The sequence below is a fragment of the Streptomyces sp. NPDC098789 genome (genome assembly GCF_044759975.1).
Lineage (GTDB): Bacteria > Actinomycetota > Actinomycetes > Streptomycetales > Streptomycetaceae > Streptomyces.
Genome location: NZ_JBIWAJ010000001.1, coordinates 656355 through 713863, shown reverse-complemented (window position 1 = coordinate 713863; position 57509 = coordinate 656355). Strand labels below are relative to the sequence as shown.

General features: G+C 72.1%; 49 protein-coding genes (2 of these 49 cut by a window edge). 11 read left to right on the top strand and 38 right to left on the bottom strand.

What is annotated here, in order from left to right; translation table 11 throughout:
* The 3 genes from cimA to ACIQWR_RS03415 all read right to left on the bottom strand — a co-directional run.
* A protein-coding gene (cimA, locus tag ACIQWR_RS03425) for a citramalate synthase (RefSeq protein WP_404004817.1) crosses the window boundary here: on the bottom strand, positions 1-114 show its beginning. 1509 nt of this gene lie to the left of the window's left edge; only the first 114 of its 1623 coding nucleotides appear in the window; its start codon is at positions 112-114; its stop codon lies off the left edge, out of view.
* Positions 115-409: 295 nt separating this feature from the next.
* Positions 410-1054, bottom strand: a complete 645-nt coding sequence (locus ACIQWR_RS03420) for a TetR/AcrR family transcriptional regulator (RefSeq protein WP_404004815.1) — start codon at positions 1052-1054, stop codon at positions 410-412.
* Between the two features lie 27 nt (positions 1055-1081).
* Positions 1082-2137, bottom strand: coding sequence for an agmatine/peptidylarginine deiminase (locus ACIQWR_RS03415; protein ID WP_404004813.1), 1056 nt, complete (start codon positions 2135-2137; stop codon positions 1082-1084).
* A gap of 201 nt (positions 2138-2338) precedes the next feature.
* On the opposite strand from ACIQWR_RS03415, the gene ACIQWR_RS03410 reads away from it, so the two are divergent.
* Positions 2339-3775: a cytosine permease gene (locus tag ACIQWR_RS03410; protein ID WP_404004811.1), complete on the top strand. Its 1437-nt coding sequence runs from the start codon at positions 2339-2341 to the stop codon at positions 3773-3775.
* Positions 3776-3856: 81 nt separating this feature from the next.
* Here the strand turns inward: ACIQWR_RS03410 and ACIQWR_RS03405 are convergent, their stop codons facing one another.
* From ACIQWR_RS03405 to ACIQWR_RS03390, 4 genes are all read right to left on the bottom strand, one after another.
* Complete coding sequence (locus ACIQWR_RS03405; RefSeq protein WP_404004809.1) at positions 3857-4942, bottom strand: branched-chain amino acid aminotransferase; 1086 nt, start codon at positions 4940-4942, stop codon at positions 3857-3859.
* Positions 4943-5170: 228 nt separating this feature from the next.
* Positions 5171-6211 carry a 3-isopropylmalate dehydrogenase gene (locus ACIQWR_RS03400; RefSeq protein ID WP_404004807.1) on the bottom strand — a complete coding sequence of 347 codons (1041 nt, stop codon included), beginning with the start codon at positions 6209-6211 and terminating at the stop codon, positions 5171-5173.
* 80 nt (positions 6212-6291) lie between these two features.
* Positions 6292-6423, bottom strand: coding sequence for a hypothetical protein (locus ACIQWR_RS03395; protein ID WP_351048405.1), 132 nt, complete (start codon positions 6421-6423; stop codon positions 6292-6294).
* Positions 6424-6674: 251 nt separating this feature from the next.
* Positions 6675-7565, bottom strand: coding sequence for a LysR family transcriptional regulator (locus ACIQWR_RS03390; RefSeq protein WP_404004805.1), 891 nt, complete (start codon positions 7563-7565; stop codon positions 6675-6677).
* Positions 7566-7665: 100 nt separating this feature from the next.
* Between ACIQWR_RS03390 and ACIQWR_RS03385 the strand changes: the two genes are divergently transcribed.
* Together ACIQWR_RS03385 and ACIQWR_RS03380 are read left to right on the top strand one after the other, a co-directional pair.
* A complete protein-coding gene (locus tag ACIQWR_RS03385; protein ID WP_404004803.1) occupies positions 7666-8679 on the top strand; it encodes an NADP-dependent oxidoreductase in 1014 nt (337 codons plus the stop codon).
* A gap of 117 nt (positions 8680-8796) precedes the next feature.
* Entirely contained in the window at positions 8797-10821 is a 2025-nt protein-coding gene (locus tag ACIQWR_RS03380; RefSeq protein WP_404004801.1) for a phosphocholine-specific phospholipase C, read from the top strand.
* A 27-nt stretch (positions 10822-10848) separates the two neighbouring features.
* Here the strand turns inward: ACIQWR_RS03380 and ACIQWR_RS03375 are convergent, their stop codons facing one another.
* Positions 10849-11385, bottom strand: coding sequence for a GNAT family N-acetyltransferase (locus ACIQWR_RS03375; protein WP_404004799.1), 537 nt, complete (start codon positions 11383-11385; stop codon positions 10849-10851).
* A gap of 104 nt (positions 11386-11489) precedes the next feature.
* On the opposite strand from ACIQWR_RS03375, the gene ACIQWR_RS03370 reads away from it, so the two are divergent.
* The gene (locus ACIQWR_RS03370; protein WP_404004797.1) at positions 11490-12191 is read left to right on the top strand and encodes a nitroreductase family protein; all 702 of its coding nucleotides are present in this window, start codon (positions 11490-11492) and stop codon (positions 12189-12191) included.
* On the opposite strand, the gene ACIQWR_RS03365 is transcribed toward ACIQWR_RS03370, so the two are convergent.
* From ACIQWR_RS03365 to ACIQWR_RS03350, 4 genes are all read right to left on the bottom strand, one after another.
* Positions 12188-12382 (bottom strand): hypothetical protein, encoded by a 195-nt coding sequence (locus ACIQWR_RS03365; RefSeq protein WP_404004795.1) that lies wholly within the window; start codon positions 12380-12382, stop codon positions 12188-12190. The genes ACIQWR_RS03370 and ACIQWR_RS03365 overlap by 4 nt on opposite strands.
* A complete protein-coding gene (locus ACIQWR_RS03360) occupies positions 12376-13224 on the bottom strand; it encodes a hypothetical protein (protein WP_404004793.1) in 849 nt (282 codons plus the stop codon). Before ACIQWR_RS03360 ends, ACIQWR_RS03365 begins: the two co-directional genes overlap by 7 nt.
* Before the next feature lie 310 nt (positions 13225-13534).
* Positions 13535-15166, bottom strand: a complete 1632-nt coding sequence (gene pruA / locus ACIQWR_RS03355) for an L-glutamate gamma-semialdehyde dehydrogenase (protein ID WP_404004791.1) — start codon at positions 15164-15166, stop codon at positions 13535-13537.
* A gap of 119 nt (positions 15167-15285) precedes the next feature.
* Entirely contained in the window at positions 15286-16212 is a 927-nt protein-coding gene (locus tag ACIQWR_RS03350; RefSeq protein ID WP_404005037.1) for a proline dehydrogenase family protein, read from the bottom strand.
* 162 nt (positions 16213-16374) lie between these two features.
* Between ACIQWR_RS03350 and ACIQWR_RS03345 the strand changes: the two genes are divergently transcribed.
* Positions 16375-17592: a PucR family transcriptional regulator gene (locus ACIQWR_RS03345; RefSeq protein WP_404004790.1), complete on the top strand. Its 1218-nt coding sequence runs from the start codon at positions 16375-16377 to the stop codon at positions 17590-17592.
* A 61-nt stretch (positions 17593-17653) separates the two neighbouring features.
* On the opposite strand, the gene ACIQWR_RS03340 is transcribed toward ACIQWR_RS03345, so the two are convergent.
* The 8 genes from ACIQWR_RS03340 to ACIQWR_RS03305 form a co-directional block, all read right to left on the bottom strand.
* On the bottom strand, positions 17654-18424 hold the full coding sequence (locus ACIQWR_RS03340; RefSeq protein WP_404004788.1) for a hypothetical protein: 771 nt from the start codon (positions 18422-18424) through the stop codon (positions 17654-17656).
* The gene (locus ACIQWR_RS03335) at positions 18408-19643 is read right to left on the bottom strand and encodes a hypothetical protein (RefSeq protein WP_404004787.1); all 1236 of its coding nucleotides are present in this window, start codon (positions 19641-19643) and stop codon (positions 18408-18410) included. The genes ACIQWR_RS03340 and ACIQWR_RS03335 overlap by 17 nt, the downstream gene beginning before the upstream one ends.
* Positions 19644-19829: 186 nt before the next feature.
* Positions 19830-21419, bottom strand: coding sequence for a phosphoglycerate dehydrogenase (gene serA / locus ACIQWR_RS03330; protein WP_404004786.1), 1590 nt, complete (start codon positions 21417-21419; stop codon positions 19830-19832).
* Between the two features lie 270 nt (positions 21420-21689).
* A complete protein-coding gene (gene ilvC / locus ACIQWR_RS03325; RefSeq protein ID WP_404004785.1) occupies positions 21690-22691 on the bottom strand; it encodes a ketol-acid reductoisomerase in 1002 nt (333 codons plus the stop codon).
* Between the two features lie 168 nt (positions 22692-22859).
* Positions 22860-23384, bottom strand: coding sequence for an acetolactate synthase small subunit (gene ilvN, locus ACIQWR_RS03320; RefSeq protein ID WP_354380022.1), 525 nt, complete (start codon positions 23382-23384; stop codon positions 22860-22862).
* A 32-nt stretch (positions 23385-23416) separates the two neighbouring features.
* Positions 23417-25303, bottom strand: a complete 1887-nt coding sequence (locus ACIQWR_RS03315; RefSeq protein WP_404004783.1) for an acetolactate synthase large subunit — start codon at positions 25301-25303, stop codon at positions 23417-23419.
* A gap of 204 nt (positions 25304-25507) precedes the next feature.
* Entirely contained in the window at positions 25508-28513 is a 3006-nt protein-coding gene (locus ACIQWR_RS03310) for a putative bifunctional diguanylate cyclase/phosphodiesterase (RefSeq protein ID WP_404004782.1), read from the bottom strand.
* 275 nt (positions 28514-28788) lie between these two features.
* Positions 28789-29736 carry a 2-hydroxyacid dehydrogenase gene (locus ACIQWR_RS03305; RefSeq protein ID WP_404004780.1) on the bottom strand — a complete coding sequence of 316 codons (948 nt, stop codon included), beginning with the start codon at positions 29734-29736 and terminating at the stop codon, positions 28789-28791.
* 73 nt (positions 29737-29809) lie between these two features.
* Here ACIQWR_RS03305 and ACIQWR_RS03300 point away from each other — a divergent pair, with 73 nt between their 5' ends.
* Positions 29810-30832 (top strand): aldo/keto reductase, encoded by a 1023-nt coding sequence (locus ACIQWR_RS03300; RefSeq protein ID WP_404004779.1) that lies wholly within the window; start codon positions 29810-29812, stop codon positions 30830-30832.
* 375 nt (positions 30833-31207) lie between these two features.
* Complete coding sequence (locus ACIQWR_RS03295) at positions 31208-32389, top strand: PQQ-dependent sugar dehydrogenase (RefSeq protein ID WP_404004777.1); 1182 nt, start codon at positions 31208-31210, stop codon at positions 32387-32389.
* Positions 32390-32427: 38 nt separating this feature from the next.
* On the opposite strand, the gene ACIQWR_RS03290 is transcribed toward ACIQWR_RS03295, so the two are convergent.
* The 6 genes from ACIQWR_RS03290 to ACIQWR_RS03265 all read right to left on the bottom strand — a co-directional run bounded on the left by ACIQWR_RS03290 (position 32428) and on the right by ACIQWR_RS03265 (position 40358).
* Positions 32428-35463: an AAA family ATPase gene (locus ACIQWR_RS03290; protein WP_404004776.1), complete on the bottom strand. Its 3036-nt coding sequence runs from the start codon at positions 35461-35463 to the stop codon at positions 32428-32430.
* An 80-nt stretch (positions 35464-35543) separates the two neighbouring features.
* Positions 35544-35744, bottom strand: coding sequence for a hypothetical protein (locus tag ACIQWR_RS03285; protein ID WP_404004775.1), 201 nt, complete (start codon positions 35742-35744; stop codon positions 35544-35546).
* 397 nt (positions 35745-36141) lie between these two features.
* Positions 36142-36738, bottom strand: coding sequence for a hypothetical protein (locus ACIQWR_RS03280; protein ID WP_404004774.1), 597 nt, complete (start codon positions 36736-36738; stop codon positions 36142-36144).
* A 149-nt stretch (positions 36739-36887) separates the two neighbouring features.
* Complete coding sequence (locus ACIQWR_RS03275) at positions 36888-37442, bottom strand: GNAT family N-acetyltransferase (protein WP_404004773.1); 555 nt, start codon at positions 37440-37442, stop codon at positions 36888-36890.
* Positions 37443-37481: 39 nt separating this feature from the next.
* Positions 37482-39701, bottom strand: coding sequence for an MMPL family transporter (locus ACIQWR_RS03270; RefSeq protein ID WP_404004772.1), 2220 nt, complete (start codon positions 39699-39701; stop codon positions 37482-37484).
* A gap of 213 nt (positions 39702-39914) precedes the next feature.
* The gene (locus ACIQWR_RS03265) at positions 39915-40358 is read right to left on the bottom strand and encodes a signal peptidase I (protein WP_404004770.1); all 444 of its coding nucleotides are present in this window, start codon (positions 40356-40358) and stop codon (positions 39915-39917) included.
* A gap of 54 nt (positions 40359-40412) precedes the next feature.
* Between ACIQWR_RS03265 and ACIQWR_RS03260 the strand changes: the two genes are divergently transcribed.
* Positions 40413-41201, top strand: a complete 789-nt coding sequence (locus tag ACIQWR_RS03260; protein WP_404004769.1) for a GNAT family N-acetyltransferase — start codon at positions 40413-40415, stop codon at positions 41199-41201.
* A gap of 80 nt (positions 41202-41281) precedes the next feature.
* Complete coding sequence (locus ACIQWR_RS03255) at positions 41282-41782, top strand: DinB family protein (RefSeq protein WP_404004768.1); 501 nt, start codon at positions 41282-41284, stop codon at positions 41780-41782.
* Between the two features lies 1 nt (position 41783).
* Here the strand turns inward: ACIQWR_RS03255 and ACIQWR_RS03250 are convergent, their stop codons facing one another.
* Positions 41784-42515, bottom strand: a complete 732-nt coding sequence (locus ACIQWR_RS03250; protein ID WP_404004766.1) for a siderophore-interacting protein — start codon at positions 42513-42515, stop codon at positions 41784-41786.
* A gap of 195 nt (positions 42516-42710) precedes the next feature.
* Between ACIQWR_RS03250 and ACIQWR_RS03245 the strand changes: the two genes are divergently transcribed.
* Positions 42711-44717 carry a penicillin acylase family protein gene (locus tag ACIQWR_RS03245; protein WP_404005036.1) on the top strand — a complete coding sequence of 669 codons (2007 nt, stop codon included), beginning with the start codon at positions 42711-42713 and terminating at the stop codon, positions 44715-44717.
* Positions 44714-45322 carry a GNAT family N-acetyltransferase gene (locus ACIQWR_RS03240; RefSeq protein ID WP_404004765.1) on the top strand — a complete coding sequence of 203 codons (609 nt, stop codon included), beginning with the start codon at positions 44714-44716 and terminating at the stop codon, positions 45320-45322. Before ACIQWR_RS03245 ends, ACIQWR_RS03240 begins: the two co-directional genes overlap by 4 nt.
* Here ACIQWR_RS03240 and ACIQWR_RS03235 read toward each other — a convergent pair.
* The 11 genes from ACIQWR_RS03235 to ACIQWR_RS03185 all read right to left on the bottom strand — a co-directional run.
* Positions 45294-46166, bottom strand: coding sequence for an alpha/beta fold hydrolase (locus ACIQWR_RS03235; protein ID WP_404004764.1), 873 nt, complete (start codon positions 46164-46166; stop codon positions 45294-45296). The genes ACIQWR_RS03240 and ACIQWR_RS03235 overlap by 29 nt on opposite strands.
* Positions 46167-46333: 167 nt before the next feature.
* The gene (gatB, locus tag ACIQWR_RS03230) at positions 46334-47842 is read right to left on the bottom strand and encodes an Asp-tRNA(Asn)/Glu-tRNA(Gln) amidotransferase subunit GatB (RefSeq protein WP_404004762.1); all 1509 of its coding nucleotides are present in this window, start codon (positions 47840-47842) and stop codon (positions 46334-46336) included.
* 16 nt (positions 47843-47858) lie between these two features.
* A complete protein-coding gene (locus tag ACIQWR_RS03225) occupies positions 47859-48098 on the bottom strand; it encodes a hypothetical protein (protein WP_404004760.1) in 240 nt (79 codons plus the stop codon).
* Positions 48095-49600: an Asp-tRNA(Asn)/Glu-tRNA(Gln) amidotransferase subunit GatA gene (gene gatA / locus ACIQWR_RS03220; protein WP_404005034.1), complete on the bottom strand. Its 1506-nt coding sequence runs from the start codon at positions 49598-49600 to the stop codon at positions 48095-48097. Before gatA ends, ACIQWR_RS03225 begins: the two co-directional genes overlap by 4 nt.
* A complete protein-coding gene (gene gatC, locus ACIQWR_RS03215) occupies positions 49600-49896 on the bottom strand; it encodes an Asp-tRNA(Asn)/Glu-tRNA(Gln) amidotransferase subunit GatC (RefSeq protein WP_073772988.1) in 297 nt (98 codons plus the stop codon). The genes gatA and gatC overlap by 1 nt, the downstream gene beginning before the upstream one ends.
* 369 nt (positions 49897-50265) lie before the next feature.
* Entirely contained in the window at positions 50266-52638 is a 2373-nt protein-coding gene (locus ACIQWR_RS03210; RefSeq protein ID WP_404004756.1) for a putative bifunctional diguanylate cyclase/phosphodiesterase, read from the bottom strand.
* Positions 52639-53035: 397 nt separating this feature from the next.
* Complete coding sequence (ligA, locus tag ACIQWR_RS03205) at positions 53036-55291, bottom strand: NAD-dependent DNA ligase LigA (RefSeq protein ID WP_404004753.1); 2256 nt, start codon at positions 55289-55291, stop codon at positions 53036-53038.
* Positions 55292-55321: 30 nt separating this feature from the next.
* Positions 55322-56314: a methionine synthase gene (locus ACIQWR_RS03200; protein ID WP_404004751.1), complete on the bottom strand. Its 993-nt coding sequence runs from the start codon at positions 56312-56314 to the stop codon at positions 55322-55324.
* Positions 56311-57000, bottom strand: coding sequence for an SDR family oxidoreductase (locus ACIQWR_RS03195; RefSeq protein WP_404004749.1), 690 nt, complete (start codon positions 56998-57000; stop codon positions 56311-56313). The genes ACIQWR_RS03200 and ACIQWR_RS03195 overlap by 4 nt, the downstream gene beginning before the upstream one ends.
* A 53-nt stretch (positions 57001-57053) precedes the next feature.
* Complete coding sequence (locus tag ACIQWR_RS03190; RefSeq protein WP_404004747.1) at positions 57054-57398, bottom strand: DUF1330 domain-containing protein; 345 nt, start codon at positions 57396-57398, stop codon at positions 57054-57056.
* Positions 57399-57490: 92 nt separating this feature from the next.
* Positions 57491-57509, bottom strand: partial view of a GlxA family transcriptional regulator gene (locus tag ACIQWR_RS03185; RefSeq protein WP_404004745.1) — the end only. It continues 950 nt past the right edge of the window; only the last 19 of its 969 coding nucleotides appear in the window; its start codon lies beyond the right edge, outside the window; it ends in the stop codon at positions 57491-57493.

Sequence of the window (57509 nt, the reverse complement as noted above, 5' to 3'; positions counted from 1 at the left end):
CGCGACGGTGAGGTTGATGCCCTCGCGCTGCGCGCCGTCGCGCAGGGTGGTGTCGAAGACGTGGAAGCCGTCGTCGAGGACCGCGCTCGCCGCTGTCGCCTCTGTCGTCGTCATGCTGATCTGACTCCTGTCGGATGAGTGGCTCCGGATGCCCGCCCGAGGGAAGGCCGCCGTCGCTTGCCCCCATCATCGCGCGCGGTCCGCTCCCGGCAGGAATGGGGCCGGGAAACGAAAAAACCCCTCGCGGGTGCGAGAGGTCTGCGCGCGGGTCTGAGGCACGATGCCGCTGCCGCGAAGTTCTTCCACGGTGTCAGCGGTCACTGCGGACCGGCGCGCTGCTGCCGATAATCATGGGCTGAGCAAGCACGTCCGCAGTCTGCCACACGGTCCGCCCCGCGAGCGGGCCGTCTCACGATCCGGTCGAACGGGTGTCCGCGGGTCGGTGGGGGGCGGCGACGAGCGCCTCGTCGAGGAACTCCCCGACGTGCGTCAGGATGTCCTCGCGCCCGATCCCGGGCAGGCCCACGGCCAGTTGGATGCTGAACCCGTCCAGCAGCGCCCGCAGCCGGGCCCCGAAGCGGTCGGCGTCCACCGGGCGGAACTCCCCGCGCGAGATGCCCTCGGCGAGCAGCGCCACCAGGTCGCGGTGCCAGGCGCCCTCGACGGCGGCCTGGCGGTCGCGTTCCTCGGGTCCGGCGTTCTGCGAACGGTTCCAGACCTCCATCCACAGGGTCCAGTGCGGGTCGCGGGCGCCGTCGGGCACGTACAGGTCGACGTACGCCTGGAGCCGCTCGCGGGCCGGGCCGCGGCGCGAGAGCAGGCCACGCCGCGTGTCACCGAGGGCGGACTCGCTCCACTCCAGGGTCTGCAGCAGGAGTTCGTCCTTGCTGCGGAAGTAGTAGAGGAGGTGGCCGCTGCTCATGCCGACCTGGCGGCCCAGACCGGCCATGGTCAGGCCCTCCAGACCGCACTCGGCGATCATGGCCATGGCGGCGACGAGCACGTCCTCGCGCGGCGGCGCGTTCTTGCGCGCGCGTACTCCTGGGGCCGCCATGGGCCACTCCTCACCGTCCGCCGCGGGTCATGCCTTCGGCTGCTGCTGGGTGATGCAGTGGATACCGCCACCCCCGGCGAAAATCGTACGCGCGTCAACCAGCTGCACGGTCCGCTCGGGGAACAGTGCGCGGAAGATCTCGGCGGCCTCCTCGTCGCGCGGGTCGTCGAAGGAGCACAGCACCACGCCGCCGTTGCACAGGTAGTGGTTGATGTAGGAGTAGTCCACCCACTCGCCGTCCTCCTCCAGCACGGTCGGCGCGGGGACCTCGACGACCTCCAGCCGGCGCCCGCGGGCATCGGTCTGGCCGCGCAGCAGGGCCGCGATCAGCTTGCAGCGCTCGTGGTCGGGGTGCGCGGGGTCGGGCTGGGTGTGCACCAGCACCACGCCCGGGCGGGCGAAGGCGGCGACGATGTCCACGTGGCCCTGGGTGCCGTAGGTGCCGTAGTCACCGGCGAGTCCGTAGGGCAGCCAGATCGCCTTGGTGGTGCCCAGGTGCGCGTGGACCTCCTGCTCGACCTGCTCCCGGGTCCAGTCGGGGTTGCGGCCCCGGCCCAGCTGCACGGTGTCGGTGAGCAGGACCGTACCCTCGCCGTCGACGTGGATCGCGCCGCCCTCGTTGACGAGCGGGGTGCTGTACGTCCGGGTGCCGGCGAGGTCGGAGACGTGCCGGGCGATCTTCGAGTCGTGCTCCCAGCGGGCCCACTCCTGGGCGCCCCAGCCGTTGAAGGTCCAGTCCACGGCCGCCAGCTCGCCCGCGTCGTTGGTGACGAAGGTCGGGCCGATGTCCCGCATCCAGGCGTCGTCCAGCTCGCGCTCCACCAGCTCGACGTCCTCCCCGACGACGGCGCGGGCGCTGTCGGCGTCGCCGGGCGCGACGACCAGGGTCACCGGTTCGAAGCCGCGCACGGCGCGGGCGACGGCGCCCCAGGCCCGGCGGGCCTCGGCCAGCTCCTGCTCGTTGGTGAAGGTCGGGTTGGGGCTGGGCCAGGCCATCCAGGTGCGCTCGTGCGGGGCCCACTCGGGGGGCATGCGGAAACCGGCGGAGGCGGGCGTGGCGTTCCGGGCGGGCGTGGCGGTCATGGCGGAAGGTCCTTCCGGGCTGCGGGACGTAGGGGTCAGCTGCACGTCGATCCACCACCGTGCGCGTCGATGGATTAGAGCATCACTCTAACTCTTCATTTCTCTGCAATGAAGCATTGACCTGAGACCTGGGCTTAGGTCACATTGAATGGCGCTCAAACATTGCGTTGCCGCCCCCCGCCCTGCCAAGGGAGTCCCCCCATGCCCATCGAACAGCGCGGAGTCGACACCATTCCGGAGGAGGAGCGAACGAGCGGTCCCCGTGACCTGATCTCGATCCTCCTCGGGTCCAACCTGTGCCTCGGTGTGATCGTCTTCGGCTGGCTGCCCCCGTCCTTCGGACTGGGCCTGTGGCCGTCGGTCACCGCCATCGTGACCGGCACCGTCGTCGGAATCGCCGTCACCGCGCCACTGGCGCTGGTCTCGCTGCGGACCGCGACCAACCTCTCCACCTCCAGCGGTGCCCAGTTCGGCGTCCGCGGGCGGCTCGTCGGCTCGGTCGTGGGCCTGCTGCTCTCGCTCGGCTACACCGCCCTGACGCTGTGGATCGGCGGCGACGTGATGGTGGGCGCCCTGTCCCGGCTCACCGGACTGCCGGACACCGGCGTCTCGCGGGCCGCGATGTACGGCGTGCTCGCCGCCTGCACCGTCGTGGGGGCCGTCTTCGGCTACCGGCTCCTGCTGCGCATGAGCAAGGTGCTCTCCGTCGCCATGGTGGTCCTGCTGGCGATCGGCGTCTTCGCCTACGCCCCCGACTTCACCACCGCCCCGGCGGAGGCCTCCTACCTCCTGGGCGGCTTCTGGCCGACCTGGCTGCTCGCCGCCGTGGCCGCCGGGCTCAGCGGCCCGGTCGCCTTCATCACCCTGCTCGGCGACTACACGCGCTACGTCTCCCCCCGCGCGCACAGCCCCCGCAAGGTGCTCCGGGCCACCGGCTTCGGCCTGCTGATCGGGCTGCTGATCCCGCAGCTGTTCGGCACCTACACCGCGCTCGCCGCGGGGGCGGGCTCCGACGACTACGCCGGGCCGCTCGTGGCCGCGTCGCCCTTCTGGTACCTGGTCCCGCTGCTCGCCGCCGCCGCGGCCGGCTCGGTCGGCAACGCCGGGCTGATGCTGTACTCCATGGGCCTGGACCTCGACGCGATCGTGCCCAGGGCCACCCGCACCCGGGCCACCGTGATCGCCGCCGTCGTCGCCACCGCCTTCGTCTTCGTCGGCTCCTTCGAGTGGAACGTGCAGTCCGCGATGACGTCCTTCGTCCTGGTGCTGACCGCGCTCGGCACCCCGTGGGCCGTGATCACCCTGATCGGCTTCCTCCGGTGCCGGGGGCAGTACGACGCCGACGCGCTCCAGGTCTTCAACCGCCGTGCGGTGGGCGGGATCTACTGGTACCGCGGCGGCTGGAACCTGGCCGCCACCGCTTCCTGGGCCATCGGCGCGGGCGTCGGCCTGCTCGCCGTGAGCACCCCCTTCTACGAGGGCCCGCTGCTCGCGCTGACCGGCGGGGTGGACTGCTCCTTCATCTTCTCCGGCCTGGCCGGGGGCCTGGTCTACGCGGCGCTGACCGCCCGCGCCGAACCGGCCCGGGACCCGGCCGCCGCGGCCGCCGCCGCCGCCGAGGAGCTGGCCGGCGTCTGAGCCCCGTCCGGGTACGACGACGGCCCGCGCCCCCCGACGGAGGGGGCGCGGGCCGTCGTCGTACCGGCGGGGCGGGAGTGCCTAGCCCAGCGGGTGCATCCAGCCGTGCGTGTCGGCCGCGTGGCCGGTCTGGAGGTCCAGGAGCGCCTTGCGGAGCTTGAGGGTGACCTCACCGGGCTCGCCGTTGCCCTGGGTCCAGTCGGCGCGCTCGGACTTGACCGAGCCGACCGGGGTGATGACGGCGGCGGTGCCGCAGGCGAACACCTCGGTGAGGGTGCCGTTCTCGTTGTCGCGCTTCCAGTCCTCGGTGGTGATCCGGCCCTCTTCGGCGGTGTAGCCGAGGTCGCGGGCGATGGTGAGGAGGGAGTCGCGGGTGATGCCCGGCAGCAGCGAGCCGGTCAGCTCCGGGGTGACGATGCGGTCGCCGTACACGAAGTACAGGTTCATGCCGCCCATCTCCTCGATCCAGCGGTGCTCGATCGCATCGAGCCAGACCACCTGGTCGCAGCCGTGCGAGGCGGCCTGGGCCTGGGCCACGAGGGAGGCGGCGTAGTTGCCGCCGGTCTTCGCGTCGCCGGTGCCGCCCTTGACGGCGCGGACGTACTCCTCGGAGAGCCAGACGGAGACCGGCTTGACGCCACCGGGGAAGTAGGCGCCTGCCGGGGAGGCGATGACGATGAAGAGGAACTCGTTCGCCGGGCGGACGCCGAGGCCGACCTCGCTCGCGAACATGAACGGGCGCAGGTAGAGGGAGGCCTCGCCGGAGTCCGGCACCCAGGCGCGGTCCTGCTTGATGAGCGCGTCGCACGCCTCGATGAAGAGCTCGGTCGGCAGCTCCGGCATCGCCATGCGGCGGGCCGAGCGCTGGAACCGCTCGGCGTTGGCCTGCGGGCGGAAGGTGGAGACGGTGCCGTCGGGCTGCTGGTAGGCCTTGAGTCCCTCGAAGATCGTCTGCGCGTAGTGCAGCGTCATGTTGGCCGGGTCCATCGACAGCGGCGCGTAGGGAACCAGCTCGGCGTCGTGCCAGCCGCGCCCCTCGGTCCACTTGATCGTCACCATGTGATCGGTGAAGTGGCGGCCGAAGCCGGGGCTGGCCAGGATCGCCTCGCGCTCCGCGTCGGACAGGGGGTTCGAGGAGGGCTTCAGCTCGATCGTGGGCGTCGTCATGAGTGCTTGTCCTTCACCGGTTCGTAGGGCGGACCGCGCTCACGGCGTACTAGGACGTCCGAGCTTCCCCGCATTCCGCGGCCTCGCGTTCGATTATCGCGCGCGCGATGGCTCCGGTGAAACGGGGGTGTTGCGGCCCAGGGGAGATGGTGGCACCCGGGGCCGTGCAGGAAAAGCCGCCGGGTGCGGTGTGCCACCCGGCGGCTTCCTGGAAGTGGAGCTGCCGGGTCAGCCGGCTACTCGTGCGACGAGGGCGTCGCCGATCTGGTCCGTGCTGCGGAAGGTGCCGTCGCGCTCGGCCAGGTCGGCCGAGACCGCTTCCTCGATGCGGGCGGCCTGGGCCTCGTAGCCCAGGTGGCGCAGCAGGAGGGCGACGGAGAGGATCGTCGCGGTCGGGTCGGCCTTGCCGGTGCCCGCGATGTCCGGGGCCGAACCGTGGACGGGCTCGAACATGGACGGGAAGGCGCCGGTCGGGTTGATGTTCCCGGAGGCGGCCAGGCCGATCCCGCCGGTCACCGCGGCGGCCAGGTCGGTGAGGATGTCACCGAAGAGGTTGTCCGTGACGATCACGTCGAAGCGCTCGGGCTGCGTGACGAAGAAGATCGTCGCGGCGTCGACGTGCAGGTAGTCGGTGGTGACCTCGGGGTACTCCTTGCCGACCGTGTCGAAGATGTTCTTCCACAGGTGGCCGGCGAAGACGAGGACGTTGTTCTTGTGGACGAGCGTCAGCTTCTTGCGGGGGCGGGCGTTGGCGCGCTCGTACGCGTCACGCACCACGCGCTCCACACCGTAGGCGGTGTTGACGCTGACCTCGGTGGCCACCTCGGCGGGCGTACCGGTGCGCAGCGAGCCGCCGTTGCCGGTGTACGGGCCCTCGGTGCCTTCGCGGACGACGACGAAGTCGATGTCCGGACGGCCCGCCAGCGGAGTGGCGGTGTTGGGGAAGAGCTTCGACGGCCGCAGGTTGATGAAGTGGTCGAAGGCGAAGCGGAGCTTGAGCAGCAGCCCGCGCTCCAGCACGCCCGACGGGACCGACGGGTCGCCGATGGCGCCCAGGAGGATCGCGTCGTGCCCCTTGAGGGATTCGAGGTCCGCCTCCGGGAGGGTCTCACCGGTGCGGTGCCAGCGCTGGGCGCCGAGGTCGTATTCCTTGGTCTCCAGCTTCACGTCCTGGGGCAGGACCGCGGCAAGGACCTTGAGGCCCTGAGCCACGACTTCCTGGCCGATTCCGTCACCGGGGATCACTGCGAGATTGATGCTGGTCGCCATGTCGGAACCGTACTCCCAGTCCCAGCCCTCGACATGTCCCGTCCATCATGTGGACGGAACATGCCGTGAGCAGCAGATGGTCAGTGCCCGGTCGAGCCGCCGTTGTCACGGCGGTCGAGGGCGCGCTGGAGGGCGGCGGCGGCGTTCTTGCGGTCGGCGTCGGCGGGGCGGGAGCCGTGGCGGACGCGGCGGACGGCAGAGGTCTCGGACATGGTGATTCGACTCCTTGAGAAGAGGGGGGATCTTCAAGGCGCCGGAAGGGGCGGGGAACGGTGCGCCACAGGGGTTGCCTGTCTCGGGGCGCACGCTCTCGACCGCCATTCGCTGGATCAGCGAGACGTTCGGCTCCTACAAAGCTAGGCCAGCGCGCCCTGTATGTCTCCGCAATTACTCGGACTTCCTACTATCTGAGACGGCGAACCCACCGGAAGGAACCGTCCGGGCCCCTCCCGATCGGTCCGCTTCAGCCCTTCTCAGCCCTGAGTTCCCTGATCAGCGCCTTGACGGCCAGAGTGGAGGCGGATTCCGGCGTGGTGACGTATCCCACCCTCCGCACGGGCCCGCGCGGGCCGAGATCGACGATCTCCACGGCATCCGTGGCCTCGCGCAGCGACAGCTCGGGCATGATCGCCATCCCCGCCCCCCGGCCGACCATCGTCAGCACCATCGCGTCGTCCTCCGCCTTGACCGTGGCGCCGGGGATCCAGTCCTGGGCCCGCCACCACGCACGGGTGTAGGAGCCGCAGTTCTCGTCCCAGTCCAGCAGGGGCAGTGCGCGCGGGTTCGGGTGCCCGGCCGGGTGGACCAGGGCGTAAGCCTCCTCCACGAGCACCCCCGTCAGCAGCCCGGGCGGCATCTCGCCGGACCCGCCCAGCGTCGCGATGCCCAGGTCGGCGCGGCCCGCGGCCACCTCGCCCGCACTGCCGGCCCCCAGCTCGCGCACCACGCGCACCTCGGGGCGGATGCCGGGGTGCCGCGCGGTCAGTCGTTCCAGGGCCGGCGGCAGCAGGTGCAGGGCGGCGCTGCGGAAGGCGGTGACGCGCAACGGCCCCTCGATGCGGTCGGCCCCGGCGCCGCCCCCGGGGCCGCGCCCGGCGCCGCGCGCCTCGGCGGCCAGCACCTCGTACAACCGCAGGATCCGGCGGGCGTGGGCGACGGCGCTCTCCCCGGCGGGCGTGGGCCTGGCGCCCGTACGGCCCCGCTCGAAGAGGACGACGCCGAGCTTGGCCTCGCTGCCGCGGACCGAGTGGGAGACGGCGGACTGGGTGAGTCCGAGGCTCTGGGCGGCGGCCGAGAAGCCACCCGCCCCGGCGACCGCGACCAACACCCGGAGCTCCTGGGGCAACAGCTCCACGGGCCTCCCACCTCGTTCCATGAGCGTCGTTCATGGATGGCTCCCATCCATGAACGCAACCCCCTGCCCGACCCGGTGATTCCTTCCTAGCCTCCTGATCATGACCTCCCAGACCGCGTACGCCGTCCACCAGAGCGCCCGCCCCACCGGCTTCCCGACCGCCGCCGACTTCACCGTCGCCGCCACCCCCGTCCCCTCCCCCGCCCCGGGCACCGCCCTGGTCGAGAACCTGCTGCTCTCCGTGGACCCGTACCACCGCGGACTGATGGACGGCGGCGAGGGCGGCTTCGAGCTGGGCACCCCGCTGGAGGGCCGTTCGGTGGGCCGGGTGATCGCCTCCCGCGACCCGGGCCTGCACGAGGGCGACCTGGTCTTCCACCGGGAGGGCTGGCGCACGCACGCGCTCGTCACCCGCGGCGTGGACGGGACCCGCGTGCTGCGCGGCCACGAGGGCGTTCCCCTGGAGGCGTACCTGAGCATCCTGGGCGGCACCGGACTGACCGCCTACGCGGCCCTGACCCGCACGGCGGGGCTGCGCGCGGGCGAGGACCTCTTCGTCTCGGCCGCCGCGGGCGGGGTCGGCGTCGCCACCGGCCACATCGCCCGGCTGCTCGGCGCGCGCCGGATCATCGGCAGCGCGGGCTCGGCGGCCAAGGTCTCCCACCTGACCGGCGAGCTGGGCTTCGACGCCGCCTTCGACTACCACGACGGCCCGGTCGGCGAGCAGTTGGCGGCGGCCGCCCCGGACGGCATCGACGTCTACGTGGACAACGTCGGCGGCGACCATCTGGCGGGGGCGATCGACGTCCTGCGGGAGTACGGCCGGATCGCCTGGGTGGGCGCGATCTCGATGTACAACGCCGACCGTTCGCCCGCCGCGCCGCGCAACCTCTTCGAGGTCGTACACAAGTCGCTCCGCCTGGAAGGGGTATTGGTTCGCAATCACACCAATCTGCAGGACGAGCTGGAGGACTTCCTCGTCCCGCACCTGCGCAGTGGCCGGATCGGCACCGACACCACCGTTGTCCAGGGCTTCGAGCACACGGTGGACGCCTTCCTGGGCATGCTCCGCGGGGAGAACCTCGGCAAGATGCTGGTCAGGATCGGTGGCTGAATCCGACCACCCGAAGTTCACCGAACCCTTACCGCACGGCTGTAGACCTTTGGACCCCGCGCCGCCACTCTTGCGGCTGACGTGCCGACAGGGCACCCGAGTGGGGAGTGGTGGCCAGTGACTCCGATCAGCCGCAGGGGATTCGTGGGTATCGGCGCGGGGCTGGTGGCGGGGGCGGCCCTGCCCCCGATGACGGCTACGGCCGCCGCGGCCGCCGCGACCGGCACGATCACGGACGTGAAGCACGTGGTGATCCTCATGCAGGAGAACCGCAGCTTCGACCACTACTTCGGCAAGCTGAAGGGCGTCCGCGGCTTCGGCGACCGCGCCGCGGGCAACATCCCGGGCGGCTGGGGCATGTTCAACCAGTACAACTGGGGCGGCCGGCAGTACCCGTGGAAGCTCAGCTCCACCCCGGCCGTCGGCGGGGTCGACGGCGAGACCCTCGCCCAGTGCAACGGCGACCTGCCGCACAGCTGGTCCTCGCAGCACGCGGCCTGGAACAAGGGCCGGATGGACAACTTCGTCACCGGCGTCGGCAACACCCGCACCCTCGGCTACCTCGACCGCGGGGACATCCCCTTCCACTACGGCCTCGCCGACAACTACACGATCTGCGACGCCTACTTCTGCTCCACCCTCAGCGCCACCGGCCCCAACCGCACCTTCCTGTGGAGCGGCAAGGTCGAGGCGGGCAGCAAGGACGGCGGCGACGAGTCCGGGCTCACCTGGGAGACCTACGCGGAGGCCCTCCAGCGGGCGGGCATGAGCTGGAAGGTCTACCAGAACGCCCAGGACAACTACGGCGACAACGGCCTGGCGTACTTCAAGAAGTTCACCGACGCCGCCCCCGGCAACCCGCTGTGGGACCGGGGCATGGGGTCGGTCCCCAAGGTCACCGGCTCCACCCCCGACGACATCGCGGCCGCCATCCGCGCGGACGTGGTCGCCGGCACCCTGCCCCAGGTCTCCTGGGTCGTGGCCAACGAGGCCTTCTCCGAACACCCCTACGCCCCGCCCGGGGACGGCGCGCACTTCGTGGACCTGGTCTACCGCGCCCTGGCCGCCGATCCCGAGGTCTTCGACTCGACCGTCCTCTTCCTCAACTACGACGAGAACGACGGCTTCTTCGACCACGTCCCGCCGCCCGTCGCCCCGCCCGGCACCCCCGGCGAGTACATCGACGGCACCCCGATCGGCCTGGGATTCCGCGTCCCGATGATCGTGATGTCCCCCTGGACTCGCGGTGGTTGGGTCAGCTCGGAGGTCTTCGACCACACCTCAGTGCTCCAATTCATGGAGACCTGGACCGCGGCCATCGGCACCCCGGCCACCTGTCCGAACATCAGCGCCTGGCGTCGCAAGGTGACCGGCGACCTCACCGGCGTCTTCGACTTCGCCCACCCGGTCTACGGGGTCCCCGCGGGCCTGCCGTCCACCGCGAAGGTGATCGGGCAGTCGACCTGCGGCCCGCTGTCCAACCCGGTGCCCCAGGACAACGCCCTGCCGGTGCAGGAGTCCGGGACCCGCCCCGCGCGCGCCCTCCCCTACCAGGTCAACGGCAACCTCGACCGCTTCGAGTTCGGCGCGGCCGGCAAGATACTCGCCTGGTTCTCGATGACCAACCAGGGCGCGCAGGCCACGAGCGCGGCGCACTTCCAGATCCGCCCGCACCAGTACCGCGACACCGCGTCCTGGGAGTACACGGTCGACGCGGGCGGCGTCGCGAGCGACTACTTCAACATCGGGACCGGCAGCGGCTCCGGCAAGTACGACCTCTCGATGGTCGGCCCGAACCGCTTCCTGCGCCGGTTCATCGGCGACACCACCAAGGCGGGCAGGTCGATCGAGGTGGCGGCCCGCTTCGCGACCGAGCCGGGCAGCGGCAAGACGGCGATCTACTTCAAGCTGACCAACACCTCCGCCTCGCCCGTCACCTTCACCGTCCGCTCCAACGCCTACCGCACGGACGGGCCCTGGACCTACACGGTGCCCGCGAACTCCTCCCGCGAGGACTTCTGGAACGCGGTGGCCTACGCGAACGGCTGGTACGACTTCACGATCCTGGCGGACTCCGACGGCACCTGGTCGCGCCGCTACACGGGCCACATCGAGACGGGCGCCCCGAGCGTCAGCGGCTGAGCCGAGGCCCGACGGCGGGCCACGGCCCTAGAGCACGTCCCCGTCCCGCCAGTCGAAGTCGAGCCGCCCGGCGGGGTCCAGCCGGACCCCGCCGGGCGGCACCCACACGTACGTCGACCCCTCCTCCCCGGCGAGCCGCTCGGGCCCGCCGGGCCCCAGGGTCCCGATCTCCCCGCCCCACACGCTCCAGCCCCGGCCCGCGTACAGGGCGGCGCCCTGCTCCGAGGCCGAGAGCGCGCCGAGCGGGTAGGCCCCGGCGATCACCCGCTCCAGGGCGGCCACGATCCCCGCGCCCAGCCCCCGGCGGCGCCGGTCGGGCCGCACGGCCACCGCCTCGACGTACCCGGTGCGCAGGGACCGGCCCCGGTGCACCACCCGGCGCATGACGACGCTGCCGTGCGCGACGATCCGCTCCCCCTCGTACGCCAGGGCGTGCATCCCGCCGAGCGCGTGCTCGAAGTCGAGGTCGCTGAAGTCCCCCTCGAAGGCCCCGTCCAACAGGTCCCGCACCTCGCGGAGCCCGCCCTCGCCCAGCCCGGCGGTGTGCACGACGCGTACGCTCATGCGGGGACCGTACCCGCATTGCGGACGCCGAAGGTGGTCGCACCGGCCGGATTCGGCCGACGCGGTGCTGGTCAGAGCGGCCCCGCTCTCGGCAGACTCGGCGCATGTCGCCTCAGACCCAGCAATGGACCCCCACCCACGGCGAGCCCTACCGCGCCGTCTCCTACCGGCCCGAGCGGATGCCCGCTCCCGAAACCCTGGCGCGGGCCGCCGAGTTGCGGGAGCGGATGGACCAGCGGCGCACCGTGCGCCACTTCTCCGCCGAGCCCGTGCCCGAGCAGGCCGTCCGCGACGCGATCGCCTGCGCCGCGACCGCGCCGTCCGGGGCGCACCAGCAGCCGTGGACCTTCGTCCTGGTCAAGGACCCCGAGGTGCGCCGCCAGATCCGGGACGCCGCCGAGCAGGAGGAGCTGCTGTCCTACGACGGCCGGCTCGGCGACGAGTGGCTCGCCGCGCTGCGCCCGCTGGGCACGGACGCGGTCAAGACGCACCTGACCGACGCGCCCGCGCTGATCGTGGTATTCCAACAGCGCTACTGGCTCGGCCCCGACGGCGCCAAGCGCAAGCACTACTACGTCGACGAGTCGGTCGGCATAGCGGTGGGCATGCTGCTCTCCGCCCTGCACCTGAGCGGGCTGGCGGCCCTGATCCACACGCCGAGCCCGATGCGCTTCCTCAGCCACGTCCTGAACCGCCCCGAGAACGAGAAGGCCTTCGCGGTCATCCCGGTCGGCTACCCCGCCGCCGACTGCGAGGTCCCCGACCTCCTGCGCAAGTCCTTGGACCAGGTCATGGTGGAGGTCTAACCGTTCCCACCGCCCTCGGCGGGCGGGACCTCCCGCCCGCCGAGGGCCGCGGCCAGCCGCAACCCGATCCGCACCCGGTCCTCGGCGCTGCACCCCTCCAGGGCCGCCCGCACCTGCCGCAGGACCAACCAGTCCCGCACCACCTTGGCCACCCCCAACACGGCGGCCGCCACCAGGGCCGCGGTCAGCATGCCGCGCACCCGGGCCAGCGCAGGCTCCGCAGGGTGACCCGTACCGAACCCAGGGAGACGACCCCCGGTTCCGGCCGGGTCAGCGTGAGCGTGTCCGGGGGCACGGGCGGGGCCGCCAGTCCGCTGCGCCGGAGCTGCTGCGCCAGGTCTCCGGCTTGCGGACCGCAGCACCATTCGATGACGAGGTCCTCGTCGTGGTGGCTGTGGGTGTTCGCCCAACCGTGCCCCGCACCGGCGGTGTTGAGCAACCGCGGGCGCCGCAGCAGCCGACTGAGCAGCCGGTCCCGCTCGGCCGGACCACGGGCCCAGCCGTCGAGCCGCGCCCGCTCGGCACGGTGGAGCGGGGCGTCCGCGCGCCCCAGCGCGATCAGACCCGACCCGCTCGTCGGCCGCTGCCACGCGGGTGCGGACGGCAGGAAGCGGACGGCCCCGCCGCCCGCCGCGCACCACACGTGGAGCCCGCCGTCGCCCCGGTGCCCCCGCCGCAGGCCCGGCACCCCGACGAGGACGCCGGTCGCGGGGTCGAAGCGCGGCACCAGCGCGTCGAACACCCGGTGCGACATGTCCGGGTGCAGCTCGATGCCGAGCCCGGCGGCCGTGGGCCGGGCCACCGTGACCCCGAGCAGCACGCCGTCCTCCTGTTCGTAGGAGAGGGCGGCGGCGAGGGCGACCACCACCCTCGCCTCGAAGGCCCGCTGCGCGGGGCTCTCCGCGTCCGGGACCGGCAGAGCGCGCGTGATCAGCCCTTCGGCGGCCCATCGCATGCAGGTGTGGTGGGCCAGGCCGGTGGCCTCGCGGCAGATGGTGGCCACGCGGTGGCGGTTGTCGGTGCGCCGGGACATACGTCTCCTCGGAGCCCCCGTCCCGGCACGGACGCGTAGAGGTTGCGTATCTCCTGCGTGAGCATCCACCCCGCACGGGAACTCGCGAGAGCCCTTCGCCCCCTCGGGAAGCCGGGCCCGAGTCGTGGAGCGTGTCGCCGTACACGACAACTCCCGCCAGGCTAGCACCGGATGACGGCCCTTCGGGAGGGCTTCCGCACCCCGACCGGCGGAGCCCGAGCGTGGACATGGGACCGCCCCCGCTCCGGACTTGGGGGTACCGGAGCGGGGGCGGGGTTCAGCGGGGCCGTGGATCGGCCCGGGCGGGGCGTCAGCCCATGTGCGGGTAGCCGTACTCGGTCGGCGGAACCAGGGTCTCCTTGATGGAGCGCGTCGAGGTCCAGCGCATCAGGTTGGAGGCCGCGCCCGCCTTGTCGTTCGTACCGGACGCGCGGCCGCCGCCGAAGGGCTGCTGGCCGACGACGGCGCCGGTCGACTTGTCGTTGATGTAGAAGTTGCCCGCGGCGAAGCGGAGCTTCTCCATCGCGTCGGCCGCCGCGTAGCGGTCCTGGGCGATGACGGCGCCGGTCAGCGCGTACGCCGACACCGACTCCATCTGCTCCAGCATCGCCTCGAAGGCGTCGTCCTCGTAGACGTGGACGGCGAGGATCGGACCGAAGTACTCGGTCGTGAAGACCTCGTTCGCCGGGTCGGTGCAGGCGATGACGGTCGGGCGGACGAAGTAGCCCTTCGTGTCGTCGTACGTGCCACCGGCGACGATCTCGCAGGTCGGGTCGGCCTTCGCACGGTCGATCGCGGCCTTGTTCTTCGCGAAGGAGCGCTCGTCGATGACCGCGCCGATGAAGTTCGACAGGTCGCGGACGTCACCCATGGTGATGCCGTCGACCTCGGCCGCGAACTCCTCCTTGAAGCCGTCGTTCCAGATGGAGGCCGGAACGTAGGCGCGCGAGGAGGCCGAGCACTTCTGGCCCTGGAACTCGAAGGAGCCGCGGGTCAGGGCGGTCTTCAGGATGCCGCGGTCCGCGGACGGGTGCGCGACGACGAAGTCCTTGCCGCCGGTCTCGCCGACCAGTCGCGGGTAGGACTTGAAGTTCTCGATGTTGTTGCCGACCGTCTTCCACAGGTACTGGAAGGTCTTGGTCGAGCCGGTGAAGTGGATGCCGGCCAGCTCGGGGTGGTTCAGCGCCACCTCGGAGACGGCGATGCCGTCGCCGGTGACCAGGTTGATGACGCCCTTGGGCAGACCGGCGGCCTCCAGCAGCTCCATGAGGAGGACCGCGGAGTGGGTCTGGGTCGGGGACGGCTTCCACAGGACCACGTTGCCCATTAGGGCCGGGGCGGTCGGCAGGTTGCCCGCGATAGCCGTGAAGTTGAAGGGCGTGATCGCGTAGACGAAGCCTTCGAGCGGGCGGTGGTCGCTGCGGTTCCACACGCCGGCGGAGTTCGCGACCGGCTGCTCGGCCAGGATCTGGCGGGCGAAGTGGACGTTGAAGCGCCAGAAGTCGACCAGCTCGCACGGGGTGTCGATCTCCGCCTGCTGGGCGGTCTTCGACTGGCCGAGCATGGTGGAGGCGGCCAGCTTCTCGCGCCACGGGCCGGACAGCAGCTCGGCGGCGCGCAGGATGATCGCGGCGCGGTCGTCGAAGTCCATCGCGCGCCAGGCCGGGGCGGCGGCGAGGGCGGCGTCGACGGCCTCCTGCGCGTCGGCCCGGGTGGCGTTGGCGTAGGTACCGATGACGGACTTGTGGTCGTGCGGCTGCACGACGTCGAAGCGGTCGCCGCCGCCCATCCGCTTCTCGCCGTTGATGGTCATCGGCAGGTCGATCGGGTTCTCGGCCAGCTGCTTGAGCTGGAATTCGAGACGTGCGCGCTCCGGGGTGCCGGGGGCGTACGAGTGGACCGGCTCGTTGACCGGCGCGGGGACCTGGGTCACAGCATCCATGGGGCTGGTAACTCCTTGAGCTAGTTCTCGGTTCGCGGCTAGGTCGTCTCGTTCGGATCTTGTCGGCCGAGCCCGCGGTGCCAGGCGTCGCGGGCCCGGCAAGATCCGAAGGAGAGGACCTAGTTCTTGGTGATCATCGAGCGGACGAAGAAGAGCAGGTTGGCCGGCTTCTCCGCGAGGCGGCGCATGAAGTAGCCGTACCAGTCCGTGCCGTACGCCGTGTAGACGCGCATCCGGTGGCCCTCCGCGGCCAGGCGCAGGTGCTCGTCGCTGCGGATGCCGTACAGCATCTGGAACTCGTACTCGTCGGGCTTGCGTCCGGCCTGGCGGGCCAGTTCCTGGGCGATGGCGATCAGGCGCGGGTCGTGGGACCCGATCATCGGGTAGCCCTCGCCCTCCATCAGCGTCTTCAGGATGCGGACGTACGCCTTGTCCGTCTCGGCCTTGTTCTGGTAGGCGACCTCGGCGGGCTCCTTGTAGGCGCCCTTCACGATCCGCACGCGGCTGCCGGCGGCGGCCAGGCGGCGGGCGTCGGCCTCGGTGCGGAAGAGGTACGCCTGGATCACGCAGCCGGTCTGCGGGAAGTCCCGGCGCAGCTCCTCGTGGATGGCGAACATCGAGTCGAGGGTGGTGTGGTCCTCGGCGTCCAGCGTGACGGTGGTGCCGATCGCGGCGGCGGCCTCGACGACCGGGCGGACGTTGGCGAGGGCCAGCTCGTGGCCGCCTTCCAGCGCCTGGCCGAACATGGAGAGCTTGACCGACATCTCGACCGTCTCGCCCAGGCCCAGCTCGGCGAGGTGCGCGATGAGCTGGAGGTAGGCGTCGCGGGCGGCGTGCGACTGCTCGACGGTGGTGATGTCCTCACCGACCACGTCGAGGGTGACCTCCAGGCCCTTCTGCGTGAGGTCCACCACGATCGGGATGACCTGGTCGACCGTCTCACCCGGGATGAACCGGTTCACCACGGGCTTGGTCACCGGAGCGGCGGAAACGATGCGGCGCATCTTGTCGCTGCGCGAAGCGGCAAGGATCGCGGGACCCAGCACGGGCACCTCCAACGGGTGGCAGAAGTAAAAGAATGGCAAGTAAGACCACCGTGAAACCTAGAGATCGCCTCGATCCTCTGCCATCGACAGCTGTCACGCATCCGTGGCCGCGATCTCATACATGTGTCTGAAACATGAACGGGAGGGTGGGAGAATGTCCGGGTGAAAGGCGATTACCAGGACCTGGTGGACGAGCTCTCCGCGCTGCTCGGCGCCCCGGCGACGCTGGAGAACCGGGACTTCCGCCTCATCGCCTTCGGCGCGCACGACAGCGAGGACGACCTCGCGATGGACCCCGTACGGACCCGCTCGATCCTGACCCGCCAGTCGACGGCGGCCGTCCGGGCCTGGTTCGAGGGGTTCGGCATCACCCGGGCCACCGCGCCCGTCCGGATCCCCGCGGCGCCCGAGGCGGGGGTCTTCCGCGGCCGGATCTGCCTGCCCGTGCGCTACCGCGGGATCGCCCAGGGGTACGTGTGGCTCCTGGACGCCGAGCCCGGGCCCGGGCCCGAGCAGCTGGCCGCGGCGATGGAGGTGGCCGAGCGGATCGGCGTCCTGATGGCCGAGGAGGCGAAGGCGGGGGCCGACCTGTCCCGCGAGTTCCGCGCGGTGGTCACCGCCGGGCGCGGCTGGCAGCGGGACATGGCGGTGGCCGCGCTCCGGGTGGCCCTGGGGCCGGGCGCGGAGGGGCCGCACGCGGTGCTCTGCGTGACTCCCTGGAGCGGGCAGGCCCCGCCATCGGTGCCGGGTGCGGCGGCCGTCTGCCTGGTCCCGCGGACCGGCGGGGACGGTGGCGGCGAGGGGCCTTCCGGTTTCGCGCTGGCGGTGCTGGTGCGGCTGCGGACCACGGACCAGCTGGCCCCGGTGCTCTCGACGGCGACCCGGCTGCTGGCCGGGACCGCAGCGGGTCCCGCGGGAGCCGGGGTCGACGCGGCCACGACCACGACCGCCCGGACCGCGACCGCCGGGGTCGGGCTGCCCGGGACCGGCCTGGCCGGGCTCCCGGGCGCCTGGGAGCAGGCGGTGGCCGCGGCCCGGGCGGCGGCGGCGCAGCCCGGGCTGGGGCCCGTGGCCCAGTGGTCGCAGATCGGCCCGTACCGGATGCTGGCGGCCCTGGCCGCGGCCCCGGAGCTGGCCAGGGACGACCCGGCGGCCCGCGCCCTGCTGGCGCCGGCCCACGCCGAGTTGGCCCGTACGGCGGAGGTGTACCTCGACTGCGCCGGCCAGGCGGGCCGGACGGCGGCGGCCCTGGGCATCCACCGCCAGACCCTGTACTACCGGCTGGCCCGGGTGGAGAAGCTGACCGGTCTCGACCTCGACGCGGGCGAGGACCGGTTGTTGCTCCACATGGCCCTGAAGGCGTCCCGGCTGCGCGGCTGAGCCCACGTGGACGTCGGGGCCTAGGGGCCTCACCGGAGAGGCGGCACCTGATGCGGCCGCATCAGGTCGGCGGCATCAGGTCGCTCTCGCTGACGGTGTGGCTCAGCCAGGGGTAGACGAAGTCCGTTTCACTGTTCTCGCGGCGCCGCAGGCGGTAGAACTCACGCCGCTGCTCGTCGTCGGCCGACAGGAGGCGCGCCCCCTGCGGAAGGTAGGCGTGCCCGTCGCGAAAGCGGACGAAGGTCTTGGACGTTCGAAAGGTCACGCCCAGCCACGGGTTGTCCACGGCCCGGGCGGAGGCCTCCAGCACGATCTTGTGCTTGAATCGCCGGTTCGAGTCGACGGAGAACACGACGACGCCCTGCTGGGCGAGGGGAACCTCGAACGTCTCACCCCCGGATTCCTTCGATTCGAAGATCAGCTTCCTCGACGGGCTCGCCTCGGGGAACTGGTAGCAGGAGAAGACCGCGATGAACGACGCGTCGGCCAGGTCGAGGGCTTGATCGGAGTGGCCGCCCATGGTGGCGTAGGCGTTCGTGTAGCTCTCCATGAGGGCGTTGTTGAAGCCGACCGCAAGCGCCGCGCTCTCTCGGATCCGCTCCGCGAGCCGTTCGTGCACCGGCCGGAAATGCTGGGCCGGACAGCTGTACGACGTGGTGGTGCGCACGAGCGGAATCCCACCCGCCGCGTCCGCCTTGGCGAGCACGGCGCCCCGCCGACCCTTTCCCACGTCTTCCCAACGGGCCGACGCGGACAGCTCCGCAAAGGCGTTCCCCTCGGTCGGTACGACGTACGAGAGGACCTCGTCCGAGATCCTAGGCGCGTGGGGCACGGTAATCTCCGGTGTTCATGCTGAAGGGAAATCTGTCGCCGTAGTCGATGAAGGACGACGTCCTGTTCTCCTCGGCGTACAACCCGCGCAGCTCGTCCAGGCCGGCCGGTGTCGGAGGGCCGAGCTCCACCGCGCCCCCGGGCCCCTTGATGAACGTGCGGCCGTCCCTGTGAACGGCTTCGGTGCCGGAACAGCGCACCACGTACCCCAATCGGGTCGGAAGCACATCGGGGTCCAAGGCCGAGGGCCGGATTTCGTGTGTGTACAGGCGGTTGGTGGACAGCGGCATGAAGAACACGGAGCCGGGGTAGAGGGTCAAGCTGAACTGCGGCGGAAGAGGGACCCCGTCGAGTTCTCCTTCTCCGGTCGGCTCTTTGAGACGGAAGCGGAGCGTGGTCAGCCCGCTGGCGCCCTTCACCCCGCGGTCGAAGGCGTCCGCGGCGAGGGGCTGGAGCCCGTCGACCCGGTCGTAGAAGGTGCAGAAGGCCATGATGCCGTTGCCGGGCATGTCCTTGGTCTTGTCGGCATGGGCCGAGATCCTGGCCTTGGACTGCTTGCGCTCGGCCGTGGCACGGGCGTTGTGGTAGATCTGGGCGAGGACGTGGTTCAGCGGTGCCCGGTTCCGGAAGACGGAGGCGGCCTCGCGGTTCAGGGCGTCGACGATCTCCGTGTCGGTCGGGCGAAAGCCCTCGGTCGGCCCCGAGAGGTTCGTGGAGCACCGGAGCAGGCGGAAATGCAGTGCGTCGCCGTCTCTCGTGACGGGCGTCAGATAGATGCCGCTGCGATGGGCCGTTCCGGGCTTGGTGGACTCCGTCAGGGACTGGAACGCGTGTTCCGCGCGGATCCGTCCGAAGTGATCGGCGCCGAGGTCGAAGAAGCGCCGGTAGTACGCGCCGACACCGTGCACCCGGACGGGAACGCGGCCGACGTCGACGACGGGCCACGGCGCGTCGGCGCCCTCGCGGTACCCGTGCGACAGCTCTCGCACGACGAACACCCGCGCGGCCTCGCGCAGTCGGCCGTCATCGACCCCGGGTATGTCGCCGCAGAGGTAGACGGTCTTCCGTGCGAGGTCGACCGCACCGGAGCCGAGGTCCTCCGGCGTGATCACGGCCCCGAAGAAGCCCGTGATCGAGTCATCGTCCCGCACCGCCGAAGGCGCGACCAAGATGTTGCCCGCATCGTCGATGCGGGCTTCTGTCGGCTCTGCTGTGGGCATCGAACGAATCTAACAAGCAGCGTGACGAGAGCGCCAACGAGAGCGCCGATGCCAGGGCAACGGCGCCCATCCGCGGCCGCGTTGCCCCCTGTCCCGAGCATCCGGAGGATCCCGCCGCTCCGCGCACGCGGAAGGGCCCGGGGTCTCCCCCGGGCCCTTCCGTCACACGATCGTGCGGTGCTGCGGTCAGCCCAGGTTGACGAAGCGGGCGGAGACCGCGCCGATCTCCTCGGAGATGGCCGCGAGGACCTCCGCCGGCACCTCGGCGTCCACGGTGAGCACGCCGAGCGCCTCGCCGCCCTCCTCGGCACGGGCGACCTGCATGCCCGCGATGTTCAGGCCGCCTTCGCCCAGCAGTCGGCCGACCGCGCCGACCACGCCGGGGCGGTCGGTGTAGCGCAGGACGACCATGTGGTCGGCGAGCGAGAGGTCCACGTCGTACTCGCCGATGCCGACGATCTTCTGGAGGTGCTTGGGACCGGCGAGGGTGCCGGAGACCGAGATCTCCTGACCGTCCGACAGGGTGCCGCGCACGGTGACCACGTTGCGGTGGTCCGGGGACTCCGAGGAGGTGGTCAGGCGGACCTCGACGCCACGCTCCTGAGCGAACAGGGGCGCGTTCACGTAGGAGACCGTCTCGTCGACGACGTCCTCGAACACACCCTTGAGCGCGGAGAGTTCGAGCACCTTCACGTCGTGCTGGGTGATCTCGCCGCAGACCTCGACGTCGAGGCGGACCGCGACCTCGCCCGCGAGGGCGGTGAAGATGCGGCCGAGCTTCTCGGCGAGCGGCAGGCCGGGACGCACGTCCTCGGCGATGACCCCGCCCTGCACGTTGACCGCGTCGGGGACGAGCTCGCCGGCGAGGGCGAGGCGCACCGACTTGGCGACGGCGATGCCGGCCTTCTCCTGGGCCTCGTCCGTGGACGCGCCGAGGTGCGGGGTGCAGACGACCTGGTCCAGCTCGAACAGCGGGGAATCCGTGCAGGGTTCCTTCGCGTACACGTCGAGACCGGCGCCGGCGACGCGGCCCTCCTTGATGGCGGAGTACAGCGCGGCCTCGTCCACGATCCCGCCGCGGGCGGCGTTGACGATGCGGACCGACGGCTTCACCTTGCGCAGGGCCTCGTCACCGATGAGACCGAGGGTCTCCGGCGTCTTGGGCAGGTGCACGGTGATGAAGTCGGCGACCTCCAGCAGCTCGTCCAGCGTCAGCATCTTGACGCCCATCTGGGCGGCGCGCGCGGGCTGCACGTAGGGGTCGTAGGCGACGATCTTCATGCCGAAGGCCGACATGCGCTGGGCGACCAGGACGCCGATGCGGCCGAGGCCGACGACACCGAGGGTCTTCTCGCTCAGCTCGACGCCGGTGTACTTGTTCCGCTTCCACTCACCGTTCTTCAGAGCGGTGTTGGCCTGCGGGATGTTGCGCGCGGTGGCGACGAGCAGGCCACAGGCCAGCTCGGCGGCGGTGACGATGTTGGAGGTCGGAGCGTTCACGACCATCACGCCGGCCTTGGTGGCGGACGAGACGTCGACGTTGTCCAGACCGACGCCCGCGCGGGCGACGACCCTCAGCTTCTTCGCGGCTGCGATGGCCTCGGCATCGACCTTGGTGGCGGAGCGCACCAGGATCGCGTCGGCGTCGACGATGGCGGGCAGCAGCTCCGCGCGATCGGCGCCGTTGCAGTGCCGGATCTCGAAGTCGGGGCCGAGGGCCTCGACAGTGGCGGGCGACAGCTCTTCGGCGATGAGTACGACAGGTTTCGAGCTCACGTGGGTCCTCACAAATCCAGTGCGGACGGCCGTCCCGACGGCCGCAGGCGTGGAGGGGGTAGCCGCGTGGAAGACGCACGACACTGTGGGCCTGACGCGTTGTGTTGCGCAGTCTAATCGCGTTGCGGGACCGCTTTTCCGCCTGTCCGGAAGGATCACCCGTCCGTGGTTGGACGGGGTGGACAAGGCGCGTACCCGGAAGGCCTGAATCCGGTGGTGCGGGTACGCGGCGGGGCCGGGACGACGCGTCCCGGCCCCGCCGCGAACGGCTCAGCTCTCGTCGTTGTCGACCCAGCTCATCAGCTTGCGCAGCTTCTTGCCGGTCGTCTCGAGCAGGTGCTCCTCGTCGGCCTTCTTGTACTCGTTGTACTTCGGCAGACCGGCCTTGTACTCGGCCATCCAGTTGTTGGCGAAGGTGCCGTCCTGGATCTCCGCGAGGACCTTCTTCATCTCGGCCTTGGTGGCGTCGGTGATGACACGCGGGCCGGTGATGTAGTCGCCCCACTCGGCGGTCTCGGAGACCGACCAGCGCATCTTCTCCAGGCCGCCCTCGTACATGAGGTCCACGATGAGCTTCAGCTCGTGGAGGCACTCGAAGTACGCGATCTCCGGCTGGTAGCCGGCCTCGGTCAGGGTCTCGAAACCGGCCTTGACCAGGGCGGAGGCGCCACCGCAGAGCACGGCCTGCTCACCGAACAGGTCGGTCTCGGTCTCCTCGGTGAAGGTGGTCTTGATGACGCCGGCGCGGGTGCCGCCGATGCCGGCCGCGTAGGACAGGGCCAGCTCGAAGGCCTTGCCGGTCGCGTCCTGCTCGACCGCCGCGATACACGGGACGCCGCGGCCCTCTTCGTACTGGCGACGGACCAGGTGACCCGGGCCCTTCGGGGCGACGAGGGCGACGTCCACGTCCGCCGGCGGCTGGATGAAGCCGTAGCGGATGTTGAAGCCGTGACCGAAGAAGAGCGCGTCGCCGGCCTTCAGGTTGTCCTTGATGGACGCCTCGTAGACCTCGGCCTGGATCGGGTCCGGGGTGAGGATCATGATGACGTCGGCCCAGGCCGAGGCGTCGGCGACGGAGACGACCGTCAGGCCCTGCTCCTCGGCCTTGGCCTTGGACTTGGAGCCCTCCTGGAGGCCGACGCGGACGTCGACACCGGAGTCGCGCAGCGACAGCGCGTGGGCGTGGCCCTGGCTGCCGTAGCCGATGACAGCGACCTTGCGGCCCTGGATGATGGACAGGTCGGCGTCGTTCTCGTAGAACAGCTCGGCCACTGGGATATCTCCTTGGTGCGCGGGTGTTGCTCCCACCGTACGGCGGGGAACGGAATATCAGGTTTCAAGTCTCGCTATGCGAGCAAAAGACTCTGCCGCTATGCGAGCAGAAGACTCCGCCGCCATGCGAGCAGAGAGCTCTGCCGCCGGGCGAGGGGGAAGAGCGGCTCAGGCGCTGCGGTCGAGCGCGCGCAGGCTGCGGTCCGTGATGGACCGGCCGCCACGCCCTATGGCGATCGTGCCGGACTGCACGAGTTCCTTGATGCCGAAGGGCTCCAGCATCTTCAGCATCGCGCCGAGCTTGTCCGTGCCGCCGGTCGCCTCGATGGTGACGGCGTCCGGGGACACGTCGACCGTCTTGGCGCGGAACAGCTGGACGATCTCGACGATCTGCGAGCGGGTCTCGTTGTCGGCACGGACCTTCACCAGGACGAGCTCGCGCTCGATGGCGTGGTGCTGCTCCAGCTCGACGATCTTGAGCACGTTGACCAGCTTGTTGAGCTGCTTGGTCACCTGTTCGAGCGGCAGGTCCTCGACGTTGACGACGATGGTGATGCGGGAGATGTCGGGGTGCTCCGTGACACCGACCGCCAGCGAGTCGATGTTGAACCCGCGGCGGGAGAACAGCGCGGCGATCCGGGCGAGGATGCCGGGCGTGTTCTCGACCAGGACGGAGAGCGTGTGCTTGGACATGTCGGTCGTTCTCTCTTTCGCTCTTCGCTCAGTCACTCTTCGTTGTCGCCGAAGTCGGGACGGACGCCCCGAGCTGCCAGGACCTCGTCGTTCGAGGTGCCGGCGGCGACCATCGGCCACACCATGGCGTCCTCGTGGACGATGAAGTCGATGACCACCGGCCGGTCGTTGATCGCGTTGGCCTCGGCGATGACCTTGTCCAGGTCGGCCGGGTCCTCGCAGCGCAGCGCCACGCAGCCCATGGCCTCGGACAGCTTGACGAAGTCCGGGACGCGGGTGCCCTTGCGGGGGGCGCTGGACTCGCCGAGCTGCGAGCCGACCGCGGTGTCCTGGCCGGTCTCGTCGGCGTGCAGGACGGTGTTGGAGTAGCGCTGGTTGTAGAACAGGGTCTGCCACTGGCGGACCATGCCCAGCGCGCCGTTGTTGATGATCGCGACCTTGATCGGGATGTTGTTCAGCGCGCAGGTGACCAGTTCCTGATTGGTCATCTGGAAGCAGCCGTCACCGTCGATCGCCCAGACCGTGCGCTCCGGCATGCCGACCTTGGCGCCCATCGCGGCCGGGACCGCGTAGCCCATGGTGCCGGCGCCGCCGGAGTTCAGCCAGGTGCGGGGCTCCTCGTAGTTGACGAAGTGCGAGGCCCACATCTGGTGCTGGCCGACGCCCGCCGCGAAGATCGTGCTCTTCGGCGCGAGCGCGCCGACCCGCTCGATGACCTGCTGCGGCGAGAGCATGCCGTCCTCGGGCAGGTCGTAGCCCAGCGGGTAGGTCTCGCGCCAGCGGTTGAGGTCCTTCCACCAGGCGGTGTAGTCGCCCGCGTGGCCGTCGGTGTGCTCGGCCTGGACGGCCTGGACCAGGTCGGCGATGACCTCGCGGGCGTCGCCGACGATCGGGACGTCGACGGCCCGGTTCTTGCCGATCTCGGCCGGGTCGATGTCCGCGTGGATGATCTTCGCGAAGGGGGCGAAGCTGTCCAGCTTGCCGGTCACGCGGTCGTCGAAGCGGGTGCCCAGCGCGATCAGCAGGTCCGCCTTCTGCAGCGCGGTGACCGCGGTGACGGCGCCGTGCATGCCGGGCATGCCCACGTGCAGCGGGTGGCTGTCGGGGAAGGAGCCGAGCGCCATCAGGGTGGTGGTGACCGGGACGCCGGTCAGCTCGGCCAGCACCTTCAGTTCGGCGGTCGCGCCGGACTTCATGACGCCGCCGCCGATGTACAGGACCGGGCGCTTGGCCTGACAGATGAGCTTGGCGGCCTCGCGGATCTGCTTGGCGTGCGGCTTGGTGACCGGGCGGTAGCCCGGGAGGTCCTGCTGCGGCGGCCAGCTGAAGGTGGTCTTCGCCTGGAGGGCGTCCTTGGCGATGTCGACGAGGACCGGTCCCGGGCGGCCGGTGGAGGCGATGTGGAACGCCTCGGCGATCGTGCGCGGGATGTCCTCGGCCTTGGTGACCAGGAAGTTGTGCTTGGTGATCGGCATCGTGATGCCGACGATGTCCGCCTCCTGGAAGGCGTCGGTGCCGATCGCCTTGGAGGAGACCTGACCGGTGATCGCGACGAGCGGCACGGAGTCCATGTGCGCGTCGGCGATCGGGGTGACGAGGTTGGTGGCGCCGGGCCCGGAGGTCGCCATGCAGACGCCGACCTTGCCGGTGGCCTGCGCGTAGCCGGTGGCGGCGTGACCGGCGCCCTGCTCGTGGCGGACCAGGATGTGACGGACCTTGCGGCTGTCCATCATCGGGTCGTACGCGGGGAGGATGGCGCCGCCCGGGATGCCGAAGACGGTGTCGCACCCCACCTCTTCGAGAGAGCGGATGAGGGACTGCGCACCCGTGACGTGCTCAACTGCGGCGGTGTGGGATCCGCCGTTACGGGCCCGCGGCTGCGGATGGTGGGCCCCGGTGGCCTGCTCGGTCATCGGCATTCTCTTCTCGAAGCTGAGGGTTTTTGCGAGGGTTCGGTGTGTGCCAGTGCAACAAAAAACCCCTCGTGCCGGGAGGCAAGCGAGGGGAGCGCGTCGGGTGCAATGAGCGGGGGCATGATTGACCCTGCTTCAGCCGACGCGCTTTCCAAGTACGAGAATTCGGGTGCGCATGGCACTGACCCTCCCTCCGGCGGGAGGTCGATGTCAAGCGGGTGGGACGGGCGTCTCATTATTTGAGCCCCTATGCACGGCCATCGAGCCCCCGAGGGACCCGCCGGCCAAGGCGGGGTGAACCGCCGCGCCCGGTACAGGGAACGTACCGCGCACGAGCGCGCGGCGCAGCCGGTACTCGTCGAGCGGCCCGGAGAAGGCCATCCCCTGGCCGTGTGTGCAGCCCATCGCGCGCAGCGCCATGAGCTGCTCGGGGAGGTCCACCCCGTCGGCCACCGACTGCATTCCCAGATCGTTTGCGATCCGCAAGAGACCTGCGGTGATCTTGTGCAGTCTGGGCGATTCGACCACACCTTCGACCAGGCCGCGGTCCAGCTTGAGCACGTCGACGGGAAGCCTGCGGAGGGCGCTGATGGCCGCGTAACCGCTGCCGAAGCCGTCCAGGGCGATCCGGACACCGAGCCGCCGCAAGGCCGTCAGGCGGCGCTCCAGCTCGTCGAAGGGCACTCTGGGGTCGCTGTCCGCCAGCTCGATCACCAACGCGTCGGGGGGCAGCCCGTAGCGGCTCAGCAGGGATTCCACCGAGCCGCCCGGCATCGACCGGTCCAGGAGGCGCTGTGCGGTCATCCGGACGGCCACCGGTACGTCGTGCCCGGAGCGGTGGCGGTCGGCCGCCTGGTCGACCGCCTCCTCCAGCAGCCAGCGGCTCAGCTCGGCGGTCCGGGTGGCGTCCGGCGCGGCGGTCGAGGCCGGCCCCGCGGGCCCGCCGGGGCCCGCCGCGCCCTCGCTGCACTCGGCCACCCGGAGGAATTCCGCGGGGGTGAAGAGGATCCCCTGGGCCGATCGCCAGCGGGCCTGCGCGGCCACCGCCGTGACCGCGCCGTTGCCGAGGCAGACGACGGGCTGGTGGAGCAGCGCGAACTCGCCCTCATGGAGCGCGGTGCGCAGCCGCCCGGCCAGCTCCGCCTTGCGGACCACCTCGGCCTGCATCTGGGGCGCGTACAGCTCCACCCGGTTCTTGCCGCCGGCCTTCGCCCGGTACATGGCCAGATCCGCATTGCGCATCAGGTCCGAAGGGGTGATGCCGGGGTCGGCGAAGGCCACGCCGATGCTGGCGGCGACCCGGACCTCACTGCCCGCGATCCGGTAGGGCTGGGAGAGCGTGGTGCGCAGCCGGTCGGCGATCTCGTGGACCTGGTACTCGCGGGCGGAGCGGTCCCGACTGCCGTCGCCGAGGATCAGGGCGGCGAACTCGTCCCCGCCGAGCCGGGCCGCGGTGTCGCCGGCCCGGACGGAGTCCTGCAGGCGGCGTGCGGCCTCGATGAGCAGTTCGTCGCCCGCCTGGTGGCCGATGGTGTCGTTGACGGCCTTGAAACCGTCGAGGTCGATGAAGAGCACCGCGGTGCTGTGGTCCCCGGCGCGGCGGCCGGTGAGGGCCTGGCGGACCCGGCGGGTGAACAGGGCCCGGTTGGGCAGGTCGGTCAGCGGATCGTGCTCGGCGCTGTGCTGGAGCTGGGCCTGGAGCCGGACCCGCTCGGTGACGTCCCGGCTGTTGAGGATGAGCCCGCCCTGGTGCCGGTTGACGGTGGACTCCACATTGAGCCACTCGCCGTCGCCGGACTTGAAACGGCATTCGATGCGGGTGGTGGGCTCCTCGGCCGGTGGCGCGGCGAGGAACCGGCGCACCTCGTGGACCACCCGGCCGAGGTCCTCGGGGTGGATCAGCGCCGAGAGTTCGCTGCCGACCAGCTCCTCGGCGTCGCGGCCGTAGACCCCGGCGGCGGCGGGGCTGACGTAGCGCAGTATCCCGGTGGGCGCGGCGATCATGATCACGTCGCTGGAGCCCTGGACCAGGGAGCGGAAGTGGTTCTCCTTCTGGGCCAGTTCCTGGGTCAGCGCGATGTTGTCGAGGAGCATGATGCCCTGCCGGATGACCAGGGCGAGCACGACGGTGCAGCCCGTGAAGACGACCATGCGGTCGACCTTCCGGCCCTCGATCACGTTGTAGAGGATGCCGAGGGTGCACACGGCGGCGGCGAGGTACGGGGTCAGCGCGGGCAGCGACCCGGTGATCGGGCGGCTGACCGGGCGGCCCTCGCGCGCGTGCGCGGAGAGCTGCTCGCCGGCGCCGTGCTGGGCGCGCCGGCGGGCGGCTGCCGCGCGCCGCGCTCCCCTGCCCCCGCGCCGCGGGCGCGGGGTGGGCGCGGGGCGGGGCGCCTCGGGGACCGGATGCATCCGCCGGGCGCCCCAGGGCGCGTAGGCCAGGAGCAGCGAGCCGGCGAACCAGCCGGCGTCGAGCAGCTGGCCGGACTGGTAGTGGGCGCTCAGCAGCGGCGAGGTGAAGAGGGCGTCGCTGAGCACGGTGAGCGCGAGGGCCGCGATGGCCGTGTTGACGGCCGAGCGGTTGGTCGCGGAGCGGCGGAAGTGCAGGACCAGCACCATCGAGACGAGCGCGATGTCCAGCAGCGGGTAGGCCAGGGACAGCGCGGCGCGCGGGACGCTGCCGAGGGCGCCCGACTGGGCGGTGCGGGCCGCGTGCGCGAGGGCCAGGCTCCAGGACAGGGTCAGCAGGGATCCGGCGATCAGCCAGGAGTCGAGTGCGAGGCAGACCCAGCCGGCCCGGGTGACGGGGCGCTTGGCGAGGACGAGGAGTCCGACGATGGCGGACGGTGCGAAGCAGAGGAAGGCGAAGTCGGCGACCGAGGGTTTCGGCACCTCCTGGCCGAGGACGACCTCGTACCAGCCCCAGAGGAGGTTGCCGACGGCCGCCATGAGCGAGGAGAACGCGAACAGCAGCCAGGCCGGGCGTTCACGGCGGCCGATGGTCCTCGCGTAGTGGAAGCAGGAGACCGCGGCCAGTAATCCGGCGGCGCTGAGGCCGAAGTCGCCCATGATCTCGGCGGCTTCCTGGGTCCCCCAGCCGACGGCGGCCCCTACGGCATAGCCGGCGCTGATCACGGCGAGGAGGAGCTGCGCCGCCAGGCCCCGGCCGCCGCTGACGGCGGGCGGCCGGGTCAGCAGGGCCCCGGGGGCGCTCACCGGTCCGCCCCGGTGGCCGGTTTCGGCACGCACTGTCGTCGCTTCCGGCGGCCGAGCCGCGTCGGATCCTTCGCCCATTGCCCGTACATCGCCCGTCGCCCCCCAAAATGTCTGAATCACTCCCCAGCGCCAGACGAACGCGCTGCAGCCCCTTGGTCCGGACGATACACCACTTTCGTCACTCAGGGACATAGATGCTCTACTCTCCGTCACCACCAAGGGAGTTGTGGACACACGGCGCGCTCGCGCGACTACGGGGGGTGCGCGGGGCGGGCTCAGGTCGTGGTCAACACCGTGTTCGCGAGCGGCTCGCCGGCGGCCAGTGCGGTGAGCTGGCGGACCACCAGTCGCTTCGCCCGTGGCTCGAAAGCGGAGCTGCTGCCCCCGACATGGGGGGTGATCAGGACATTCGGAGCATGCCAGAGGGGGTGCCCCTGGGGCAGCGGTTCGGGGTCCGTGACGTCGAGGGCCGCCCGCAACCGCCCCGACTCCACTTCCTTCAGCAGGGAGTTGGTGTCGACGACCGGTCCGCGCGCGACGTTGACGAGCAGCGCGCCGTCCCGCATCCGGGCCAGGAAACCGGCTCCCGCGAGCCCCCGGGTGTCCTCGGTGAGCGGGGTGGAGAGGATCACCACATCGGCCTGCGGCAGCAGCCCCGGCAGGTCGGCGAGGGCGTGTACGGGGCCGTGGGCGGCGGTGCGCGCCGAGCGGGCGACGCGGATGATCCGCGCGCACTCGAAGGGGGCGAGCCGGTCCTCGATGGCGGCGCCGATCGATCCGTAGCCGACGACGAGGACGGTCTTGTCCGCGAGGGCGTCGTAGAAGCCGGAACGCCACTCCTCGCGGTCCTGGCCGCGGACCATGCCGGGGATCCCGCGCAGGGAGGCGAGGACGAGGGTGAGGGCCAGCTCGGCCGTACTGGCCTCGTGGACGCCGCGGGCGTTGCAGAGGTGCACGCCGGGCCGCAGGTCGTCGAGGCCGCCCAGGACGTGGTCGATGCCCGCGGTCAGGGTCTGCACCGCGCGCAGGTCGGGCATGTGCGCGAGCGGGCGCAGGGTGACTTCCGGGGACTTCATGTAGGGGGTGACGTAGAAGACGCAGGCGGCCGGGTCGGCCGGGAACTCCTCCTCACCGTCCCAGTGCCGGTAGCGGTAGACGTCGGGGAGACCCTCGATCTCCTCGGCGGGGAAGGGCAGCCAGACGTCCTCGGTCTTTGAAGTCATGATCGCGAGGCTATGCGAAGCGATCCCGGTCGAGCCGTTAGTTTGTGTGGCGGACCGGGAGGGGGACCCAGGAGTGGAGCGCAGGTCGATCGGGGCATCGGCTCTGACGGTGGGTGCCATCGGGCTCGGCTGCATGCCGATGAGCTGGGGGTACGCCGCCTCGGGGCGCCAGGGCGAGGAATCGCTGCGGACGGTGCACACCGCACTGGATCTGGGCGCGAGCCTGCTGGACACGGCCGATATCTACGGGCCGTACACCAACGAGCTGCTGGTGGGGCGGGTGCTCCAGGAGCGCCGGGCGGAGGCGTTCGTCTCGGCCAAGGTCGGGCTGCGGACGGGCGACCAGCACGTGGTGGCCGACGGGCGGCCCGGGTACGTGCGGCGGGCCTGTGACGCCTCGCTGCGGCGGCTGCGGACCGACGTCATAGACCTCTACCAGTTGCACCGGGTGGATCCCGACGTGCCGGTGGAGGAGACCTGGGGGGCCATGGCCGAGTTGGTCGGGGCCGGCAAGGTGCGCGCGTTGGGGTTCTGCGCACTCGGGGCGGGCGCGGGGCCCGGGGCGGGGCGGCTCGGGGACCGCGCCTACACGGCGACCCTGCGCCACCTGGACCGGATGCAGCAGGTGTTCCCGGTGAGCGCGGTGCAGGCGGAGCTGTCGGTGTGGTCGCCTGAGGCGGCCTGGCAGTTGCTGCCGTGGTGCCGGACGCGCGGGGTGGGGCTGCTGGCGGCCATGCCGGTGGGCAGCGGCTTCCTGACCGGGACGCTGACGCCGGGGCAGGGCTTCGAGGAGGCGGACGCGCGGGCCCGGCACCCGCGGTTCACGGCGGACGCGATGGCGGCGAACCAGGTGCTCGTCGCGGGGCTGCGGCGGATAGCCCGGCGGCACGAGGGGCCGGGCGGGCGGCCCGCGACGGTGGCCCAGGTGGCCCTGGCGTGGGTACTGGCCCAGGGGCCGCAGGTGGTACCGGTGCCGGGGGCGGAGCGGGCGTCCTGGGCGGCGGAGAACGCGGGGGCGGCCGAGGTGCGGCTGACGGCGCTGGACCTGGAGGAGGTCGCGGCGCTGCCGGTGGCAGTGGGGGCCTGGGAGGGCTGACCGGGGCGCGGTGGCGCGGTCGGGGCGGGGACGCGCACGAGTGTCTCCTCGGCTCGCCCTGCCCGTGGCGGTGAGGGCCCGGGAGGACTGACCGGGGCGCGGTGGCGCGGTCGGGGCGGGGACGGGCACGAGTGTCTCCTCGGCTCGCCCTGCCCGTGGCAGTGAGGGCCCGGGAGGACTGACCGGGGCGCGGTGGCGCGGTCGGGGCGGGGACGGGCCGGGGGCGCCGGATGGCCCTCTTCCCCGTTCGGGGGCGCCCATCCCCACTCGATCGAGTGTACGAAGGAGCGGAACTTCGCCGACTGCGCCGGCTGTTGAGACTGGTGACCGGCAGGATCGACGGGCAGTGGGTAGTCGGAGGAGAGGAGCAGGGTGATGGGTGTGGGAGCGGTGCGGGGGGCGTGGGTGGTGGCCTTGGCGGGGTGCGGGGCGTTGTTGGTGGGTGGGTGTGCTCCGGCCGGTGGGCCGGGGGCCGGGGCCCCTGCGGGTTCCTCGCCACCGGCTACGGGGGCGAGCCCTTCGGGGGGCGGTTCTGCCGGAGCCTCGACCCCGGGGCCGCCGGCGAAGGGGGCGGTGACGGTGTCCGGTGAGGTGGCCAAGGGTCTGGAATCGCCGTGGGGCGTGGCGCCCTTGCCGGGCGGGGACCTACTGGTCGCCTCGCGGGACAAGGGCACGATCACCCGGGTCGACACGAAGACGGGGAAGCTGACGGAGATCGGCAAGGTCTCCGGGGTGGCTCCGGGCGGCGAGGGCGGGCTGCTCGGTCTGGCCCTGTCCCCCTCGTACGCCTCGGACCACCTGGTCTACGTGTACTTCACGACGGAGTCCGACAATCGGATCGCCCGGCTCAGGTACGACGAGCAGAGAGCGCCCGGCCAGCAACTGGGCGCCCCGGACACCGTGTTCCGGGGGATCCCCAAGGGGCTCGTGCACAACGGCGGCCGGATCGCCTTCGGCCCGGACAAGATGCTCTACGCGGGGACGGGCGAGACCGGGGAGACCGGGCTCGCCCAGGACAAGAAGTCGCTGGGCGGGAAGATCCTGCGGATGACCCCGGACGGGCAGCCCGTGCACGGGAATCCGGAGGCGGATTCGGTCGTCTACTCCTACGGGCACCGCAATGTGCAGGGGCTGGCCTGGGACAAGGACAAGCGGCTGTGGGCCGCGGAGTTCGGCCAGGACACCTGGGACGAGCTGAATCTGATCCAGCCCGGCGGCAACTACGGCTGGCCCGAGGTGGAGGGGAAGGCGGGCAAGCCCGGATTCATCGATCCGGTGGCCCAGTGGAAGACCTCTGACGCCTCACCGAGCGGGATCGCCTTCGCGCAGGGCTCGATCTGGATGGCCGGGCTCAAGGGCGCCAGGCTGTGGCGGATCCCGCTGGACGGTACCAAGGCGCTGGCGGAGCCCGAGGCCTTCCTCCAGGGGACGTACGGGCGCCTGCGGACGGTGGTGTCCCTGGGCGGGGACAAGCTGCTGCTGGTCACGAGCGAGACGGACGGGCGCGGGACGCCGGAGGCGGGGGACGACCGGATCCTGAGCCTGACGGTCCGGTAGTCCGCCGCTCCCGGCCGCCGGGGCGGGGAGCCGCTGCCTCAGGAAGGGACGGGGGTGAACAGGCGCAGGCGGTGGGCGAGGGCGGCCGCCTCGCCGCGGCCGGCTACGCCCAGCTTGGCCAGGATGTTCGAGACGTGGACGCTGGCCGTCTTCGGGGAGATGAAGAGCTCCTCGGCGATCTGACGGTTGCTGTGGCCCGCCGCGACCAGACGCAGTACGTCCCGCTCGCGGCTGGTCAGGCCCAGGCTCTCGACCGGGTCGGTGTCGGGCCCGGTGGCGGCCGGGGCGGCGCCCTCGTCGGGGTCGGTGAGCTGGAGGCGGCCGCGCCGGGCGAGCAGGGCCAGGTCGTCGCGGAGCCGGAGCGAGCCCAGGTGCTCGGCGGTCGCGTGGGCAGCGCGGACGAGTGCGGCGGCGTGCTCGCGGTCGCCGCCCGCGGCCAGCAGTGACTCGGCGACCCGGTGGCGGGCCCGGGCCAGTAGGTACGGGCGCTCCAGCGGTTCGATCGCGGCTTCGACGGCGGTCCAGTCGGCGGGGGTGTCGCGGTCCTCGGCGCGCAGCAGTTCGGCGCGGACGAAGTCGGCGTGGGCGGCCCACAGCGGCACCGGGGCGGCCAGGTCGAGCATGGCCCGGCGCAGGGTCCGCACGGCCTCCTCGTGGCCCGCGGCGGCGGCCGGGAGGCCCCGGGCGTCGGCCTCGGCGGAGGCGGCGGCCAGGAGCAGGGGCCAGGCGTAGCGGTGGTGGCCGAGCGGGAATCCGGCGCCGATCGCCTCGGCGACCTCCGTGCGGACGTCGGTGATCCGGCCCTCCAGCGCGGCCAGGCCGACCGCCAGGCGGTACATCGGGATCCGGTGCTGGGGCTGGGCGTCGTGGGTGCCGAAGTGTTCGTGGGCGGCGCCGAGCCACTGGGCGGCGCCGGCCACGTCGCCGCGGGCCAGGGCGAGGTAGGACAGGCGTGCCGAGGCCATGCCGCGCGGGGCGGCGCTCTGGCTGACGCGCAGGGTGCGTTGGGCCGCCTCGGTGGCCTCGTCCCAGCGGCCGAGGCTGTACAGGCTCTCCGCCATGTTGCCGCGGACCCAGGCCTCGGAGTCCAGGAGCCGGGAGGCTCCGACGAGTTGGACCCCCGCTTCCGCGAGTTCCACCGCTTCCCGTGAGCGGCCGTTGTTTTCGAGCTGAGAGGTGAGATTGATGTGAACACGACCCGAGAGCATGGCCAGGCCCAGTTCGGCGGCCCGTTCCTTGACCTCCTCCATCAGGGCGAGCCCGCCCGCCACGTCCCCGGCGTCCGCGAGCAGGGAGCCCAGGGTGATGCGGGAGTGCAGTTCGACTTCCTGGGCGCCGACCATCCGCGCGTACTCGACGGCGCGTTCGGCGGCCGCGATGTTGTCGAGGCCGGGGTTGTGGATCATGCCCCACCCCGCGGCGCGGGAGAGCACTTCGGCGTGCACGTGGGACGGGGGCAGCCCCTCGACGAGCTCCTGGGCGGTGCTCAGTTCGGTCCAGCCGTCGCCGCGGCCCAGGCTGGCGACCAGCTTGGAGCGCTCGGTCCAGAACCAGGCGGAGCGCAGCGGGTCGTCCTCGTCCTCCAGCACCCGCAGGGCCATCTTGGTTATCTTCAGGGCACGATCGCGCTCGCCGCCGAAGCGGGCCGCGACGGTGGCCTCGGCCAGCAGGTCGAGGCGGCGCAGCGGGGTGGTCTCCGGGTCGCAGCCGCAGGGCGGGTACACCTCGGTGTAGTCCGCCGGGCGCAGCTCCGCGCGGACCTCCGCGGGCGCGCTCTCCCACAGGTCGATGGCCCGGTCCAGCAGCCGGAGCTGTTCGGAGTAGGCGTGTCGGCGGCGGGCGGTGACGGAGGCGGCGAGCACGGCGGGCAGGGCCTTGGCCGGGTCGTTGGCGTAGTACCAGTAGCTCGCGAGCCGGATGGTCCGCTCCGAGCTGCAGACGAGGTTCTCGTCGGCCTCCATGGCCTGTGCGTAGCGGCGGTTGACCCGGGCCCGTTCGCCCGGCAGCAGGTCGTCGCTGACGGCTTCGCGGACGAGGGAGTGCCGGAAGCGGTAGCCGTCGCGGTCGGCGCTGGCCAGCAGGATGTTGGCGCCGACGGCGGCGCGCAGCGCCTCGATCAGGGCGTCCTCGGTCAGCTGGGCGACGGCGAGGAGGAGTTCGTGTTCGACGGTGGAGCCGCCTTCGGCGACGATGCGCACCACGCGTTGGGCGGCGTCGGGCAGCACCTCGACGCGCACGAGCAGCAGGTCGCGCAGGGATTCGGTGAGGCCGGTGCGGCAGCCGCTCTCGCGGCAGGCGACCAGTTCCTCGACGAAGAAGGCGTTGCCGTCGGAGCGGTCGAAGACGGTCTCGACCAGTGCCTCTTCGGGCGGCGCGGCCAGGATCCCGGCGAGCTGGCGGCGCACTTCCGCACGGTTGAAGCGGGACAGCTCGATCCGCTGGACGGAGCGCAGCCGGTCGAGTTCGGCGAGCAGCGGGCGCAGCGGGTGGCGGCGGTGGATGTCGTCGGCGCGGTAGGTGGCGACGACGACGAGCCGGCCGGTGGAGAGGGTGCGCAGGAGGTAGGCGAGGAGGTGCCGGGTCGAGGTGTCCGACCAGTGCAGGTCTTCCAGCACGATGACGACGGTGCGGTCGGCGGCGAGGCGTTCCAGCAGGCGTACGGTCAGCTCGAAGAGCCGGGCGGTGCTCTCCTCGTCGTGCGGTCCGCGGGGGGTCTCGCCGAGCTCGGGGAGGATCCGGGCGAGTTCGTCCTCCTGGCCCGCGGCGGCGGCGGTCAGCTGCTCGGGGAACTGGCGGCGCAGGCTGCGCAGGGCGGCGGAAAAGGGGGCGAAGGGAAGACCCTCCGCCCCTATCTCCACACAGCCGCCGACCGCGACGACGGCGCCGCGCCGCTCGGCCTCCGCGAGGAACTCCTCGGTGAGGCGGGTCTTGCCGACCCCGGCCTCGCCCCCGATGAGGAGGGCTTGCGGTTCCGGGCCCGCGGCCCGGGTCAGTGCGTCGGTGAGTACGGCCAGTTCATCGGCGCGGCCGACGAACACCGGGCTGACAGATCTGGTCTCCACGCCGCCGAGCATCGCACAGCGTCGCTCGGGAGTGACACCGGATATTGGTGCGCTTCTCATCACGTGTCAGATCACGTGGTGCGTGGCGCGGGTTACGCGGCCGGGGTGAACCGGCTGCGGGTCTCCCTCACCGGCCTTTCCGAGGCCTTCTTGAGAGAGAAGGCGCGGCGACCGACCCGGGCCTTGGCCAGGCGCACCTGGCGGTACTCGGCGGCCTCACGGATGAGCTCGTCGCGGTGGGCGATGGCGATCTCGTACACGAACATCTCGTACTCCCTGGTCCTGTCGGGCACCTCGTTCGGTGTGGTCCAAGAATCTCGTCCCAGGGGGTGCGCGGGCATCGGGCGCATGCCGCATCTCGGTGCGGTCGGGGGCCTTAGGCGGGTGGCCCCGGGGCGCCGGGCGGACTAAGGCGGGGTGCGCACCCGCCCGGCGGCCTAGGCATCGGGCCTAGGGCGTGTTTCGAAAGTCCCTCCCCCAGCTACCGCTGGGAGGTGCCCCCGGGCTCGCGACGCCTGGCACCGCGCCTCGCGGCGTTGTCGGAACGCCCGATTACGTCCAGTAGGCGGGCATTCCTCCGCCTTGCGATGCACGGCACCAGACGCCGCGAGCCGCGCCCTTCGGGCGCCCGGCGCCACTTTCGAAACACGCCCTAGGAGGGCTGCTCCAAGGCCCTGCCCAGGGACGGTACTAGGCGGCGGCCGCGGCCTTGGGGAGGGGGAAGAGGACGTCGAAGTACATGAGGCCGAAGATCAGCACGCCGATGACGCCGAGCGCGACGGCGACCCAGGAGACGGCCTTGACCCACTGCGGGTTGACCCGACCGGGGGCGCCGAAGGAGGGGCCGACCAGCACGAACATGCCGATGAGGAGGGCGATCGTGGAGAAGACGCCGTTGACGAGGGCGGTCATGTGCCAGCCGTCGCTGTACAGGGCCTGGATCTTCTGCTCGGTCGAGGTGGCGTTGACCGAATCGATCTGGCCTATGAGGCCCTGGCGCTCGGTGATCACCCGGGCGACCCAGGTGCCGCTGAGGGCCACGAGGGAGAGACCGGCGCCCGCGATGGCCGCGGCGGCGGCGAAGACACCGGTGGGGCGGTCCTCGACGTCCTGGTCCAGGAACGCGTCGGACTCCTCGTCGTCGAGCTCCCCGTCCGGGTCGCCGACCACGTCCGCGATATCGGTGACCTCGACATCGGTGGCGGTGGGTGCGGTGACGGTGGCCTCGGTCGGCTCCTTGGAGTCCGACTCGGGCGCGTTCTGGGCGGGGGTCTTCGTGGTGTCCATGCGGGGCACCGTAGGCGGCGTATCTGAGAGGTTCCTGAGAGCCGCATGTGCGACCGTCCGCCGGGCCGACCGCGGGCGGCCGGCGCCCGGGTCCGCTGGTCCGGACGACCCGTCCGACCGCGGTCGGACGGGTGCGCCGGTCGGCGGGCTCAGCCCTGCTGGGCGGCGTCCCATTCGTGGGCGAGGAGCGCCCAGACCTCGGTGTTCTGGAGGACGCCCCGGTGGCGGTGGCTCTCGCGCATCACGCCCTCGCGGGTCATGCCGAGGCGCTGGGCGACGGCGAGGCTCCTGGTGTTGAGCGCGGAGGCGTGCCACTCGATGCGGCGCATGCCGCGCTCCCGGAACACGTGGTCGATCAGGATCCGGCAGGCCTTGGTGACCAGGCCGCGCCCGGCGGCGGTCGGCTCCAGCCAGCAGCCGCTCTCGCAGGTGCCGCCGTCCGCGTCGAAGGTCCGGAAGAGGACCCCGCCGACGAGGGTGCAGTCGACCCGGATGCCGTAGAGCCGGCCCGTGTCGGTGGCCGCCTTCTGGGCGTAGTTCCCCAGCAGGGTGCGGGACGACCCGAGGTCGGTGGCGGCGTCGGGGAAGCCGATGTGCTCCCCGATGTACGCGCGGCCGCGCTCCATGTGCGCGAAGAACTCTTCGGCGTGCCGGATCTCCAGGGGGAACAGCTGGGCGTCGTCGGCCAGATGTATCGAGAACATGCGGGTCCCTTCGGCTCCTCCGGTGCCCGGCCCGGCGCGTCAGCGGGGCGCGGCGGCCGGTTCGTCGGTGGTGCTGCGCTGCGCGGGCAGTGTCGCACGGGAGCGGCACTCGGGAGGTTCGATGCTGATCTTGGGCAGTCGGCGGTCGAGCCAGCCGGGGATCCACCAGTTCGCGCCGCCGAGCATGTGCATGAGGGCGGGCACGAGCAGGGTGCGCAGGACGAAGGCGTCGAGGGCGACGGCGACGGCGAGGGCGATGCCGAACATGGCGATCAGCCGGTCGCCGCTGAGGACGAAGGCGAGGAAGACGGAGATCATGATGACCGCCGCCGAGTTGATCACCCGGCTGGTCTCGGCGAGGCCGACCCGGACCGCCCGCCGGTTGTCACCGGTCTCCAACCACTCCTCGTACATCCGGCTGACCAGGAAGACCTGGTAGTCCATCGACAGCCCGAAGAGGACGGAGACCATGATCACCGGCAGGAAGGGTTCGATCGGGCCCGCGCTGCCCAGGCCCAGCAGTTCGCTGCCCCAGCCCCACTGGAAGACCGCGACGACGACGCCGAAGGACGAGGCGACGGCGGCGACGTTCATGGCGGCCGCCTTGACCGGGATGCCGATGGACCGGAAGGCGAGCAGCAGCAGGACGCAGCCGAGGGCGATGACGACGCCGACGAAGAGCGGCAGCTTCCCGATGATGACCTCGGCGAAGTCGTCGTAGCCCGCCGTCACGCCGCCGACGTGGACGTCCATGGTGTGGCCGCGCTCGGCGCGCGGGATGACGTCCTGGCGCAGCCGGTCGACCAGGTCGCTGGTGTCCCGCGACTGCGGGGCGGAGGTCGGTACGACCGTCAGGACGGCGGTGTCCCCGCTCCGGTTGAAGACGGCCGGCCCCGCGGCCGCGACGCCGGGGGTGGTGCGCAGGGTCTCGCCGAGGCCGTCGAGGGCGACGCGGTCCGCCGGGCCGTCGAGCCGGGCGACGAGGGTGAGCGGGCCGTTCACGCCGGGGCCGAAGCCGTCCGCGAGCAGGTCGTAGGCCTGCCGGGTGGTGGATGCGGCCGGGTTGTTGCCCTGGTCGGAGGTGCCGAGGTGGAGGGAGAGGGTGGGCAGCGCCAGGACGACCATGACCACGGCGGCCAGCGCACCGAGCAGTTTGGGCCGGCGTTCCACGAAGGCGGACCAGCGGGCGGCGAAGCCGGTGGGCGGCTCCGGCCGCGGGCCGTCCACGGCGAGCTTGCGGCGCTCGCGGCGGGACAGGGCGCGCATGCCGATGTACGAGAGGAGCGCGGGCAGCAGCGTGACCGAGGCGGCGACCGTCAGGACGACGGTGAGCGAGGCGGCCAGGGCGACCCCGTTGAGGAAGTTCAGGCGCAGGACCAGCATGCCGAGCAGCGCGATGCAGACGGTGGCCCCGGCGAAGACGACGGCCCGGCCGGTGGTGGCGACGGCGGCGCGGGCGGCCTCGTCCACGGACAGGCCGCGCCGCAGCCCCTTTCGGTGCCGGGTGACGATGAAGAGCGCGTAGTCGATGCCGACGCCGAGCCCGACCAGGGTGCCCAGCATCGGGGCGAAGTCGGCGACCGGCATGGCGTGCCCGAGCAGGGTGATGCCGAAGTACGCGGTGCCGACGCTGACCAGGGCGGTCGCCAGGGGCAGCAGGCTGGCGGCGAGCGAGCCGAAGGCGAGGAAGAGGACGACACCGGCGATGGCGACGCCCAGCACTTCGGCGAGGTGGGCCGAGGGGGCCTCGGTGAGGCCGATGGCCCGGCCGCCGAGCTCGACCTGGAGGCCGTCGCGTTCGGTGGCGGGGTTCTTCGCGGCGGCCAGGACCGCCTTGGCCTGCGCCTTGGGGACCGCGTCGGCCGGCCGGTCGAAGGTGACGACGGCGTAGGCGGTGCGCCCGTCCGCGCTGATCCGGGCCGCGCCCTCAAGGCCGTACGGGCCGACGACCGAGCCGACTCCGGGCAGTGCGGCGACCGCGTCGAGGGCCCGGCTCATGCGCTGTTGGACCTCGGGCGAGCGGGCGTTCTCGTGCTCCGGGGTCCGCCACACGATGGTGTCGGTGTCACCGCCCTGGCCGTGGAAGCCTTCGCGCAGCAGGGCGTGGGCCCTGCCGGACTCGGTGCCGGGGACTTCGTAGTCGTTGGAGAAGGCGGTTCCGGCGCTCGCGGCGGCCGCCGCGGTGGCGCCGAGGGCCAGTAGCCAGAGCATGACGGCGACGAGGCGGTGCCGCATGCACCACCGTGCGATTGCTGCCAACGAACGTGCTCCCTGGTGGTTCGGATCCTTTGCCGGGGAACAGCCCGTCGGAAAGAACGCGTATGCCCGAGGTGGTCTACACCGTCACGATCTCAACGATTGGTGATCGTTGGCCCGGTTCGTGGGCATCGTCACAGGATCCGGAGCGGGAACGGACCGGGACCGGGACCTCGTCCCCTCACCAAGGGCCCGCGGCCCCCTCACCAAGGTCCCTCAACCCCCCGCCCGGTGGTCCTGCTCCCCCGCGCCCTCGTCCGCCCGGTAGCCCGGGAGCGAGGGCCAGCGCACGGTGAGGACGACGGCGTCCTCCTCCGCGTACCAGGAGTGGTCCACGCCGCGTCCCCAGATCACGTAGTCCCCCTGTTCGGCGAGGACCACGGTCCGCCCGGGGAACTCCAGCCGGAAGCGACCGCTGATGAGGACCTGCAGCGCGGTGCGCTCCTCTCCCCTCACCCACTGGGCGCGTTCCTCGCCCTTCGGGTGCACGCCCCACTTGATCTCGACGTCCGCGCTGTGCCGGGGGTCGTCGGCGGCCTTGAAGTGGCCGAGGAGCCAACCGCGGTCGGCGGCGGCCTCGGGGCCCGCCCTACCTGTGTGGACGACCCCGTCCGAACGCGCGGGGACGGAGCGGTGGGTGCGATCGGTCGCATCGGTCATGTGGGGAGGCTAATGCACTTGCGTTGATGGCATATTGCCTGCTGAGCTGCACGGATGACGACGGATCTTGATGTAGTGAGGGCCCTGTTCGACGCCGAGGCCCGCCGCGGGGCGCGGTCGGACGGGGACCGTTCCCTGGTGGAGCACGACGGGGACGTCGTACGGCGCGTCTCGCGCGGCCCGGGCTGGAACGGAGTGCTCTGGTCGGATCTCGACGAGGACACCGCGGACGCGCGGATCGCGGCGCAGATCGCCTACTTCGAGGGCCGCGAGGTGCCGGAGTTCGAGTGGAAGATGTACGACTACGACGCCCCGGCGGACCTGGGCGCACGCCTGCTGGCCGCGGGCTTCGTGCCGGAGCCGCCCGAGACGCTGATGGTGGCGCGGGTCGCGGACATCGCGCGCGAGGTGGCGACGCCCGAGGGGGTGACGCTGGTGGACGTGACGGACGTCGAGGGCGTCGACCTGATGATGGACGTCCACGCCCAGGCCTTCGGCGAGAACCGGCCGCGGATCCGGCACGCGTTGATCACCCAGGTGACCCAGGCCCCGGAGACGATCCTGGCCGTGGTCGCGATGGCGGACGGCCAGCCGGTCAGCTCCGCGCGGATGGAGATCACCCCGGGCGCTTCCTTCGCGGGCCTGTGGGGCGGTGGCACCGCGCCGCAGTGGCGGGGCAAGGGCATCTACCGCGCCCTGGTGGCCCACCGCGCGCTCGCGGCGGCCGAGCTGGGGATCCCCTACCTCCAGGTGGACGCGTCGAGCGAGAGCCGCCCGATCCTGGAGCGGCTGGGCTTCGGGGTGCTGGGGGTGACGGTGCCGTACGTGTGGGTCGGGAAGTAGCGGTGGCGCGGGGCCGGGTCACCGCGGGTCCGGCCCCACCGCCCTTCCTCCCGCCGGTCCGGGCGGGCAAGATCAGCGGCATGGAACGCATAGCACCCCCACTGACCGGCGACGAGCGCGAAACCCTGCGCGGCTTCCTCGACTTCCACCGCGCCACCCTCTCCATGAAGTGCGAGGGCCTCACCGACGAGCAGCTTCGTCTGGCGGCGTCGCCGCCCTCGACCCTCACCCTGCTGGGCCTCGTGCGGCACATGGCCGAGGTGGAGCGCCACTGGTTCCGGCGCGTGCTGGCGGGCGAGGACGTGGCGCACGTCTGGTCCGACAAGCACGACTTCCAGGAGGCGTACGACGCCTCCACCTCCACCCGCGCCGAGGCCTTCGCCGCGTGGGAGGCGGAGATCGCCTTCTCCCGCCGGTTCGAGGCCGCGGCCGATTCCCTCGACGTGACGGCCTACTTCGAGAAGTGGGAGGCGGACGTCTCGCTGCGCCTGGTGATGCAGCACCTGATCCACGAGTACGCCCGCCACAGCGGCCACGCCGACCTCCTGCGCGAGGCCATCGACGGCACCACCGGCGCCTGAGCTACGCGGCCCGCCAGTAACCGAGCCCGTTGACCCGCTGCTTGGGCAGGGCCAGCTCCTTGCGCAGGTACGACGTCAGCGTCCGCGTGGTCGTCGTGTCGCACGCCAGCCACACGTAGGCGGAGGCCGGGTCGTCGATCAGCGCCGGCAGCTGCGCCTTGACCTTCTCCACCAGGGCCGATCCCCCGCGGGCGACCCGGCGCACCTCGTGGCGCGCCGCGTCCGCGCGGACCGGCAGGTCGACGTCCGAGTCGTGCTGCGTCTCGAACCAGATGGTGGCCGGGGTCTGCGGGAAGGCGTCCAGCAGGGAGTTGATGGCGGGCAGCGAGGCGGCGTCGCCGATCACCAGCAGCCGCTCGGGCGCCGGGGCGGGCGCGGTGAAGCCGGTTCCGTGCACCGTGGCGTCGATGGTGTCACCCGGCTTCGCGTCGCGCGCCCAGCGGCTGGCGGCCCCGTCGTGCAGCGCGAATTCGAGGGTGAAGGTGCCCGCGGCCGGGTCGGGGTCGACCAGCGTGTAGGCCCGCTGGTGCGGCTTGCCCTCGCTCTCGAACCACACGCGCACCCACATCGTCGGGTGCAGCGACTCCCCCGCGGCGGCGAGCAGGCCGCCGTCGGAGAGGTGGACGCGGCGGTAGTTCTCCGTGACCTGCTCCGCCCCCGTCACCGTGAACGTGAAGTCCTTGCCCCGCAGCAGCTTGAGGACCACGCCCTCCCAGCCCTTGGCAACGCCCATGTCCGCCCTTCCCCTGATGTCCCCTGGCACACGCTTGCAGCCCTATAGTTAGGCCAGCCTAACCTAATGCACTTGGGGAACCGTGTGAGCAGCGTTACCAATTCGGGTCCGGAGACGCCTCCGCAGGACGCCCCCGACGACCACGCCCGCTACCGGGACGCATGGGGCGTTCCCCATCTCCGCGCGGTCGACGGCATCCGGCTCTCCTACGCCCAGGGCCGGACCACCGCCCTGGACCGCGCCTGGCAGGTGGAGGTGGAGCGGCGCCGCTCGCAGGGTTCCACCGCCGCCTTCCTCGGCGCCGGCGAGGTCGCCTGGGACCGGTTCGCCCGCCAGTGCCGGCTCGACGACACCGCCCGCCGTTGCTTCGAGGCACTCGACGCCGACACCGCCGCGTGGGTGCGGGCGTACGTCGACGGGGTCAACGACGGCATGGCCGCGGGCGCGGCCCGCGACGAGCGGTTCGACCGCACCGGCCTGGTGCCCACCCCCTGGGAGCCCTGGGTCCCGCTCGGGATCTGGCTCGCCACCCACGTCCTGTTCGCCGGCTTCCCCACCAAGCTCTGGCGCGCGCAGGTCGCCGCCGCCCTCGGCGACGAGGCCATCACCCTGTTCGCCACCGACGGCCCCGGCACCGCCGGCAGCAACGGGTGGCTCGTGCCGGGCGAGCGCACCTCCACCGGCTCCGCGATCATCGCGGGCGACCCGCACCGCTTCATCGAGGACCCGGGGGTCTACCAGCAGATCCGCCTGGCCTGCCCCGAGTTCGACGTGGTCGGCCTGGCCGTCCCCGGGGTCCCGGGCCTGGCGCACTTCGGCCACACCGGCTCCGCCGCCTGGGCGATCACCAACGCCATGGCCGACTACCAGGACCTGTACGTCGAGCGGCTCACCCGGATCGCCGACGCCACGGGCGAGCGCGTCGAGGCCCTCGGCCCGGACGGCGCCACCGAGCCCGTCGACCGGCACATCGAGACCATCACGGTCGCGGGCGCCGACGGCGCGGCCCCCACCGAGGTCGAGGTCGAGGTGCTGGAGACCGCCCGCGGCCCGGTCGTCATCGACACCGCCGACCGGAGCGTCAGCCTGCGCTACCCGGCCCGGGTCCGCGCGGACCTCGGCTTCGCCGCGCTCCCGGCCCTGCTGCGCGCGCGTACGGTCGCCGACATCGGCCGCGCGGTCGACCGGTGGGCCGAGCCCGTCAACGTCGTGCACGCCGCCGACACCGGGGGCGGCCTGCTGCACCGGGTCGCGGGTGCCGTACCGCTGCGCCACCCGGACAACCGGTTGCGCCCGGTGCCCGCCTGGGAGGCGGGATACGAGTGGCGGGGCTGGGCCGAGCCGCCCGTCGAGCCGGTACAGGGGTTCGCGGTGATGGCCAACGCGCGCGGGATCGCCTCCCCGCTGGGCGTGGAGTTCGCGCCCCCGCACCGGGCCCACCGGATCCGGGAGCTGCTCAGCGGTTCGGACGACTGGTCCGCGCCGGACATGGCCGACGTGCACCGGGACGCCTTCCTCGGTTCCGCCGCCGCCGTGTTGGACCGGCTGCCCGCACCGGACGGCCTCTCCCCCGAGGCCGCGAAGCTGCGCGAGCGGCTGCTCGGCTGGGACCGGCACATGGCGGCCGGGAGCACCGACGCCACCGTCTTCGCGGCGCTGCGCACGGCGCTGGTGCGGCGGATCGCCGCCGACCCGGCGCTCGCGGGGCTGGCCGGCGCGCCGACCGGCCCGTCGGTCTTCCACCCTTGGCTGTACCTCGTCCCCCGGGTCGGTTACGCCCTGGAGGGCCTGCTGGCCAGCGATCTGCTGCCCGCGCTCGACCGCGCCGCGCACCTGCGCGCCGCCCTGGAGGAGACGGCCGCGGCGGCCGCCCCCGACACGGCGTGGTCCGAGGTCCACCGGCTCGCGCCCTGGCAGGCGCTGCACGACTCCGGGGCGAGCTGGCCCGGGCTGGGCGGCGACCACGACTGCGTGAACGCCACCTCGTCCGTCCCCGGGGTCACCGACCTCAGCTCCCGTGCGTCGGCGGCCCGTTACGTCTGGGACCTGGCCCGGCGCGAGGACAGCCTGTGGGTCGTCCCGCTGGGCGCGGACGGGGTCACCGGCTCCGCGCACCACCTCGACCAGCTCCCGCTCTGGGCGCGGGGCGAACTCGTACCGGTCGTCACCGACTGGACCCGGCTCACCAAGGAATCGATATGACCTCCCCCGCCCTCTCCTGCCGACAGCCCGTCCACACCCAGCACGTGGAGGGCTTCGGCACGGTCACCATCACCCCCGTGGACCCGGTCGGCGACGCCGAGTTGATCCACGGCTGGGTCACCGACGAGCGCGCCTCCTTCTGGGGCATGAACGGGGCGAGCCTGGAACTGGTCCGGGAGATCTACGCGGACGTCGACCGGCGCGACACGCACCACGCCTTCATCGCACGGCGCGAGGGCGCGCCGGTGGCGCTCTTCCAGACGTACGACTGCGCGGCGGACCGGGTCGGCGAGTGCTACGAGGTCCGGCCCGGGGACACGGGCGTCCACCTGCTGATCGGTCCCGCGGACGGTGGGGTCGAGCGCGGTTTCAGCGCCCGCCTGATGACCGCCTTCATGGGCTACGTCTTCACCGACGGGCGCACGGTCCGCGTCGTCGCGGAGCCGGACCCGCGCAACGAGAAGGCGATCGCGCGCCTGGAGCGGACCGGCTTCGTCCTGGGCCCCGAGGTCGAACTCCCCGAGATCGACCTGCCCGAGGTCCACCTCCCCGCGAAGCCGGCCCGCCTCGCGTTCCTCAGCGTTCCGCGCCCTCCGCGCCCGTAACACCCCCGGCCCCGGCCCCGGCCCCCGCCTCGACCTCGGCGAGGAACCCGCTGATCAGCGCCTCCCACGCGGCGGGGTTCTCGGCGAAGGGCAGGTGTCCGGTGGGCAGTTCGGCCCAGCGGGCGCCGGGGATCGAGTCCGCGACCTCCCGCTGGCGCGGCAGCGGTACGAGCCGGTCCCTGGTCGTCGCGATGACCAGGGCCGGCACGTCGACGGACGCCAGGTCGGGGCGCGCGTCCGCGCCCGGCACCAGGGCCGCCTGGTCCCCGCCGCCGGGCGGGAAGGAAGCGGCCGTCGCGGCCACGGTCTCGGCCAGTTGCTCCGGGGTCAGCGACTCCAGCACCTCCGGGCTGAGCGCCAGCGGTGCCAACACCTTCGCCAGGAGCTCCGCCTCGCCCCGCGCGGCCAGCTCGGACCAGAGCGAGGTGACGAGCGAGAGCCGGTTGTCGGCTCGGGCGAAGGTCGCCGTGAGGACGAGGGCGGTCACCCGCTCCGGGTGGCGGGCCGCGACCCGGGCCGCGACGTGCCCGCCGAGCGAGTAGCCGAGCACCGCGAACCGCTCCAACCCCTCGGCGTCCGCCGCGGCCACCAGCTCGTCCGCCAGCTCGTCCAGCGTCAGCGGGTGGTCGGCGCGCGGAGTGCCGCCCGAGCCGGGATAGTCGACGCCGACGACCGTGCGCCGCGCGGCGAGCCCGTCCAGGAGCGTCCCGAAGTTCGATTCCACGGACCCGCCGCCCCCGTGGGCGAGCAGCAGCCCGGGCCCGCCGCGCTGCCCGCGGACGGTGCGGGCGTAGGTGGCGGTGGTGGCGGCAACAGCGGTGGCATGCGCGTGGGCATGGGACATGACGGTCTCCCCGTAAATTCCGTAACGATCACTACGGAAAGAACCGTACCCTATTTACCTATCGATCGCTACAGAACTATCGCCGGCCACTGCGGCAGGGCATCCGGAACGCCGACGGCCCCGCACCGGAGATCCGGTGCGGGGCCGTCGCGCGGAGCCTGTGGAACCTACTCGGAGACGCCCAGGCGCTCCAGGATCAGTTCCTTCACGCGCGCCGCGTCCGCCTGGCCGCGCGTGGTCTTCATGACCGCGCCGACCAGTGCGCCGACGGCCGCGACCTTGCCGCCGCGGATCTTGTCCGCGATGGCCGCGTTGCCCGCGATGGCCTCGTCGACGGCCGCGCCGAGCGCGCCGTCGTCCGAGACGACCTTGAGGCCGCGCTTCTCGACGACCTCGTCCGGGGTGCCCTCGCCCGCGAGGACGCCCTCGATGACCTGGCGGGCGAGCTTGTCGTTCAGCTCGCCGCCCGCGACGAGCGCCGCGACCCGGGCGACCTGCGCCGGGGTGATCGGCAGTTCGTCGACGACGACGCCCTGCTCGTTGGCGTTGCGGGCCAGCTCGCCCATCCACCACTTGCGCGCGGCGGCGGAGTCGGCGCCGGCCTCGGTGGTGGCGACGATGGAGTCCACCGCGCCCGCGTTGAGGATCGACTGCATGTCGTGCTCGCTGACCCCCCACTCCTCGCGCAGCCGGTTGCGGCGCACGCGGGGCATCTCGGGGAGCCCGGCACGCAGTTCCTCGACCCAGGTGCGGGCCGGGGCTACGGGTACGAGGTCGGGCTCCGGGAAGTACCGGTAGTCCTCGGCGTTGTCCTTGATGCGGCCGGAGGTGGTGGAGCCGTCCTCCTCGTGGAAGTGACGGGTCTCCTGGAGGATCGAACCGCCCGACGAGAGCACCGCCGCGTGGCGCTGGATCTCGAAGCGGGCCGCGCGCTCGACGCTGCGCAGCGAGTTGACGTTCTTCGTCTCGCTGCGGGTGCCGAACTCGGACTCCGGGGTGGGGCGCAGCGACAGGTTCACGTCGCAGCGCATCTGGCCCTTGTCCATGCGGGCCTCGGAGACGCCCAGCGCCTTGATGACCTCGCGCAGCTCGGCGACGTACGCCTTGGCGACCTCGGGGGCGCGCTCGCCCGCTCCCTCGATCGGCTTGGTGACGATCTCGATCAGCGGGATGCCGGCGCGGTTGTAGTCCAGCAGCGAGTGGGACGCGCCGTGGATGCGGCCGGTGGCACCGCCGACGTGCAGCGACTTGCCGGTGTCCTCCTCCATGTGGGCGCGCTCGATCTCCACGCGGAAGATCTCGCCGTCCTCCAGCTGCACGTCGAGGAAGCCGTTGAAGGCGATCGGCTCGTCGTACTGGGAGGTCTGGAAGTTCTTCGGCATGTCCGGATAGAAGTAGTTCTTCCGGGCGAAGCGGCACCACTCGGCGATCTCGCAGTTCAGCGCGAGACCGATCTTGATGGCCGACTCGATGCCGATCTCGTTGACGACCGGGAGCGCGCCGGGCAGGCCGAGGCAGGTGGGGCAGGTCTGCGAGTTGGGCTCGGCGCCCAGCTCGGTCGAACAACCGCAGAACATCTTGGTGCGGGTGCCCAGCTCGACGTGGACCTCAAGGCCCATGACGGGGTCGTACGACGCGAGGGCGTCCTCGTACGACAGGAGTTCGGTGACGGTCACGGTGAAACTTTCCCTCTCAGCCGAGCAGGACGTCGTCGTCGCCCAGGCGCTTCAGCTCGCGGTACAGGATCGCGAGGCCGGTGATGATGGCGGCGGCGGACACGACGGCGTCGACCAGCTTCAGCGCGTCGTGCTCGGTGCGGGCCTTCTTGGCCTGCTTGACCACGCTCAGCGCGCCGAAGGCGGTCGTACCGATCGACAGGTACGTACCGGACTTGGACTTCTTGAAGCCTTTGGCCTTGGTCAGTGCACTCACAGGGACGGAGCCTCCTCCAGCAGCGGGTGACCCCAACGCGCGACGAAGGCGGCCTCGACGGCCGCGCCGACCTTGTAGAGCCGGTCGTCCTTCATGGCGGGGGCGATGATCTGCAGACCGACCGGGAGACCGTCCTCCGGAGCCAGGCCGCAGGGGAGCGACATGGCGGAGTTGCCGGCCAGGTTGGTCGGGATGGTGCACAGGTCCGCGAGGTACATCGCCAGCGGGTCGTCGGTGCGCTCACCGATCGCGAAGGCGGTGGTGGGCGTGGTCGGGGAGACGATCACGTCGACCTGCTCGAAGGACTTCTCGAAGTCCCGGGTGATGAGCGTGCGGACCTTCTGGGCCGAACCGTAGTACGCGTCGTAGTAGCCGGAGCTGAGCGCGTACGTACCGAGGATGATGCGGCGCTTGACCTCGTCGCCGAAACCGGCTTCGCGGGTCAGGGCCGTGACGTCCTCGGCGGACTTGGTGCCGTCGTCGCCGACGCGCAGGCCGTAGCGCATGGCGTCGAAGCGGGCCAGGTTCGAGGAGCACTCGGACGGCGCGATCAGGTAGTACGCGGCCATCGCGAGGTCGAAGGACGGGCAGTCCAGCTCGACGATCTCGGCGCCGAGCTCCTTGAGCAGCTCGACCGACTCGTTGAAGCGCTGGACGACACCGGCCTGGTAGCCCTCGCCGGAGAACTGCTTGACCACGCCGACGCGCATGCCCGCGACGGAGCCGTTGCGGGCCGCCTCGACGACCGGCGGGACCGGGGCGTCGATGGAGGTGGAGTCCAGCGGGTCGTGGCCGGCGATGACCTCGTGCAGGAGCGCCGCGTCCAGGACGGTACGGGCGCAGGGCCCGCCCTGGTCCAGGGACGAGGAGAACGCCACCATGCCGTAGCGGGAGACGCCGCCGTAGGTGGGCTTGACGCCGACGGTGCCGGTGACGGCGGCGGGCTGGCGGATGGAACCGCCGGTGTCCGTGCCGATGGCGAGCGGGGCCTGGAAGGCGGCCAGCGCGGCCGCGGAGCCGCCGCCGGAGCCGCCGGGGACGCGGGTGAGGTCCCAGGGGTTGCCGGTGGGGCCGTAGGCGCTGTTCTCGGTGGAGGACCCCATGGCGAACTCGTCCATGTTGGTCTTGCCGAGGATGACGACGTCGGCTTCCTTCAGCTTGCGCGTCAGGGTGGCGTCGTAGGGCGGGATCCAGCCCTCCAGGATCTTCGAACCGACGGTGGTCGGGACCCCGACGGTGGTGAAGATGTCCTTGAGCGCGAGCGGTACGCCGGCCAGCGGGCCGAGCTTCTCGCCCCGCTCCCGCTTCGCGTCGACGGCGCGCGCCTGGGCGAGAGCGCCCTCGCGGTCGACGTGCAGGAAGGCGTGGACCTTCTCGTCGACGGCGTCGATGCGGGCGAGGTGGGCCTCGGTGACCTGGACGGCCGTGAGCTCGCCGGAGGCGATCTTCTCGGCGGTCTGGGCAGCCGTGAGCTTGATGATGTTGATGTCCGTCATGGTGATTAGTCCTCCCCCAGGATCTGCGGCACCTTGAAACGCTGCTGCTCCTGGGCGGGGGCCCCGGAGAGCGCCTGCGCGGGGGTGAGCGACGGACGGACCTCGTCCGCGCGCATGACGTTCGTCAGCGGGAGCGGGTGGGAGGTCGGCGGGACGTCTTGGTCGGCGACCTCGGAAACGCGGGCGACCGCGCCGATGATGTCGTCGAGCTGTCCGGCGAAGTGGTCAAGCTCTTCGCTCTTGAGCTCCAGACGTGCCAGCCGAGCGAGGTGGGCGACCTCCTCGCGCGTGATGCCAGGCATGCAGCGATCCTCTGGGGTGGTGTATCGGGTTTCTGGTTTCGGGCCCAATCCTATGGGGCGCGCGGCCCGACCCACGAAACGGTTGCTTCCCAGGGGGGCGAGGACCCGGCCGGGGCCCGCGCCCGCCCCTGCGGGACCGGCCGAGGGGCGCCCTCGAACGCCGGGCGGGCTGGATGGCGCGGCAGCGACTGGACCCGCGCCCCATCCAGCCCCGCCGGCGTTTGAGGCGCCGCCGGAGGCGACCGGGCCGCGCACGCGGCACCGCTCACAGACGCCCTCAAACGCCGGGCGGGCTGGATGGCGCGGCAGCGGCCGGACCCGCGCCCCATCCGGCCCCGGGCGGGCTGGATTGCCGCCCCCGGAGGTCGGCTACGGGGTCGGGGGCTCCGGAGCGGCGGCTGCGGCGGCGGCCAGTTCCGCGGTGATGTCGGCCGGGCGGCGCCAGCCGCGCTCGCCCCGCGCCAGGAGCCACGCCGTCGCCTCGGCGGGCGGCATCGCGGCCGCCACCAGCCACCCCTGCACCGCGTCGCAGCCCAGGTCCCGCAGCCGCTCCCACGTCTCGTCGTCCTCGACGCCCTCGGCCACGACCAGCAGCCCGAGCGAGTGCGCGAGGTCGACCGTGCACCGCACGATCTCCGCGTCCTGCGCGTCCACGGCCAGCCGCGCCACGAAGGACCGGTCGATCTTCAGCTCGCTGACGGGCAGCCGCCGCAGGTGGACCAGGGACGAGTACCCGGTGCCGAAGTCGTCGAGCGACATCTTCACGCCGTGCCCGGTCAGCCCCGCCATGGTGTCGGCGGCCCGTTGCGGGTCCTCCAACAGGACGTGCTCCGTTATCTCCAGCTGGAGACCGCTCGCGGGCACCCCGTGCCGGGCGAGCCGCGCGGCCACCGCCCCCGCGAAACCGGGGGTGTGGACGTCGCGCGGCGAGACGTTGACGGCGACCGGCACCTTCAGGCCCTGGGCCCGCCACCGGGCCACCTGGGCCAGCGCGGTCTCCAGCACGTACTCGGTCAGGTGCGGCATCAGGCCGGAGGTCTCGGCGATCGCGATGAACTCGTCCGGGGGGACCCGCCCGCGCTCGGGGTGCACCCAGCGCACGAGCGCCTCCAGCCCGGCGACATGTCCGTCGAAGCGGACCTTGGGCTGGTAGTGGAGTTCCACCTCGCCCGCGTCCAGGGCGCGCCGCAGGTCGCCGAGGAGGCCGAGCCGGTCGGGCGTGTTGCTGTCCCGCTTGGACTCGTAGACCTCGACCCCGGTGCGGTCCCGCTTGGCCTGGTACATCGCGACGTCGGCCCGCCGCAGCAGCCCCTCGGCGTCGAGGGCGTGGTCGGGGAAGACGGCGAGGCCCGCGCTGGCCTCCAGGACGAGGGTGAGCCCGTCGAGGTCGAGCGGCGAGCTGAGCTCGGCGACGAGGTGGCGGGCCACCCGCTGGGCACTGGTGGTGGAGTCGGCGACGGGCAGCAGGACGGCGAACTCGTCGCCCCCGAGCCGGGCCACCTCGGCGTCCTCGGGCAGGGCCTGGCGGAGCCGGTCGGCGATCTGCAGGAGCAGCCGGTCGCCCGCGAGGTGGCCGAGGGTGTCGTTGACGGCGCGGAAGCGGTCGAGGTCGATGAGGACCAGAGCGGAGCGGGTGCCGATACGTTCAGCCTCGTCCAGGGCCCGCCAGGCGCGCTCCAGCAGCCACTGGCGGTTGGGCAGTCCGGTGAGCGGGTCGCGCAGCGCCTCCTCGGCGCGCGCCCGGGCGATCCACAGGGTGGAGTCGAGGGCGATCAGCGGCACGGCGAACAGCGGCAGCAGGACGGGCAGGGTGATGGCGACCACGCAGATCAGCGGGGCGATGCCGAGGAGGGCGGCGGCGACTAACGCCTGCCGGATGAGCGCGGTGCGGGCGACGGTGGGCAGCCCGCCGCCGCTCGGGGTCAGCGCGAGCCACAGCAGGACCCGGGTGACCAGCAGGCAGGCGAGGGCGACGAGGATGATCTCGGGGATCGCTCCGGGTCCCCAGCCGGTGGGCTGCCAGGGCACCTCGACGCTGGGCGCCTGGCCGAAGAGGCCGAGTACGAGCGCCCCCGCGCCGATGCCCAGGATGTCCGCGGAGCCGTGCAACAGGCCCTGGCGCCACCGGTGCCGGCGGGCGGCGCCGACGAGGGAGACCACGGCGAGCGAGACGAGTCCGGCCGGGATCCAGCCGTAGAGGATGAGCACGCCGAGGGTGAGGGCGGCGCCGGAACCGGTGCCGCCCCACCAGCGGTCACGGCCGAGCGCGACGAGGTGGCCGACGATGATGCCGGTGAGCAGGGCGAGTCCCCAGCCGGCGGAGCCGCCGGGGAAGAGGGGGTGACGGTCGCTCAGCGCGCGGGCGATGCCGACGACGAGGACCACGAGGGAGAGGCCGACGACGGCGAAGGGGACGGCGACGCGCCACCCCTGGACGCGCGCGCCCTGGCCACCGCCGGAGCCCGTCGCGACCCCGGTGTCGAGCGGGTGGGTCTCGGGGCTCCGGGCGCCCAGGATCCCGAACCGCGCGGCCGGGGCGGGTCGCTCGGTCGCGGTCGGGCGTCCCGGACGCTCCGCGCGCGGTGTCCGACCCGCCCGCGGCACGCGTCCGGCGCGGCGCGCGTGTTCGGCGCGGCTCCCCCGTCCGGTGGCGCGGTCGGCCCGATCCGCCCGCAGCGACGGCGCCTCCCCGCCCGTCCCGCCGAAATCCGGTGGCGGGTCGGCGCTTTCGATGGGTTTCATGCCCGTCCCTCTCACAGCCGGCGATGCCGTTGCCTCGTGATGGCCCCGACGTCATGCCATCACGGCTGGATTCGCGTCCCGCGACCGTGCACGACGGGCGCACCCCTCAACAGTAGGACGGGAGTGGCTCCCAAGTGCAGCGGTCGGCGGCGGTTGCCCGAATACGACCCAGCCATCCTCATCAGTACGGTATCCGCCGAACGGGTGAGGCCGGACCAGGACTTCCGGGTCACCCTTGCGATGATCCGACAGGTCAACGCCCTGCGGCTAGGCCGGTACCGGCCGTTCGCGACCGCCGTGTGCGCCCCGCGTGCGCCCGCCCGTACGGACGCACGCCACGCATCAGTTCGCTTCGACCTCCCCGGCGCCCCGTCACCTCTCGACCCACGCTCCTTCGTTACTCCGATTCGGCGGCGGTGTCCAGGGTCGCGGCGGGCTCCTCCAGCGGCAGGGCGGCCTCGCGCGCCGCGTCGGGACCCTGTTCCAACAGGACCGCGAAGCCCGCGTCGTCCAGGATGGAGAGCTTCAACTGGACGGCCTTGTCGTACTTGGAGCCCGGGTTGTCTCCGACGACGACGAAGGAGGTCTTCTTGGAGACGGATCCGGTCACCTTGGCGCCGCGGCTCTGCAGGGCGTCCTTGGCGCCGTCGCGCGTGTGGCTCGCCAGCGTGCCGGTGACGACGACGGTCAGTCCCTCCAGCGGGCGCGGGCCCTCCTCCTCCGCGGAGACCTCGTCCTCCATCCGCACCCCGGCGGCCCGCCACTTGGCGAGGATCTCCTGGTGCCAATCGACCGCGAACCACTCCTTGAGGGCGGTGGCGATGATGGGGCCGACCCCCTCGGCGGCGCCCAGTTCCTCTTCGGTCGCCGCCTCGATGCGCTCGATGGAGCGGAACTCGCGGGCCAGCGCGGCCGCCGCGACGGGTCCGACGTGCCGGATCGAGAGGCCGTTGAGGAAGCGGGCCAGCGGCCGGTCCTTGGCCGCCGCCACGTTCTCCAGCAGGGCCAGGGCGTTCTTCTTCGGCTCGCCCTTCTGGTTGGCGAAGACCGTGACGACCTTGGGCTCGCCGGTCTTCGGGTCGCGCTTGGGCAGCCCGCTGTCCGCGTCGAGGACGTATGCCTTGATGGGCAGCAGCGCTTCGATGGTGAGGTCGAAGAGGTCGCCCTCGTGCAGCAGCGGGGCGACCGCCGGCTCCAGCGGTCTGGTGAGCGCGGCGGCGGCCACCTTGCCGAAGTTCTCGATGTCCAGGCATTCGCGGCCGACGAGGTAGAAGAGCCGTTCGCGCAACTGGGCGGGGCAGGTCTGCGCGTTGGGACACCGCAGGTCGATGTCGCCTTCCTTCATCGGGCGCAGCGGGGTGCCGCACTCGGGGCAGTCGGCGGGCATCACGAAGGCGCGCTCGCTGCCGTCGCGCAGGTCGACCACCGGGCCGAGGATCTCGGGGATGACGTCGCCGGCCTTGCGCAGGACCACGGTGTCGCCGATGAGGACGCCCTTGGCCTTGACCACCTGCTGGTTGTGCAGGGTGGCGAACTCGACCTCGGACCCGGCCACGGTCACCGGCTCGACCTGCGCGTACGGGGTGACGCGGCCGGTGCGGCCGACGCCGACCTTGATGTCGATCAGCTTGCTGTTGACCTCTTCGGGCGCGTACTTCCAGGCGATCGCCCAGCGCGGGGCGCGCGCGGTGGAGCCGAGCCGGCCCTGGAGGGGGATCTCGTCGAGCTTGACGACGACGCCGTCGATCTCGTGCGCCACCGAGTGCCGGTGCTCGCCGAAGTGGGCGATGAAGGCGCGGACTTCGGCGAGGGAGGCGACCACCTTGTTGTGCTCGGCGGTGGGCAGGCCCCACTCGTGGAGCAGTTCGTAGGCGTGCGAGAGGCGGTCGATCTCGAAGCCCTCGCGGGCACCGATGCCGTGGACCACCATGTGCAGCGGGCGGCCCGCGGTGACCTTGGGGTCCTTCTGGCGCAGCGAACCGGCGGCGGCGTTGCGCGGGTTGGCGAAGGGCTTCTCCCCCGCCTCGACCAGGCGGGCGTTGAGCTCCTCGAACTTCTCCATCGGGAAGTAGACCTCGCCGCGGATCTCGACGAGCGCCGGGATGCGGTCCCCGGCCAGCCGGTCGGGGATCTCGGCGATGGTGCGGACATTGGGCGTGATGTCCTCGCCGGTGCGGCCGTCGCCGCGGGTGGCGGCCCGGGTGAGGCGGCCGTTCTCGTAGGTGAGGTTGACGGCGAGGCCGTCGACCTTCAGCTCGCACAGGTAGTGGTAGTCGGAGGTGTTGACGTCCCGGGCCACCCGCTCGGCCCAGGCCGCCAACTCCTCGTCGTCGAAGGCGTTGTCGAGGGAGAGCAGCCGCTCGCGGTGCTCGACGGAGGCGAAGTCGGTGACGTAGGCCCCCGCCACCTTCTGGGTGGGCGAGTCGGGGGTGCGCAGCTGCGGGTACTGCTCCTCCAGCGCCTCCAGCGAGCGCAGCAGGGTGTCGAACTCGGCGTCGGTGACGACCGGCTGGTCGTTCACGTAGTACCGGAAGCGGTGCTCCTCGATCTGCTCGGCGAGCAGGGCGTGCTGCTCCAGCACCGCCGCCGGCGCGGCTGCGGCGGCTGCCGCGCCCGCCGCCGTGCCGTCACCGTGCTTCTGTTCGGCTGCCATGCCGTGTCCTCCCGTGGGCCCGTCTCTACGTCACTCAGGGTTGTCGGCGAGCGACCTCGCCGCCTTGACGCAGTGGGCCATCGCCGCGCGGGCATATGCGGGCGAAGCGCCCGCCAGACCGCACGACGGGGTGACCACGACGGACTCCGCGAGGGTCCCCGGGGACAGTCCCAGCCTGCGCCAGAGCTTCCTGACACCCATGACGCTACCGCCCGGGTCCGACAACGGGCTGTCGGTGCCCGGCACCACTCCGGCGAAGAGTTTCATGCCGCCTTCGACGGCCTCGCCGATGGTGTCGTCCTCGCGCTCGGTGAGCAGGGAGAAATCGAACGAGACGCCCGTGACCCCGGCGCGCCGCAGCAGCGCGAAGGGCACGTCCGGCGCGCAGGAGTGCACGACGGTCTCGCCCTCGTGCACGGCGAACAGGTCCCGCAGCGCCCCCTCCACGACCTGTCGGTCCACGGCCCGGTAGGTGCGGTACTCGCTGGCGGTACGGACCTGCCCGCGCAGCACCGCGGTCAGCGAGGGCTCGTCGACCTGGAGCACGATCTCGGCGCCGGGGATCCGCTTCCGTACGTCGGCCAGGTGCTCCCGCAGCCCTTCGGCCAGCGAACCGGCCAGGTCCCGGCAGGCACCCGGGTCGCGCAGGACGGCCTCGCCGCCGTGCAGTTCCAGGGCGGCGGCGAGCGTCCACGGCCCGACCGCCTGGACCTTGAGCCTGCCCTGGTAGCCCTGGGTGAACTCCTCCAGCGCGTCGAGGTCCTCGCCGAGCCAGGACCGGGCCCGCTTGGTGTCCCGGCCGGGCCGGTCGCTCAGGCGCCAACCGCTGGGCTCGACGTGCGCGTACATGTCGACGAGCAGCCCGAGGGAGCGCCCGATCATGTCGGCGCCGGGCCCGCGGGCGGGCAGCTCGGCGAGGTACGGGAAGTCCTCGAAGGACCCGGTGACGGTCTTGGCGGCCTCGCGGGCGTCGCCGCCGGGCAGCGAGCCGATTCCGGTGGCGCCGTACGCGGGTGCGCTCATCGTCCGGGCCGCACGGAGAGGTCGTTGACCTCCGCGTCGCGGGGCAGGTCGAGGGCCATCAGGATGGTCGTGGCCACGGACTCGGGGTCGATCCAGTCGGCCGCGTCGTAGCTCTCGCCCTCCTGGGAGCGGACCTTGGCCTGCATGGGGGTGGCGGTGCGGCCGGGGTACACGGAGGTGACGCGGATCCCGTTCGGCTTCTCCTCGGCGCGCAGCGAGTCGGCCAGCGCCCGCAGTCCGTGCTTGGAGGCGGCGTAGGCGCCCCACTCGGCGTGCGCGGTGAGCCCGGCGCCGGAGTTCACGAAGACGACCTGCCCGCGGGAGGCGCGCAGCGAGGGCAGCATGAGGCGGGTCAGTTCGGCGGGGGCGATCAGGTTGAGGTTGAGCTGCTGGTGCCAGGTCTTGGGCCGCAGCTCGGCGATCGGGCCGAGGTCGACGACCCCGGCGATGTGCAGCACCGAGTCCAGCCGGTCGGGCAGCGCCTGCTGGCCGAAGGCCCAGGAGATCCGGTCGGGGTCCGCGAGGTCGGCGACGAGCGCGCGGGAGCCGGGGAAGAGGGCGGTCAGCTCCTTGCCGCGGGCGGCGTCCCGGGCGATGAGGATGAGGTCGTCGCCGCGCGCGTGCAGGCGGCGCGCGACGGCTGCGCCGATGCCGGATCCGGCGCCGGTGATGAGGTGAGTAGCCATACCGCCCATGCTCGCACCCCGTCCGGGCCGTCGGCCCCGCCCTGGCCGTCCGCTCAGAGCCCGGCGGCCTCGCGCAGCGCCGCGGCGGTCCTGGTGGCGTCGTACCCGGGGGCGACGCCGTCGAGGAGGACGACCTCGCCGGGCATGTGGCGGGTGCGCAGCGGGAGGATCTCCTGGTAGGCGGGCGAGGCGTACCAGGCGCGGGCGCGGTCGAGGTCCGGGAAGGAGATGAGGACGACGGTCCCGGGGAAGGGGCCCTCCAGGACCTCGGGGGTGGTGCCGTGGACGAGGAACGCGCCCCCGAAGGGGTCCATGGTGGCCTGGATCTCCTCGATGTAGCGCAGGACGTCGACGTGCATCGTGTCGGGGCGTATGTGGGCGATGGCGTAAGCGGTCACGGCGGCCTCTTCCTCCGGGCGGATCCCTTGGCGGGACCGGCTGTTGGTCCGATCCTGCCCTGGTGGGCGGCCCCCGTCGATTACCCCGCGGGTCATGCCGCCGACGAGGGG

What these genes read in the sequence shown, in the direction of transcription:
- ACIQWR_RS03420 (WP_404004815.1), bottom strand. Translation starts at nt 1,054, where the DNA reads ATGGCGGCCCCAGGAGTACGCGCGCGCAAGAACGCGCCGCCGCGCGAG.
- ACIQWR_RS03415 (WP_404004813.1), bottom strand. Translation starts at nt 2,137, where the DNA reads ATGACCGCCACGCCCGCCCGGAACGCCACGCCCGCCTCCGCCGGTTTC.
- ACIQWR_RS03410 (WP_404004811.1), top strand. Translation starts at nt 2,339, where the DNA reads ATGCCCATCGAACAGCGCGGAGTCGACACCATTCCGGAGGAGGAGCGA.
- ACIQWR_RS03405 (WP_404004809.1), bottom strand. Translation starts at nt 4,942, where the DNA reads ATGACGACGCCCACGATCGAGCTGAAGCCCTCCTCGAACCCCCTGTCC.
- ACIQWR_RS03400 (WP_404004807.1), bottom strand. Translation starts at nt 6,211, where the DNA reads ATGGCGACCAGCATCAATCTCGCAGTGATCCCCGGTGACGGAATCGGC.
- ACIQWR_RS03395 (WP_351048405.1), bottom strand. Translation starts at nt 6,423, where the DNA reads ATGTCCGAGACCTCTGCCGTCCGCCGCGTCCGCCACGGCTCCCGCCCC.
- ACIQWR_RS03385 (WP_404004803.1), top strand. Translation starts at nt 7,666, where the DNA reads ATGACCTCCCAGACCGCGTACGCCGTCCACCAGAGCGCCCGCCCCACC.
- ACIQWR_RS03375 (WP_404004799.1), bottom strand. Translation starts at nt 11,385, where the DNA reads ATGAGCGTACGCGTCGTGCACACCGCCGGGCTGGGCGAGGGCGGGCTC.
- ACIQWR_RS03370 (WP_404004797.1), top strand. Translation starts at nt 11,490, where the DNA reads ATGTCGCCTCAGACCCAGCAATGGACCCCCACCCACGGCGAGCCCTAC.
- ACIQWR_RS03365 (WP_404004795.1), bottom strand. Translation starts at nt 12,382, where the DNA reads ATGCTGACCGCGGCCCTGGTGGCGGCCGCCGTGTTGGGGGTGGCCAAG.
- ACIQWR_RS03360 (WP_404004793.1), bottom strand. Translation starts at nt 13,224, where the DNA reads ATGTCCCGGCGCACCGACAACCGCCACCGCGTGGCCACCATCTGCCGC.
- pruA (WP_404004791.1), bottom strand. Translation starts at nt 15,166, where the DNA reads ATGGATGCTGTGACCCAGGTCCCCGCGCCGGTCAACGAGCCGGTCCAC.
- ACIQWR_RS03335 (WP_404004787.1), bottom strand. Translation starts at nt 19,643, where the DNA reads ATGCCCACAGCAGAGCCGACAGAAGCCCGCATCGACGATGCGGGCAAC.
- ilvN (WP_354380022.1), bottom strand. Translation starts at nt 23,384, where the DNA reads ATGTCCAAGCACACGCTCTCCGTCCTGGTCGAGAACACGCCCGGCATC.
- ACIQWR_RS03315 (WP_404004783.1), bottom strand. Translation starts at nt 25,303, where the DNA reads ATGCCGATGACCGAGCAGGCCACCGGGGCCCACCATCCGCAGCCGCGG.
- ACIQWR_RS03305 (WP_404004780.1), bottom strand. Translation starts at nt 29,736, where the DNA reads ATGACTTCAAAGACCGAGGACGTCTGGCTGCCCTTCCCCGCCGAGGAG.
- ACIQWR_RS03295 (WP_404004777.1), top strand. Translation starts at nt 31,208, where the DNA reads ATGGGTGTGGGAGCGGTGCGGGGGGCGTGGGTGGTGGCCTTGGCGGGG.
- ACIQWR_RS03290 (WP_404004776.1), bottom strand. Translation starts at nt 35,463, where the DNA reads ATGCTCGGCGGCGTGGAGACCAGATCTGTCAGCCCGGTGTTCGTCGGC.
- ACIQWR_RS03280 (WP_404004774.1), bottom strand. Translation starts at nt 36,738, where the DNA reads ATGGACACCACGAAGACCCCCGCCCAGAACGCGCCCGAGTCGGACTCC.
- ACIQWR_RS03275 (WP_404004773.1), bottom strand. Translation starts at nt 37,442, where the DNA reads ATGTTCTCGATACATCTGGCCGACGACGCCCAGCTGTTCCCCCTGGAG.
- ACIQWR_RS03265 (WP_404004770.1), bottom strand. Translation starts at nt 40,358, where the DNA reads ATGACCGATGCGACCGATCGCACCCACCGCTCCGTCCCCGCGCGTTCG.
- ACIQWR_RS03260 (WP_404004769.1), top strand. Translation starts at nt 40,413, where the DNA reads ATGACGACGGATCTTGATGTAGTGAGGGCCCTGTTCGACGCCGAGGCC.
- ACIQWR_RS03255 (WP_404004768.1), top strand. Translation starts at nt 41,282, where the DNA reads ATGGAACGCATAGCACCCCCACTGACCGGCGACGAGCGCGAAACCCTG.
- ACIQWR_RS03250 (WP_404004766.1), bottom strand. Translation starts at nt 42,515, where the DNA reads ATGGGCGTTGCCAAGGGCTGGGAGGGCGTGGTCCTCAAGCTGCTGCGG.
- ACIQWR_RS03240 (WP_404004765.1), top strand. Translation starts at nt 44,714, where the DNA reads ATGACCTCCCCCGCCCTCTCCTGCCGACAGCCCGTCCACACCCAGCAC.
- ACIQWR_RS03235 (WP_404004764.1), bottom strand. Translation starts at nt 46,166, where the DNA reads ATGTCCCATGCCCACGCGCATGCCACCGCTGTTGCCGCCACCACCGCC.
- gatC (WP_073772988.1), bottom strand. Translation starts at nt 49,896, where the DNA reads ATGCCTGGCATCACGCGCGAGGAGGTCGCCCACCTCGCTCGGCTGGCA.
- ACIQWR_RS03210 (WP_404004756.1), bottom strand. Translation starts at nt 52,638, where the DNA reads ATGAAACCCATCGAAAGCGCCGACCCGCCACCGGATTTCGGCGGGACG.
- ligA (WP_404004753.1), bottom strand. Translation starts at nt 55,291, where the DNA reads ATGGCAGCCGAACAGAAGCACGGTGACGGCACGGCGGCGGGCGCGGCA.
- ACIQWR_RS03200 (WP_404004751.1), bottom strand. Translation starts at nt 56,314, where the DNA reads ATGAGCGCACCCGCGTACGGCGCCACCGGAATCGGCTCGCTGCCCGGC.
- ACIQWR_RS03195 (WP_404004749.1), bottom strand. Translation starts at nt 57,000, where the DNA reads ATGGCTACTCACCTCATCACCGGCGCCGGATCCGGCATCGGCGCAGCC.